The sequence below is a fragment of the Kitasatospora sp. NPDC042419 genome, from assembly GCF_056437345.1.
In genome coordinates, this window is sequence record NZ_JBWKAW010000003.1 from 210341 (window position 1) to 264689 (window position 54349).

Consider the following 54349-nt stretch of genomic DNA (forward strand, 5'->3'; position numbering starts at 1 on the left):
GGAAGCCGGGATCACCGTCTCCGACCTACGGCCGGTACCCGGCCCGCAGCACGACCTCGTACACCCGCTCACCCGCGTGCTGCACGGCGTCTGGGACGGCCCCGAGAGCGACCTGCAGCTCGGAAACGAGGGCCTGGCCGTGCGCATGGTCCCCCTCGACGAGGTACCGCTGCTCAAAGTCCCGCCCTACATGCAGCACTACCTGCCGCTACTCGCCACCGGCCAGTCTCCCGGAAGGACGGCGTGAACCCGCGCGACGACCGCCCCGCCGCGCTGCGCTGGTCCATGGGCCACCGCCGGGACGAGGACGTCCTCGGCTACGCCCGCACCGTCCTCGACCTGCTGCGCCACCCGAACCCCGTTGCGTGAACACCCTTCTCCTCACTACCGGTTGGAGTCTCCGTGCAGTCCCTGCGTCAGGCCGTGTGCGTCATCGTCCACGACGAAAAGGCGGGCAAGGTCGCCTGCGTCCACTACGCCAACGATTCCTGGTCCACGGTGCCCGCCTGGACCGTCCCCGGTGGCAAGGTCGAGGAGGGCGAGCGTCTGGACGAGGCCGCCGCCCGCGAGCTGCGCGAGGAGTCGGGCCTGGTCGTCGCCCCCGAGGACCTGCGGCTGGTCCACACCATCCAGGTCAAGGCCGGCTGGGACGGCAAGGGCCCGTTCCTCCTCTCGGTCTTCGCCGCGACCACGTGGCGGGGCGAGCTGACGAACACCGAACCGGACAAGCACCTCGCCGTCCTGTGGATGGACGCCTCCGCGCTGCCCACCCCGATGTTCCCCACCTCGCACGCCGCCCTCACCGCCTACCTCTCCGGCAACGGGCGGGGGTTCTCCACCTACGGCTGGGACGCCTCGGAGGACCTGCGCGCCCTGGTCGGGGCCTGAGATGGCCGGCCGCCACCGCCGCCCGCCCACCGGCGAGAAAGCAGTCCTGCCCGCGGACATCGACCTGCGGCTGCTCGCCATCACCCAGGGCCGCACCGTCACCGATGAAGGCGTCGCAACGCTCTCCGGCGGACGGCACCCGTACGCCTACCGCACGCTCTACCGGCCCGACGGCAGTGTGGACCGGCTGCTGGAGCGCCTGGCTCCCGGTCCGCTGCAGCCGCCCGGCCTGCGCCCCGCCGACTGACCCGTCCACTGGACGCCCCGACCGAGAGGAGCGGCAGTGTCCGCCGCCGACCACTGGAACGACCACTACACGCAGACCCTCCGGAGCGCTCGATGCCCGACCCCGAGCGGCTGCGCGCCGCCGCCCTGGCAGTCCGCGACACCTACGATCAGCTCAACGACCAACGGCTCGGACGGCGCTGGGACCTGACCGACTACACCCTCGGCTTCGTGGGCGACGTCGGCGACCTCGCGAAGCTGGTCATGGCCCACGAAGGGCACCGCACCGATGTGGCGGCCGACCGAGAGGCCCTCGCCCACGAGCTGTCGGACTGCCTGTTCTCCCTTCTCGTGATCGCGGAAGCCACCGGCATCGACCTCGAAGCCCGCTTCCCCTCCGACATGGCCACCCTCGCCGCCCGCATCCGCACCCAGCGCACCACCACCGAGCCGGTGCCCAGCGGCGACACCTCCGGCGAACCGCCTCCGGCCACCGACCACGGACTGCCCGGCCCCCGCATCACCCCCGGTACGGCCGGGTGAACAACGCCGCAGCCAACACCGCCGACCGACCCGACCGTGGAGCCCCTCGTGCGCATCACCAACTTCAACCTCTACAAGGCCCGCCCGTCCGAGATCGGCACGGCCCGGTGGCGGGCCCGCGTCGCCGCGGTCCGGGAACTGGCGCCGGACATCCTCACCGTCCAGGAGATCCTGGTCGACGAGGTACCCGATCTCCGGGACTGGGACCGCGCGGCCGCCGAGGTCGTACGGCGTCTTGCCGCGGACTGCGGCCTGGTCGCGGACCTCTCCCGCGGGGGCACGGCCGGTGTCGCGACGGCCGCGAGCCTCCACCGTCCCTGGTACACGGCCGTCCTGTGGAACCCCGAGGCCGTGGCCCCCGTCCCGGACGGCTTCCAGAGCTACGGGGCGCCCGACTTCTGGCACGCCCTGACGACCGTCCGGCTGGACATCGGCGCGAGCGAGCCGCTCCTGGTCGCCTCGTACCACGGCGATCCGTTCCGGCCCGACTTCCGTGCCACTGAGGCCCTGCGACTGAAAGGGCTTCTGCGGCGCACCGGCGGCGCGAAGGTGGGCCTGGTCGCCGGGGACTTCAACTCCGTCTCGGCTGCCACCGGCCCCGAAGGCGGCTTCTACGACGCCGAGCCCTACACCGGTCAGGACCACGACGACTTGGAGTACCAGTGCGTCCCGGGAACGGTCGGCTCCACGAACGTGGCCGACCGGCGACCGACCGAGGCGCTGCTGCGGCGCGGGTTCACGGTCGACGCTGCCGCCCACCTCGGTGTGCCGTGGCAGCCGACCGTCGGGTACTGGGCGGACGGGGACGGCGATCCGGATCCGTGGGGAGCGCGCCGTATCGACCTGATCCTCGTCACCCGCCCCGTCGCACCCGCACTCGTCCGCTACGGCGTCCACGTCTCACCTGCTGGTGAGGCGGCCTCCGACCACCGGCTCGTCCACGTCGACGTGGACGTCGCCAGGATCGCTCCCGCCTGACGAACGGCCGGCCCGTAGCCGCTCCGCCGCTTGTCCCAGTCCCGAGTTGCCGCCGGAACCCCGGCCGCACCCAGACCACTTGGAGGCACCATGTCCGCCCAGGGCAACCCCGACCTCGTGGACACCCACGCGGTTCCCGTGTCCGCACCCGACTGGCAGGGCCTGCTGCGGCAGGGCACCGGCCCGATCCAGGCCGAGTTCCTCCGGCTCGTCGAGACGACCACGCACTACCACGGATTCAGCCCCGACCTCGTCTGGGGCAACCTGCAGACCCGCGCATACGCCAGGGAGGTCCTGCGGCTGGTCGCCGACCTGCACGACATCCCCCGCGACATCGACGCCGGAGCCACCGAACGCCTCGCGCGTGCCCAGTACCTCGGTCGGGGCGGACGTACCTACCACGTCCTGCTGGGCGAGCAGGCCCTGCTCACCGGCATCGGGGGCCCGGCCGTGATGCGACCCCAGCTCGCCCACCTCCTGGAGGCGATGGACCTGCCCGGCCTCACCCTCGGCATCGTCCCCGCCCGCGCCCGGCTCCTCGTGTACCCGGGTGACGGCTTCGGGATCTTCGACGGTGCCCGGGTCGAGGTCGAGGGCTATCGCGGTGGCGAGACAATCACCGACGACCGTGTCCAGATCTTCCGGCGAGCCTTCGACCGGCTCAAGCAGTCCGCCGTGTACTTCGACGACGCCCGCGCCATCATCACCACCGCCCTGCAGAACACCTGACCGCCCCCATTCGTCCAGCCTGCGAAGGACACTGTCTGTGCCACCGACCCCTGCCCTGTCCCTCCGTACCGGCGAGCGGCCCGGCCGCGACGACCGCCCCAGCGAGGACCGCATCCTGGCCACGCCCTCCGGCGACGCCTTCGTGGTCCTCGACGGAGTCTCCACGCTCTCCGACGACCGGCCTCGCGGCGGCTGGTACGCGGACACCCTCGGCAAGCTGATCGTCGACCGCCTCGCCGCAGGTTCGGGGGTCGAGCTGACCGAGGTTCTGCACGACGCGATCTCGGCGATCACCCGCGAGTACGCACTGACACCGGGAGCCTCACCCGCCGCGACGGTGTCCGTCGTGCGCCTGGGCGACACGGTGGTGGAGGCAGCCGTGCTGGGCGACAGCCCCGTCGTGGTGATCGGCCACGACGGCACGGTACGAACGCTCACCGACACCCGTCTGGCCGAGCTGGTGGAGACCCGCCCGCAGGCCGCCGAGTACCGGCGGCGCCTGGCCGCGGGCAACGGCTTCGACACCCGGCACCACCAGCTGCTGGTCGAGCTGCGCGAAGCCCAGATGGGATGGATCAACCGGCCGGGCGGCTACTGGGTGGCCGAGGCCGTCCCGGAGGCCGGCCGCCAGGCGGTCACGGCCACTTGGCCACGAGCCGAGATCGCCCAGATCCTCGCCGCCACCGACGGGGTGTCCAGCGCGGTCGACGACTACGGCCTGTACTCATGGACGGAGCTGGCCGCCTCCTGCCGCGCCGACGGGCCGCAGGCCCTGGTCGACGCCATCCACCGGGCCGAGGAGCAGGACGCCCACGGCCGAACCTGGCCCCGCTACAAGCCGAGCGACGACAAGGCCCTCGCCCACCTCGACCTCGCGCCGGACGGGACGCCCGTCGGCTGAGCCCGCGCACGCACCTGCCGGACGCGAGCAGCACCGCTCACGTCCGGCAGGCCACCGCGGATCACGGGCGAGGCCGGGCCGGCACCTGCGCCTCCGGACCGTCCAGTGCCCAGGCCAGCCACTCCAGGCCCAATTGAAGTGGGGTTCCGCGCCGGTCGGTCATCGCGGCCGGGACCTCGAACATGTCCGGCAGCGGCACGTGCTCGCGCAGCAGCGGCTCGGCCAGCTGCGCCAGCCACTCGTACCCGGGGACGCCTGTGTGGCCGGCGACGAACCCCTCGGCCACCGCAGCTGCGCGCACCGGGTCGCCGGCCGTGGCCCGGATCTCCGTCTCGGGCACATCACTCACCCGGCCGGCGTGCTCATCGGCAGCGGCCAGCAGGAGCAGCGCCAGCGCCTGCAGCCCGTGGACGGCGTACGAGTCGTACGGGCCCTCGTCGTCCTCCCAACGGGGTTCAACCAGTTCGGCCCCCCGCCACAGCGCGTCCGACCATCCGGCCGATCGTGCCGGCGCCGCCAGCGCGCCGGCCCTCCACCACAGCCTCTTCTTCTTGACCACTCTCGTCCCCTTCTCGGCAGCCCTGCCCTCACTATGCCTGGCCACGTGCAACAGCTGCCGCCATTCCGCCGCACGCGGCAACCCCGTGCTGGGGTCAGCGGCCGGGGAATCCGACTGCGGACTGCACCCCGATGCCGGGGCGGGCCGCCCTCGCGCCGCGCGGCCTGGCGAGGAGGTGGGCGCGCGGCTCGGTCATGTGAGTTCGGCCAGGAGTTCGTCGGCGGTGCGGGCCATGGTTTCGGTGAGCGGCCCCGGGGTGCCGGTTCGCTTGTGGGCGCGGGCGGTGTTGGCGCACAGCAGGAGGCGGGACAGCTGTCCGGAGCGGGTGTTGAGGACGTCGGCGAAGAGGTCCAGGACCTTGTCGGCGACGGCGGGCTGGGGGAGGGAGGCCGCCCAGAGGCAGGCGGCGTCGAGGCCGACGGGGGCGTTGCCCCAGTCCTCCCAGTCGAGGACGGCGAGGTCGGGGCCGCACAGGTTCGCCCAGCCGAGGTCTCCGTGGGCGCAGGCCCAGTCGGTGACGGTGGTGTCGACGGTGTCGCCGTAGATCTCGCGGATGCGTGCGGTGAGGTGGGTTTGGGGCATGCAGAGGCGGTCGGTGGTGTGGCCGGCGAGCGAGTCGAGGGCGGCGCGCAGGTCGGTCCACCACTGCTCGGGCAGGTGCGGGTCGGTGGTGAGGTCGGCGCGTTGGGAGATGGAGCGGGCCGGGATGTGCGTCATCTCGTCGGCGCGCCAGACCACACCGTGCCGGGTGTCGGTCCAGGAGGCCGCAGCGAACCATTCGGGCCGGGGAACGCCGGTGAGGGCGGCGGCGGCTTCGAAGCCGTTCCAGCGCTGGCTGTTCAGCCGGTCGGGCCGTCGCCAGGCCAGCCGGACCCAGGTGCCCGCTGCGGTGGGGAACCCGGCGGAGCCGTTGTGGGCCGAGTAGTGACCGGCCTTCCGCTGGAGGGTGCAGCCCAGGCGGCTCTCGGTGGCCGCCAGGACCTCCTCCAAATCGACGGTCGACAGGTCATCCAGGTTCTGCTGCACGGGCGTTGTCCCCTCCTGCCTCGCGGTGTTCTCGCACCGTAGCGGCTTCGCGCAGCAGTGTCCGGTAGCGGGAAAGGGTGTCGGGGTCGGTCTCGATGTCGGTTGTGGCGGTGGCGAGTTCGGCGAGGTGCACGGGGTCGGAGGTACCTGCGGCGATCCGGGCGACGGCGGGCGTGCCGAAGGCGACGGCGAGGGCTGCTTGCAGGGCGGGTGCGGTGCGCCGTCCGGCGAGGAAGGGCCTGGTGTCGAGCTGCTGCCAGAGGGGGTCCGCGGGGTTACCGCCGAAGGGGGCCATGCCCCAGCGGCTTTCGGGGCGCAGGTGTTCGGCGAGCCGATCGCCGGCGTCCAGGACGTGGGCGGGGACGGCGAGTCCGGCGCGGGTCATCAGGACGTCCGGCCGGGGTACGCCGTCGAGGTGGGCCAGGAGCGGGGCGGGGTTCCAGGTGGCGACGCCCCAACGGCGGATGCGGCCCCGCTCACGCAGGCGGACGAGTTCCTCGGAGGCGCGGGCGAATCCGGCCGGGTCGTGCTCGGGGTTGTGCAGGAGCAGGGTGTCCGGCGGGCGGCCCAGGTCACGGGTGGCCTGGTCGGCGGCGGCGCGCAGACGGTCGGGGTCGAGGTCGTGGCCGCCGGGGAAGTAGCCGATCTTGGTGGTCAGGTCGAAGCGATGCAGGAGCTGCCCGGCCTGGTCGGCGAGCACCCGGTGGGCATGGTGGTGCTGGTAGTTGGTGGCGGTGTCGAGGGCGGTTACGCCGAGGTCGAGGGCTGCGGCGAGTAGGTGACGGCGGGGACCAGCCCGGTATAGCCCGAGGGCGAGTCGCCGGTCAGCGGGGCGCACAGGCCCTCCTTCACGAGGTGGTCGGCGAGCGCGGCCAGGTCGGGTCCGCCGTGGGCGAGGTGGACCGGGTGGCCGGACAGCAGGGCGCGCAGGGGATGTTCGGCGCGGCGCCGGAAGGTGAGGCGCTTGCCGCCGGCGACGACCAGAACGCCAGCCGCCGTGGTGGTGATCTCGGGTTCGAACTCGGTGACGGAGGCGACGGCTTCCAGCGGTCCGAGGGCGGGGACGTGCGGGAGGTGGCGGGCCGGCGGGGTGTTGGCGCGGGTGGCCGCGAGGTAGGTGGCGGGGTCGTGCTCGCGGGCGAGTTCGGCCAGGCGGGCGACGAGCAGGTCGTTCGCGGGCACGCCGTCGGCGCTCTCCAGGTCGGTGCGCATGAGCTGGTCGGCGCGCGCGGTGTCGGCGAGGGCGGCGATCCAGCTGACCGGGGTGCGGCGGGTGAGGCCGAAGGTGACGTGGAGGGTGTGGCCGTCGTCGCCGGATCCGACGCGGGTGGCGGTGTGCCAGTAGCCGCGTGGGATGTGGATCACGTCGCCGGGGTTCATCACCCCGGCCCACAGGACGTCCTCGGCCGGAGTGAGGTTGCGTTCGGCGTCGCGGTACATCGGCACCGGCCGCGACGGGCCGCGGACCTCCCACGCCTTCTGGCCGGAGACCTGGACGCAGACCACATCGTGATCGTCCCAGTGGAGGCCGAAGCCGGCGGTGTCGCCCACTCCGAGGTAGGCGTTGACGGAGACCAGTTCGCCCGACCACCAGCCCAACGCGCGGCAGGCCACCTCCAGGACGGGGTCGAAGGTGTCGACGCTGTCGAGGACCAGCGAGCCGCCGACCGACAGGATCCTGCCGAGGGAGGACATGTCGGCCTGCTTGACCGCCTGGCGGCGCCGGTTGACCACCTCGGTGAGGTACTCCGAGGGGTGCAGTTCCTCGCCTTCGGCGTAGCAGCGCAGCTGCGGGTTGGCCAGGTGCCGTCGCATCACCAAGTCCAGGAGGCGGTGCGGGGTCATCAGCCGGGCGGCCAGGTCCGGCTCCGGGAGCTGCCCGCGGGCGAACGCGCGCCCGAGGGCACCCGGCCCGTCCCAGCCCAGTGCCTTCTCGATGCCTGCGACGAGCCGGTGCTCCATGCGGTCTCCTAGCCTCGGGGAAGGTTCAGGTCGCGGTTCTCGCCGTCGTCGCCGGCACTGTTGCCGGAGCTGGTGACGTCGGAGCGCTCCGCCTCGTACCGGTCGTGCGCTCCGGAGAGCTGCTCGACCGCCAGCAGCAGGTCGTCCTCTTCCATCGGGTCACCTCCCTTCCCTGCCCGGCGGGACCACCGACCTCAGCCGCGCGAACGGCCCGACGCCCCGATGAGCAGTCTTCGAACGTAGGCGAAAGACAGGGACGACCGCAGCGCCTGAACCGGCCACACCCCGCGCTCCGCAAACCACCGACCGACCTGCGGGTCGGCACCGGGCACAGCACGGTGCCGCTGGTGGTTCCCGACAGCGACGTTGGCGGATTGTGGGCGGCCCCGCCCGCACGACGACCTCGCGCGGGCCCGTGCAACCCGCGCCTCGACAACGGACCGCGGCCCTGCACGGGCCTACGGAAATCCTGTTGCCGCCACCAGCGGCGGCGCGCTTCCATCTACGGATGGAGACATCAACTCCGCAGCACCTCAACGAATTTCGCGGCAATGGGTACACCGTGGTACCCGACATCCTCACGCCCGGCCAGGTGGCTGCCTGGCGCACATTGGTCGCCCGGTACGTCGACCAGCAGCCGCCCGAGGACGGCCAGACCGGACCGTACTTCCTGTGGCCCGTACTCGCACAGGACCCCGAACTGCGCGCCCTGTACGGCGGCAGCGCCGTCGCCGACACCATCCGTCCCTTTCTGCGGGAGGGCCTCGGGCTGGCGGAGCCGGAGGTCGCGCAACTTGCGCTCACCCTGCCCCCGCACCCGCGCCACCCCGGCGCCCCGCACATCGACGGCCTGACCCCCACGGAGGAGGACGGCCGCCCGGGAACGTTCACCGTGCTCGCCGGCCTGCTCCTGACCGACCAGCGCGACCGCGACCGGGGAAACCTGTGGGTGTGGCCGGGCACTCACCTGCGCACCGCGGCGTGGCTGCGTAAGCAAGGTGCGGACGCGCTGGCCACGGCGGCGCCCTACCCGCCCGTCGAGCTGGGCGAGCCGGTGCAGGTCACCGGAGCCCCTGGCAGCCTGGTCCTCGTGCATTACCTCCTGGCGCACAACATCGGCGGGCACTTCGGGACGGCCCGCGACGTGCCGCGGGAGACCGTGTACTTCCGCCTTCACGCGGGCGGCCACCGCAAACGCTGGCGCGAGGTCGTGACCGACCCGCTGGTGGAGTTCGCCAGCTGACGGGTGCGGGCGCCCAAGCCGGGGTCACGAGGCGGCCGGCCAGGGAGAGCCTCCGGGCTTGTCTGCCGTGCGGCCCGTTCCGTTGCTGGGCGCGTGAGGGTCGCCACTTCTCCTGCCCAGCACCCCGGGCCGGACCTTCGTGCCCTTACCGTCGAGGGAGGGGCGACAGGAAGGGCAGTTTGAGTGGCGCGGTCGGAATCTCCCGAGCCCCGGGTGAAGTGGATGACGTGCGGCGAGTGCCTGGGTGTGACCCGGTACCGCCCGGTGGGCACGTGCGCCGGCTGGCCGTGCCCGCACCGCCGCGATTCGAGCGCCACCGATCTGGAGGCACTGCTCGCGCCTAATGCCGCGTGGTCCTTTCCGTGGGGGGAGCGCGCCCAGCTCTCCGAGGAATCCGCCTCACCCTCGACCGAGGCGGCCTGACGCGATCGCCGGCCAGCGCCTGGCCGGGTCCGGCAACTCCTAGGCCGCAGTCGCACGCAGTTTGGCGGGCACGTCGACCCGGTCGGGCACGGTGAGCCCGAGAACCTTGGCGAGCTCGATGGTGGAGACCCTGTAGGCCTTGCCCGCGCGGATGAGCGGCACCGGGTACTGGCCGGACTTGGCGAGGTCGTACCCGGCCGTGCGGCCGAGGCCGAGGGAACGGTTGGCAGTTGTGAGGGTGACGCAGGTGGGCAAGTTGATCAGCTCGGCGATGGTCATGGCCGGGTGGAACCGGTCGCTGGTGCTCGACGCCATGGGGGCCTCCTGCTGGTCACTGATACGCCGAGCGGGTTACCCGACTGGAAAATTGGTATCACATGCTCGACCACTGAGCAGGCGACATGGAATACTGCTCAGCTATGGAGCAGAGCGAGTGGGTTGAGCAACTGGCGAGCATGAGCGGCGCCGCCATCAGGAAGCGCAGGGCGGAGCTGAGCCTCACGGCGGGGGCGGTCGCCCAAAGGTGCACGGACCTTGGCTTCCCTATCAGCCGCCCGTCCGTGTCCCGGCTGGAGGCGGGGAAGCGGGACGCTCCGCTGAACCTCGCCGAGCTCCTGGTCCTCGCCCGGGCACTGGAGGTGCCGCCAGTCCTGCTGATCGCCCCGCTCGATCAGCAGGAGAGCATCCACATCGCACCCGACGTCGAGGTCCCGGCAGCCGAGGCACTCACCTGGATCACCGGCGAGTGGCCGTCCCCCGCAGAGGGCGACGGGCCCGTCGCCGCCCTCAGCGTCCTGCGCCGCCACGACCGCCTGGTGCGCACCGCCGTGTGGTCGACCGGGCAGGCCGTGGAGCGTCGACGGGACGCTCAGCTCGCCGGGCCGGACGATTACCAGCGCGCCAGCGAGACTGCCCAGCAGCTGGAGGACGTGGCCCGGCGCGACCGCGAGGACGTGCTGAGCGAGCGCCGACGTCTGCGCGAGCTGGGCGCCTTCCCCCCGCCCCTGCCCTCCGAGATCGTCTTCGTCGACCCCGCCGGGGCGGCCTCGTGAAGCCGCTCAAGGGCTCCGTCAACCGGCGCTGCGGGTGCCGCAACCCAGAGACCGGCAAGCCGTGGGGCAGCGCGTGCCCGAAAATGCGCAACAGCCGGCACGGAAACTGGTACGTCGACCAGGAGCTGGCTCCCGCCAAGACCGAGGACGGTCTGGACCGCCGCCGTCGCTACCGCCGGTCCGGATTCGCCAACAGTGCCGAGGCGAGCAAGCACCTGAACACGGTCAAGGCCCTCCTGTCGATCGGGGGTGAGGACAACGTGGCGGCACGCACCGCGATCAGCGAAGTGCTGGAGAAGTGCGCAACCGGCAAGAAGCCGCTTCCGGACTACGACGACCTGCGCCAGCGCTACGAGTCCCAGCAGGACCTCTCCTCGAACCTTACGGTCGGCGAGTGGCTCGACAAGTGGCTCAAGGGGAAAAAGTCCCTGCGCAAGCGGGGTGCGGACCGCTACGACGTCGACATCCGCTGCCATCTCAAGCCCCATCTGGGCGACCTGCCCGTGCGCGCGCTGCGCGTGGACCAGATCAACGAGATGTTCGACGCCATCGCCTCGTCCAACATCGAGCTAGACGCGGCCAACAAGGCCCGGCGCGCCGCCCTGGACCTGCTCGCGACGGTCCCCAACAAGGGTGCGGAGAACCGGGCGCGGCGCAAGGAGCTGCGCGAGCAGATCGCCGCTATGCCGCCGTTCCGGCGCCTGACCAACCCCCCCACCCACCGCAACATCCTCGCCACTCTTCGGGCGGCCCTGAACGTCGCGATCGGCCAGAGGGTCATCCCGCCGTTCAACCCCTGCGAGTTCGTGGAACTGGCGCGCTACGAGAACCCCAAGGCGCTGCTCTGGACCCCCGAACGCGTCGAGCAGTGGAAGATCACCGGTGAGAAGCCGTCGCCGGTCATGGTCTGGACCCCCGAGCAGGTCGGGGCCTTCCTGGACTACCTGGTCTCCATCAACCACCGCCTGTACGCGCTGTTCCACGTGATCGCCTTCCGCGGCCTGCGGCGCGGCGAGGCGTGCGGCCTGCGCTGGTCCGACATCGACTGGGACGCGAAGCGGTTCAGCGTCGCCGAGCAGCTCGGCCAGGACGGCTGGGACATCCTTCCGGGCGCCCCGAAGACCCGCTCGGGCGTGCGCACCGTCGCCCTGGACATCGAGACGTCGAGCGTCCTGCGCGACCAGAAGCGCCGCCAGGCCAAGGAGTTGCTCGCAGCCGGCAACGCGGCGGCCAACCGCGACGGCCGGTGCTTCACCGAGGACACCGGCGAATGGCTGCACCCCGGCCGCCTGACCGACCTCTTCGAAGCCCTGGTCAAGGCGGCGGGCCTGCCGCCGATCCGGCTCCACGACCTGCGCCACGTCGCCGCCACCCTGGCGCTCGCCGCCAAGGTGGACATCAAGATCATCTCTGAGATGCTCGGTCACTCCAGCACGACCATTACCCGCGACATCTACCAGACCGTCATGCACGAGCTCGCCTACGAGGCGGCCGAGGCCGTCGTCGCGATCGTGCCCCGTGCCCGGCGGCGCACCTCCGCCTACGCGCCCGAGGCAGCGGCAGCCGCCCTCGCAAGCTTCGCCGACACCAGCACCTGACCTCCCTCGCCCCCTCCTCCGCCGGTCCCGGCGGAGGAGGGGCAGTGGCGTGTCCCGGCACACCGGGCCCATGAACCGCACGAGGCAGGGCACGCACCGTGATCGTGAACCCGACCGACCGGTCCGGCCCGGCCGGCGAACCCGCTTGCGACTCCAACGCAGGTTCCGCTTCCAGATCAACGGGCGGGAGGCCGAGGTCCTCGCGGTGTCCTGCGAGTGCGGCGGCGGGCGCCCGAGGTTCGAAGCCGCCCCGATACGCGGACCCTCCTGGCCCGTGGGGACGGACCGGCACCGGAGCGCCGGCTCTTCGGTCGGCGCAGCCGTTCGCGCCGGTCAGCGTTGTCGAGCACTGAGCGCGTCGCGGACGATCTCTTCCAGCGGGCTCCAATGGTCTCTGCTCGCCAGGGCGTTGGGCCAGTGGCCGGTGGGGTTCGTGGTCAGTAGATGGGGACGGGCCTGGCCGGGTCGGCTGTAGGCGAGGGCCGCGACGGTCCGCAGGTCGACCCGGGATCCCCGCGCCCGCCCGGCCAAAGAAACGGTCCATATGAGGGCGTCGCGGCCTCCGCGCGCCAGGGACGCGACAGTGGCATCGAGCGAGGCGGCGTGGACCGCGCCACGCTTGTGCTGTTCGCCGAGCACGCTGCCGATGCTCGGCCCTCCCGCCTGGTGGGCCTCGTTGCGAGGCGCGGTGACGGCGAACGCCGCGTGAACGGCGAGGACCGCGGCCAGGGCGTTGTCCTGGACCACGTGGAGCCACGGGTCACCGCTGTCTCGGCCCTCCAGGGGCAGCGGCAGGGCGGCGTCGAGCGCGGCGCGGTAGAGCCGGTGCGGCTCGGAGAGGATCCGCAGCCAAGCACCGCGGACGCGGCCGTCCGGGGCTGCTGCCCACGATCGGGCGCTGGTGATCCAATCGCCGTGCAGGGGTGCGGAGCCGGTCAGGTGGCCGCACAGTTCGTTCAGGTAGCTCTCGTCCATCGTGGTGTCTCCCAGGGGCGTTCTGCCGGCCGTGGTTCGGCCGAGAGGCGGCCGAGGGTGCCGTTCCCGCTGAAGGGCTCGAAGGCCCGGGTTGAATCATCAGGCGTGTCCCTCGGCCGCCCGTCGGCGGCGCCGCGGCGATCAGGTGCCGGTGTGCGGCCAGGCGGCCTCCTCGCGGTAGGTCTCACCGTGCGTCAGGCAGTGGTGCAGGCAGCCCAGCAGCCGGCCGAAGACGTGCCGCAGCGCCGCGGTGTGCCGCTCGCCGGCCGCGCGGCGCCGGTCGTAGTGCGCGCGGGCACCGGGCGAGCGGCCGATCGCCGAGAAGGACCAGTAGTGGCCGGCGGTCTTCAGGAAGTTATTGGCACCCTTGCGGCGGTGGAAGACCACCCGGCTCCCCCCGCTCGTCCACGTCAGCGGCGCTGCCCCGGCGTAGCCCCGAAGCCCCCGGGCCGAGGCGAAGCGGGCGGGCGCATCACCGATCTCGCCGAGGAGCCTGGGTCCGGTCAGCTCCCCGACTCCGGGGAACGAGCGGTAGATGTCGGCCTGGGGGTGGCGGTCGAACGCCTCCACCGCGAGGGCGGCGAGGCGCTGTGCCGTCGAGGTGGCCACGTCCAGCAATTCGACGCAGACCCGTACCTCGTGCCCCAGCGCCTCCTCCAGCAGCGGGGTCTGCATCAGCACCGGGCGGCGGAACTCGGTGAACAGTCGCGCGGCGTGGTCGTCGAGGTTACGGGTCCGGCCGCCGGTCTCCAACAGGTCGTACAGGCGGCGTTTGCTCAGGCAGGCGGCCGAACGGCTGGTCGGTGCCGCCGCGATCACCGAGCGGGCCTCTCCACGGCCGATCTTCCCCGGGAGGTGGTCCCAGGCCGTCAGCGCGGCCGGGTGCACGAGCCGCAGCTGGGAGCGCAGCCGCAGCAGGTGGAACTGGCGGGTACGGGACGCCTTGAGCTGGGCGCGCGCGAGGGCGCGGACCGCCTCGGCGTCGTCCGTGGACTGGGGCTGCTCCTGGTGGCGATGCCCGTCGGTCCGAAGGATCTGGGCCAGCAAGGCAGCGTCCTCCCGGTCGGACTTCTTCCGCGTCGGCCCGGCCGTCTGCCGGTACGCCGCCACCACCGTCGGATGCACGACCACAACCGGCTGGCCGGCCTGCCGCAGACCCGCGACCAGCAGGCTGCGACCGGTCTCGATCGCGACCGGGACGTGGCGGCGGCTGTGCTGGTGGCTGGCCTTCAACCCGGACAGCAGGCTCAGGACCTCGCGCAAACCCTCGGGGGTCTCCGGGATGCGGGCGCTGGCCACCACCTCCCCGGTGCTGTCGACGACGGCGAGGTCGTTGAGGCCCTCCGACCAGTCGATGCCCGCGTACATGGCTCCGGTCCGGCCGCCCACGACACCCCCCACTCCCGAACAAACGTCCACGACTGGTAGATACATTTACCACAGGTGGGGCGCGCTGCACCGCCGCAGCCGACAGGGAAGAATGAAGGGGGTCAGCGTTGGAGGAAGAGGAACGGGAGGGGTGCATGCCCCGGGGCCCCCTGCACCAGCCTCCCGCGCGGTACGTCGCCTCCGGCAAGTGGCCCGAGGTGGTCCTGACCTCCGACGCCCCGCCGAGCGCCCAGGCCGGACTCGCGTTCGCCCGCAACCTCGACGCGGCCATGCGCGCCCATAATCTCTCCGACCGCGCCCTCGCCCGCCGGGCCGGACTGTCCCACCCGACCATCGGGGCGCTGCGCCGGGGCGAAGTGCTCCCCGACCTCGGAACGATCGTCCTGCTGGAAATCGCGACCGGAGACGCGCTGTATCCGGCAGACCTCCACCGCCAGCTCACCCTCCCCGAGGAGACGCGGGACGGAACCCCTCCCCCGCAGCCGTAGAGCCACGCGGAAACCGGTTGTCCGCGCGCGACTGCCGCGTGATCCTCCCGGCATGGACACTCCCCCCGAACTGATCACCCTGGACCGGGTCGCTGCGCTGCGCTGCTTCAACGGCGAGGCGGACCTGCCCGAGCTCTTCCGGGTCATCGACGAAGCCCAGGAGCATCTACGGCCCTGGATGCCGTGGATCGCCGACCACAGCCTCGAAGCCACGCGCGACTTCCTTCTGCACCGCAGCGAACGGTGGCACCAGGGCACGGCGTTCACCTACGCGATCGTCATCGACGGCGGCGCCATCGCGGGCACCTGCCAGCTCTTCCGCAGCAGCGATCAGCCGGGGGTCATGGGGATCGGCTACTGGCTCCACCCGGCCGCAACCGGCCGCGGACTGGCTACCCGCGCGGGCGGCGTCCTGGTGCGCGAGGCATTCCTCCTCCCCGGGATCGAGATCGTCGAGATCGTCCACGACCCAGCCAACCGGGCCAGCGGCGCGGTACCGGCAAGGCTAGGCTTCACCGCCTGCGCACGCCGACCGGCCGAACGCCTCGCCCCCGGCGAGACGGGCGAGGAGCAGGTGTGGCAGCTGACCCGCAGACAGGCCGCGGCGCGGAGCGGAGAGGCCTCGGAGGCCGAAGCAACCCCCGCACCCGGAAACCGAGTGCACCTGCCACTTCACAATGCGTAGCATTCAGGCGTGTCTACGCGAATCCCACACCCCCAGGGGCCTGGCCCGGCCTTCGGGCCTGCGGTGCTGCTGCGTCGAATCGCCGAGATTGCGCCGGAGCTCACCGAGGCCCCGGTCCACAAACAGCACATGGTGTCGGCGGCCTTGCAGAAGGCCTGGACGGCGCCAGACACGGACGGCGTCCCGCGCCATCAGCCGTTCGGAATCGACCTCCTGGACCGCCTCCCGCGGAAGACCGCACCCGCCGGGGCCGGCTACGCGCGGGACTGGGTGCCGAAGGCTTCGGCGGGCATCGAGCGGTTCTGGAAGGTCCAGGTCGAGGAGCTGATCCCCCCGGTCCTCGACGCCGTGACCGGCGGCACCCTCTTCGACCACCCGGAGCTGGTAGACGCCGTGAAGCGCCTGGTGGCGCTTCACCTCGTGCGCAACGTCCGGCTCCGCGAGCAGCACGAGCGGTTCGTCGGGAGCACCGGGTGGAGGTGGACGCTGCGCTCACGGCGGCCGGGCACACCGGGGACCCGGTCGACAGCGGCATCCTGTTCCGGATCGCGGCCCAGCTCCTGTTCGAGCACGCGACCTGGTTCACGGCCTCCGCCGACCTGCAGGTCCTCACCCCCCGGGACCCGCGGCACGAGTTCATCCTCGGCGACGCACCGGCCGTGACGGTCGGCAGCCGGCAGCTGACGGAACGGGTGGGCGTCCCGCTGGAGCTGGCCGAGGTGGTCGTCATGCCCCTCGACCCTCGGCACGTTGCCGCACTGGGATCGCAGCACGGCTACCTGCCGGTGGACGGCCGTATCGTCTCCGCGGTGAACTTCGCGCAGGCCGTGCACGCCGTCGAGTTCGTGTTCACGCGGCCCGGCAGCCCCGTGTTCCAGCAGCTGCTGGACGAGCACCGGCTCCGGCGATCAGCAGCCCGCTCGGCCGCGACGCCGTAGGGACCGCCTATGCCGTGGCCTGGAGCCTCTGCCAGGCCACGGAGGCCGCCGCCGGGGCCCACCCGTACACCTGCCCGGGGCCGACGTACAACACGTTGCGGATCTGGTTGTGCGGCCCCCACCCCGTTTGCCCAACCGCCAGCACGAAGGCTCCCGGCGGTGCATGCCAGCCCTGGAACCAGGCGTCCTGGACCGCTCCGCTGTCGCACCACCGGACGCGGGCCTTCGATCCGCGGCGCGCGCGCTGGTAGACGGACTCCACCTGCAGCATCCGCACCCCGGTCGGTCGGCGTGCTTCCCGCTCTCGCAGCATCCAATCCCACTGCGCCGCCAGCGCCACCCGCTCCCGTCGGCGACGGGAGCGGGTGGTAACGACCACGAGGGCGACCAGGCCGCCGACGAACAGGACAGGCAAGATGGGGGCGATCGTCTCCACGCCTCCATCTCTATCAGCATCCGCTGGCCCCGCCGGCCCTGGCACTCTCCCCGGGCGGGGTGGGACGGGCGGTGACCGGACCCGGCGCGAGGGCCGGAGGCGGTCAGTCGAAGGGCGGCAGGCACACCAGCCGCGTCAGCCGCGCCACCGCCGGGCTCGGGTGCCGCAGGACCAGGCTCCAGCCTTGTGCAGTCGCTTCGGCCTGGGCCTCCTGGAGGGCCGAGAGGCCGGCGCAGTCGAGGAACGCCACCTCCGAAAGATCGACATCGACCCCGTCGGGGCAGGCGCGGGCGATCGTCACCGGGGACTCGGTCAGCCGCTCGGCGTCGTAGAGGTCGACCTCGCCGCGCAGGACGGCGCGGACCCGTTCGCCGGCGCCCACGGCGAGGGCCAGGTCGAGCTGTCCGCCCGCCAGGACGCGCGCGCCGAGATCCCCTGCGGGCCGAATCGGGTCCGCTGCCACCGGCCGCACCTCCCACTCGGGTCGCTTCATCATGTCCATGCCTTCTATGCCCGCTCCAGATCCGGCGCAGGGCCGTCGTCGCCGATCAGGTCGCCCGTGACACCCAGCTCCCGATCAATGACGTGATGATCAAGAGGTCACCGGCCCTCCTACGCCGTCGGCGGCTGGTTCCGCACGGGCTCGACGGAAGCGGGATCGAAGAGAATGTGCCGCAGGGGCGCGGATTCGTCCGCGGAGGCTCGGACCGTCGCCGTCCACCGCGCGCCCGGATCCGCGGGCCGGTGCCAGGCGACGAGGCGGGCGAGGTGCCACCTGCCGGCCACTCCGATCCACACCGGCAGCCATGGGGCCGCCGTGGAGCTCAGGCTTTCGGCGCTGGGAGCACCGGTCTCGACAGCATCCGAGCGGGGCGGCCCAGCGGGAGGCGGCACCTCGACGATCGACACCGGGTCGTAGGGCAGAAGCCCCCGGTCGTGCTGCGGATCGGGTCCCCACGTGACGGCCGCCGCCCAGCCCGATGACGACCGTGGGTCCGGGGCCCACCCGTCGAGGAGACCGACACGCCACCGGCCGTCCACCTGCACGCAGACCGCCCTCCACGCGGGCATCGGCTGTGCGCCACGTCGGCCGCCAGGAGGCGGGGGCGGTGTCACGGGTACGTTCACCCCTTCATGGTCGCCCAGGACGGTCCGGCCCCGCCGTCACCCGGACGGACTTTGCCGGCGGGCTGCTGGGCACACCTGCGCGTAGTGTCGATCGTCCACCAACGGAAGGGCTGGCGGCCATGGCACAGCAGGAGCCGAATCCGGACCCCAGTGGGCAACCGCGACCCGGGCCAGGCGGCCCGGTTCCGCCAGCGCAACAGCCGGGCTGGGGGCCTCAGCACGGGTACGGTGCGCCACCCCCGTCGCCACCGGTGGCGAAGACCTCCCGGTTCGGGCGCGGCTGCCTGGTCGGCGGCTGCCTCGGAGTCCTGCTGGTCGTCGGGGTGATTGTCGCGATCGTGGTGCCCGTCGGCGGGTCCGGCAGCGGGCCGAGCAGTCCGGCATCCTCGTCCGCGTCCGGCCCGCTCACTGGGTCCAACAACACCGACCATCCGCCGGCCGCAGACGTCACCGTGGCAGGCTGCGAGACCAATGCGGCGAAGTTCCCCGTCGCGCACCTGGAGATCCGCAACAACACCTCGAAGGCGTCGACTTACTTCGTCTCCGTGGAGTTCACCAATCCGTCCGGCACCCGGCTCGGGGAGGGCATCGTCTCCTCCGCGGCTGTCACGCCCGGGCAGCTCGTGAAGACCGACGTCTCCGACATCGTCGAGGTCAGCGGCGCGATCCAGTGCAGGGTCACGCGAGTGGACCGGGTCGCCGCCTGACCAGGGCGCACGGGTGACCGGTGGGCCGCCGACCCACCGGCCGCGGCGGTCTACTCGTCCGACTCCACCTCCGCGGACACGGTCCAGTCAACCTGACCGATGATCCACGCCGGGACGGCCCAGACGCCGTGGGCGTGCGAGAGGCCGCGCCCGTCCACGGTCACCTGATAGGCGTCCGAACCCTGGACACCGTCACGGCTCCCTCCCCACCAGGAGTCCGGGTTGTACGTAAACTCGACCGAGGCGTCGGTGTAGGTGTCCCCCTGGTGGAAGGTCAGGTCGACCCTCGTGTCTCCGTCGCGCTTCGTTCTCACCTCGATCCGGGCGCCGGTCCCGGCAATGGCCCCGTACTCGTCCGTCGAGGGATCGCGCAGAACGTCCTCGTCCAGATCGAGGCCCGGAACGCAGCTGAGTGCCTCGGCGAGTTCGGTCACACCGTCGTCGTCATCGCCGTACACCTGCTCCGCGAGCATCGCGACGGAGTCGGCCTCCGCCGCAACCTTGGTGATCACGGCATCGGTGAAGTGGAAGCTAAGCTGCGCCCGGACCAGGACGTTGTCGTACGGGACGATCTCGGGCTGGGCTTCCTCATCATCGAGCATCCACGCGACCGCCGCTTCGCCCTCGGCCAGGAACATCGCCGTGGCGTACACGATGTCGTGCTTGGCCACGCCGAGTTCGCCGGGACGGCCGGCGACGGCCGGGTCGTGGCCGTCCGGTGTCTCAGTGGATACGTCACGTTCGAGGACGATGTCGTAGAGACCCGCCAGTGCGACCAGGCGGGTGACGCTCGGGCTGAGGACCTGCACGTCGGGCCCGTCGCGTTCGATTCTCCGGGTGACCGCTGCGGCCAGCCCCGTCGTGCGCCCGATGTCGAGGTTCGTGGTGCCGAGGTTCTCCACAGGCAGTCCGCCGAGCAGGTAGCGCAGTACGGAGAGCCGCGCGTGATCGTCGTCGACCGTCACGCCGAAGAGGCTCTGGCGAAGCTTCTCCCTGGTCCGGATCGGCGGCGCGGGCTTGTTCCAGGCCACGAAGGCTGCGGCGACGTCGCGGTCAGCGGAGACGATCAGGAGCTCCTCCGGCGGCAGCTTCTCCAGCACGGCCCTCAACCAGGCGCTGTCGGCCGCCCCGGTCTTGGTCTCGCCCTTGCGTTTGGCCGGCGGGCGCAGAAGGATCTGGTCCTTCAACGCCTCTATCGCGCTGGACTCGGTCAATTCGATGATCTTCACATGGGGGGTCGAGGCGATCTTCGCGAGGGCCGCGTCGATCACCGCCTCGCGGCTGTCGTAGGCAGGCTCGGGCGCTTCCAGTCCTGCGCGCCGAAGGCTCAGGCGCTCCTCCCGCACGGCGGACTTGGTCTTCTGCCAGTCCGTGGCGAGGTGTTCGGCCCACTCCCAGGCGACCGGCAGGGGGACCCACGTCTCCTTACCGATCGCCGCGAGCCGTTCAGCGATCCGCGCCAGGTTGCCGAGGTCCGGCTTAGCAGCGCTGTAGGCGTTGGCGTCGAACACGACGGCCTTCAGCCGGTCCCGGTCGGGACCGCTCAGCCGGAGCTTCGCGTCGTCTTCAGATGTGGAGGTGTTGCGCGACATGTACGGGATTGTCCCAGACTGGGGGACAAGCCCGTAGGGGATTTCCCGGACTTGGCTCGGGGTCGTCCCTGTCAGTCGCCTTCGGCCTTGGACAGGAGGCGACCGGCCAGTTCGGCGTCGGATCGCAACGCGACAACGAACGCCTGCGGAACGTCCTCCCCGTCGTGGCGCTGCCCGCAGGGACACGGGGACCACTTACCGGATTCGATCCGGTCCGCTGCCTGCTCTGCCAACTTCTGGACCTCGGCGAGCAGGTCGAGGTGGATCTCCATGAGACCGGAATCCTTACTGTGCAGCAAGGCATCGCCCAATTCGACCGAGAGGTCGAACGCGTGGTGCTGGCTGCGGGTCGCGCCGTTGGGGCCGGCCCATTGCGCGATCTTGGCCAAGGCCATGACGAGCCGGCCCGAGACCCACGGCGGAACGGCGACGGCGCCGTCCCGCGCGCGGACGGGACGCACCGCCACGGCCTGGTCGTCGCCTTCCGCAGCGCGGGCAATCGCGTCCGCGACGCCCTCCGGCGTCAGGCACTGGACGGCGTCGTCCATGTCGAGCCCACTGCCCTCGGAGACGTTCTTCGCGAGAACCTCCGCCACGCGTCTCACAGCAGCGGGCTCGGCGCTCAGGCCCATCGTCAGCAGCACGCCGACGCTCTGCGCAACGAGCGTCTCCAACGCGTTCCCGTCCCCGGTGCTGTCCACGCCTCCACCCTACCGGTGGAGGGCGGGGGCCGTTGTAGCACTCCAACAAGAGACGTCGTCGCACGAACGCCCAGCTGGCGACACGAATCGGGAGGCTTTCTGACGCCCGGTCAGACAGTGATGTGGCGGGCAGGCAGTGGCGGACACATCATGGTCACACCCATGGCTGTACACGGTCACAATCTCGGGTCGCCAAATGTAAGGGAATGGAAAAGGCCCAGGTCAGATGGATCTGACCTGGGCCTTCACGGTGGGGCGCCAGGGGCTCGAACCCTGAACCTACGGATTAAAAGTCCGCAGCTCTGCCAATTGAGCTAGCGCCCCGTGGCCCGCGCCGGGTGGAGCAGGCCACGGCGATCCTACCCGGTGGAGGGAGGGGCTTCGCCAGTGGATTGCGGGGGCGCGCCGGGGTCAGGGGGCCGGTGTGACCGGCGAGGTGTAGTGGGCCGCGCGGACGCGGTGGAGCCAGGCGTCGACGGGCCGCTCGTCGGGCTGGTCCGGGAGGACGCCGGGGCGGTCGAGGCGGTCGGCGGTGTCCGCGAGGAGGCGCTCGGCGACGGCGGGATCGTCGGCGATGCGTTCGCCGAGCCCGCGGACGCGGTCCGGGTCGGGGAGACGGACGAGGTTGTGGCCGGCCTCGTGGAGGTGGACGGCCTGTTCCAGCAGCCGGACCAGGTGGCGGGCGTGCTTGGCGGCCCGGGCCCGGGTCGCCGGGTCGGTGGTGTCGCGGGTCAGCAGCTTCCTGAACTGCTGGGTGGCGTAGCCGAGATAGGCGTTGCGCACGGCCCGGGTGCTCAGGAAGGAGCGGCGTATGCCGATCAGTTCGTCGCCGAGCGGGGTGCGGACCTCGTACAGGTCCTCGGGCAGCCAGACGAGTTCGGAGGCGGTGGGGTTGCAGTTCAGCGCGAGGCGGCACCACTTGGCCGCCTCGTGCAGGGTGCGGTCGGGGGCGGTGGTGACCTGCGACTCGGCCGGGCGGTGCAGGCCGTGGAAGCCCTCGGTCGGGGCGGCGAACAGGCCGAGGCGGTCGATGTCGGAGCCGGCGTGGGCCAGCCCGTACGCGGTCGAGCCGACGATGCCGGACAGCAGGACGGTGCCGGGGGTGGCGGACATGGGATTCCCTTCGTCGGTTCGGCTGGCAGTGTCGCGCGGCGGGCCCGCGGCGGGCGAGCGATTTCCGGGACGGTCCGGTGCTGCGGCCGGCCGGACCGTCCCGGCGGCGCCCCGTCCGCGACGCGGCCGCGCGGGCCCGGCCGGACCCGGGTCCGCCCCGGGCCGGGTGTCCAGGATCTTTGCGCTGCGGGTGAGTTCGGGACGCCGGTGCCCGGCCGGCGGCCGCGCGGAGAAGGGTAGGGTGCGGAGCATGCCGACCGCTAACGCCCCCGGGCGGACCGACCGCCCCGACGTCGTCCTGATCACCGGTGCCGGGCGCGGCATCGGCGCCGCCACCGCCCTGCTGGCCGGCCGCCGCGGCTACCGCGTCTGCGTCAACTACCGCTCCGACGAGGCGTCCGCCGCCGCGGTGGTGGACGCGATCCGGGCCGACGGCGGCACCGCGCTCGCCGTCCGGGCCGACGTCACCCGCAGCGCCGAGGTGGAGCGGCTGTTCGCCGTCGTCGACGCCGAACTCGGCCCGCTCACCGCGCTGGTGAACAACGCAGGGACGCTGGAGAAGCAGGGCCGGCTGGAGGACATCGACGAGGAGCGGCTCAACCGGATCTGGGCCGCCAACATCACCGGTCCCTTCCTCTGCGCCGCCCAGGCCGTCCGCCGGATGTCCACCCGGCACGGCGGGCACGGCGGCGCGATCGTCAACGTGTCCTCGGCGGCGGCCCGGCTCGGTTCGCCCAACGAGTACGTGGACTACGCGGCCGCCAAGGCCGCCGTCGACACGATGACCCGCGGGCTGTCCCTGGAGGTCGCCGCCGAGGGCATCCGGGTCAACGCGGTCCGCCCGGGGCTGATCCACACCGGGATCCACGCGCTGGGCGGCGAGCCCGGCCGGGTCGACCGGGTCGCGCCGGGCCTGCCGATGCGGCGGGGCGGGGAGGTGGAGGAGGTCGCCGAGGCGATCTTGTTCCTGCTGTCACCGGCCTCCTCGTACACCACGGGGGCGTTCCTGGACGTGTCCGGCGGGCGCTGAGCCGTCCCCGGTGCCCACGGTCGGTCCCGGGCGGTCCGGGCGGTCCGGGCGGTCCAGGGAGGCCCGGCGGCAGCGCACCCGGAGGTGGAGGCGGCCTCAGGTCGCGGATGATCGCAGTGTCCCGGTTTCCTTCCCCCGACGGCGTCCGCGCCCGTACGGTAAGGGCCATGACCGACGACCTGCCGGACCGTGAACCCGACCTGCCGTCCGCCTTCATCGACATCCCCGGGGTGCGCAACTTCCGTGACGCCGGAGGCGTCGGCTCGCTCCGGCGCGGTGTGCTCTACCGCTCCGGCTCGTTCCACACCCTCGCCCCCGAGGGCGCCCAGCGGCTCAAGGCGCTCGGGCTCCGCACCGTGATCGACCTGCGCAGCCCGTTCGAGCTGGAGGTCTGGCCCGACCTCCGGCACGGGCTGGACCACGAGGCGCTCAGCCTCCCCACCCTGCCCGCCGACCGGGAGGACACGGACCAGCCCTGGCCCGAGGGCCAGACGGAGCTGTACCCGTTCATGGCCGCGACCGCCGGCCCCTCGCTGGTCGCCGCGATCCGCCGGCTCGGCACCCCCGGCGCCCTGCCGGCCGTCGTCCACTGCGCCGTCGGCAAGGACCGCACCGGGCTCACCATCGCCGTCGTCCAGGAACTGCTGGGCGCCTCCGAGGCCGACATCCTCACCGACTTCCTGCGCTCCAACGCCGGGCTCGGCCTCCTCGACGGGCCCACCCCGTACCTCGACGAGACCGGCACCGAGCGGGTCTCCCGGCCCATCTCGGAGGAGCTGCTCACCTCGTCCTTCGACTGGATCCGCGCCCACCACGGCTCCGTCCCCGCCTACCTGCACGCCCACGGCGCCACCGACGAGGAGCTCGACGCCCTCCGGGCCAACCTCTCGGAATAGCCGGAGCGGTCGGAGCAGTCGGAGCCCTCTGAGCCGTCGGAGGCCTCTGAGCGGTCGGAGCGGTCGGAGCGGTCGGAGCGGTCGGATCAGGGGGCTCCCGAGGGAGCCCCCTGGGGGGAGGAGGAGGCATGAGGCGCGGCGAACTGCTCACCGCCCTCTCCCGCATCCGGCAGGCGCAGAGCAACGGCGTGCGCGCCCCGCACAAGCCGCTGCTGCTGCTCTGGCTGCTCGGCCGCCACGCCCGCCTCGGCACCAGCGAGGTGCCGTACGCGGAGGCCGAGGAGCCGGTCAGCCGGCTGATCAACGACTACGGGCCCGCCGTCGGCCGCAACACCGCCGTCCAGCGCGCGGCCATGCCGTTCGTCCACCTGGAACGCAGCCTCTGGACGCTGCGGGACGGCTCCGGGCGGCCGCTCGGCACGAAGGACGTCCGGGACAGCGGCGCCGCGCTGCGGCGGGTCGACGCGGTGGGCCGGCTGCGGCCGGAGGTCGAACGGCTGCTCGCCGAGGACCCGTCGACCCTCGCCGTCGCCGTCCGGCTCCTGCTGGACCGGCACTTCACCCCCACCCTGGAGACGGCGATCTGCGAACAGGCGGACGTCGCGCTGCCCGAGCTGGACGTCGCCGACCTGGAGCTCCCCGCCGCGGACGGGCCCGCGTACCGGATCACCCGGCGCCGGATCCGGTCCGCCGGCTTCGCCGCCGACGTGCTGCGGGCCTTCGACCACGCCTGCGCGATCTGCGGGTACGACGGCCGGCTCGGCCGCGCCCCCGTGGGGATCGAGGCGGCCCACGTCCGGTGGCACAGCCAGGGCGGCCCGGACGTCGTCGACAACGCGCTCGCGCTCTGCTCGCTGCACCACGCCCTGTTCGACTTCGGCGTGCTCGGGGTGACGGAGGACCGCACCGTCCGGGTCTCCCCGCACTACCGGACCGACTCGCCCGCCGGCCGGGCCGTGCTGGCCCTCGGCGACCTCCCGGTGGCGCTCCCCGACCGCCCGCTCACGGCGCGCGCGCACGACTACCTGGGCTGGCACGACCGGTCGGTGTTCAAGCACGGGGGCTTCGTCCTCGGCTGACCGGCGACGGCCCGCTACTGCCGTTCCAGGCGCCACCACTGGGCGGGCGAGTCGGTGTCCTCCCACTGGTGGACGGGGGTGGGCGGCTCGGTGGCCGGACCGTCCGGGGCCGTCAGGGCCTTGCCGCTGACGAAGCTGGTGAGGGTGTAGGTACCGGGGTCGTCGAGGTGGTGCTCGACCAGCCACTCCTGGGCGCCGAACGCGTTGGCGGACCACTGCTGGACGGGGACGCCGTTCTCCGGGGAGGCCCCGGTGACGTCGAGGCGCTTGCCGCCGGCGACGTTCTCGACGTGGAACAGCGCCCCGCCGGGGTGGACGGCGCTCAGCCGCCAGAGCTGCGCGTCCGAACCGCGCTCCGCGCCGAGCACCACCTTGGCGCCGCTGCGGCGGCTGCCGTCGGCGACCTCCAGCAGCAGGCCGTCCGCGACGTTCCGGATCCGGTAGAGGCCGTCGGTGATCACGTGGTCAGTCACGGGGGGAGTCTCTCACCGGGCTCCGACAGCCCGGTGCTCCCAGGCGAACGCGGCGGCCAGGACCAGGACGACGGCGCCGACCTGCACCAGGGCGGAGGCGGTGGTGCCGAGCGGCACCGTGGCCGCCGCCAGGCCGGCGGCCACCAGCCGCGGGAGGTTCGGGCCGAGCGCGAAGGTCCGGCGGACGGCGGCGTTGACGGTCAGGAAGACGGCGACGCCACCGGCCAGCGCGGCGGCCTGGGCGGTGGTGACCGGGGCTCCCGGGTGCGCGACCGCGGACTTCACCCCGGCGGCGAACAGCAGCACGCCGAGCAGCAGCCCGTAGTGGCCCAGGTTGTAGACGCTGACGGCCAGGCGGTTGCGGCGGTCCGAGGCCAGCCCGGCCATGTGGTGCTCGGCGCGCGCGTCGTCGTCGTGGCCGAAGTAGGCCCACCAGAGGCCGACGCAGACGGCGAGGCTCAGCACGGCGACGGCCAGCAGCGGCGCGGTCGGCTCGGCGGTGCCCGCGCCGACGCCGATGGCGATCACCGACTCGCCGAACGCGATGATCACGATCAGCCCGTGCCGCTCGACGAAGTGGTCCGGGCGCAGCTGGAAGCTGGGCAGGTCGACCAGCCTGGGTATCGCGAACTGCAGGGCGAAGGCGGCCGCCCAGAAGGCGAGCTGGACGGAGCCGGTGAGGTAGCCGCCGGTCACCACCAGGGCGGTGTTCAGCAGGTTGAGCCCGCCCATCCGCAGCACCGGCCCGAGGGCCACGCCGGAGACCGCGAACAGGCCGGTGTGCACGGCCACCACCAGGAGGTACGCCCAGCCGAAGACGACCCCGCTGCCCTCGAACGCGTGCGGGACGGCGAGCGAGATCACCAGGAAGCCGGCCATCGCGAGCAGCAGCAGGCCCCGTCGGCCGTGGGTGCGCGGCGGCATGGCGTTGGTCAGCCAGATGAACGCGTCGTACATCCACCAGATCACCGCCAGCATCACCAGGACCTGGGTGAGGCCGCCCGGGGTGAGGTGGTGGGCGAGGCTGTCGGTGAGCTGGGTGACGGTGAAGACGAAGACGAGGTCGAGGAAGAGCTCCAACGGGCTGACGCGCAGCGCAGGTTCCCCGTCGGCGGTGGTGGCGGCCGGGGCCGGGGCGGCGGCGTGGGCGGTGGCAGGGGCGGCCCGGCCGGTGCGGGCCGTGGTGGCAGCGGTGGCGGGGGCGGCGGCGAGGTCGCCACGGGCAGGGGTCGCGGTCACCCGCGTGAGTATGGGGCACGGAGGCCGGGCCGCGCGGGGGAATTCCACCTGCCGGGCAGCGGTCTGACGGTTCGTCGGCAGACCGCTCGTGGGCGGATCATTCGACCGAGGGGCCTCGGCGGAGGAGCGCCGGGCCGAGGGTCCTCGCGGGCGTCGGCACGGGGACCGCCCGGGCGCGGCCCCCGGATCCGACCCGGGGACGGCCGTGCCCGGGCGGGCCTCTATGCTGCCGCGAATGGTGTTCGACCCTCATACCCAGCAGGACGGCCCCACCGGGCCGTCGGACCGTCAGCCGACTTCCCTCGCCGAGGCGGTGGCCGAGTTCGAGGCCGCCGTCGCAGCACTGCCGGACGCCGAGGACGGCGAGCGGTTCGACGCGGCGCTGCGACGCCTCGGCGGGCTGCTCGGGCCGGCCGGGGAGCGGGAGTCGGCGGCGGTCGGCCCGCGGCTGGCCGCGTTGCTGCCGGACACCCCGCCGTTCCCTCGGGCCCACCTGGCGATGATGGTGGGTGCCTGCGTGGAGCGCGGCGCCGACCCGGTGGCCTGCGCCGACCGCGTCCTGGCCGGACTGCGCGAGGCGCTGACCGGCGCGCTGCTGCTGCTGGAGCGCTGGAAGGAGACCGGCGACGGCGGCCTGGACGACCTGCCCGACCCGGACGGGAACGACCCCGACCGGGACAGCCCCGGCCGCGCCCACGCCCGGATCGAGGAACCGGGGCGGATGGACGAGTGGCACGCCCACCGGGCCGTGATCGGCTGGTGGACGCTCCCGCTGTGGCAGCGGGCCGCGTTCGCGCTCTACACGCACGCCGCCGTCCGCCGCACCGCCCGGGACGCCGGCGTGACGGACGTCCTGGTCACGCTGATCGACCGGTACTCCGGCGAACAGCACGACCTCAAGGGTCTGCGGTACCTCGCGAGCACGCTCGACGACGAACCGCTGCTCGTCCTGCACCGCCCGAGCGGCACCGGCTACCTGCTCCGGATGGACGGGCTGACCGACAACTTCCAACTGCACACGCTGCTCGCCGAGGTGTTGATCGGCGGCGGCCACCTGCCCGGCGCCCGGCCGGCCCCGGAGGCCGTCGCCCTCGCCCGGACCGGGCGGGTGGACCGGCGGCACCGGGTCGTCGCCACCGGCGCGTTCAACCTGGTCGCACCGGACGGCGGCTGGATCTGGAACGAGGGCACGCCGGAGGACGTCCCGGTGGTGGACGGCGTCCGCACCCTCGTCCTGGATCCGCAGCCGTACGAACGGAGCTGGTCCGCCGGACGGTTCATCGAGGAGGTGCCGGGGGAGCTGCGGCTGGAGCGGGTGCTGGCCCCGGCCGAGGCCGCGGCGCGGCTCGCCGCGGCAGCCCCGGCGCACGCCTTCGAACAGGCGGTCCGGTAGCGGCGCCGGCAGCGGGCACGGGCCGAGGACCCGGCGCGGACGCAAGGGCGGGCGCCGGGCCCGGCCGGAGGCGGGTGAAGGGGGACGGAGGGCCCGGCCGGAGGCGGGCGGAGGGCGGGCGGTACGGCCGGGTTATCGTCGGAGGTCCGAGGAGTCTGCTGAGGAGTGGAGTCGACGATGGCGAGGATCCCGAACGCGCTCACGGCCGCCGCGCCCGCCGCACTGACCGCGGCGAGCGGCCTGGTCGGCGGCTACGGCGTCGCCCGCTGGACCGGCAAGCGCCAACTGGGCAGCGCCGTCCTGGCCGTGGCAGGGGCCGGGGCCGCCACCCAGTGGCACCGCCGTTCGGGCGCGGCCACCGCTGCCGCGCTGACCGGGCTCTACGTGGTCGCGTTCGGCGGCTCGCACCCGCTGGCGAAGCGGATCGGCGCCTGGCCGTCCGTCCTCGCCGTCACCGGCGTGGTCGTCGCCGCCTCGGCCGTCACGTCGGCGGTCGTCACCCGCAAGGGCTGAGGCCCGGCGGGGCCTTCGGCGGCGGCCCGGTCAGCTTCCGAACCGGGCCTCGAAGGCGGCCCGGTTCGGCGAGACGGGCGTCCGGTCCCAGACCGCGAACACCACCCGGTCGAAGGCGGCGCCGTACCGGGACAGCGCGCCCTCGAAGGCCTCGGCCACCTGGGCCGGGTCGTTGCGGAACACCCCGCAGCCCCACGCCCCCAGCACCAGCGTGCGTATCCCGTGCCGGGCCGCCGCGGCGAGCACCCGCTCGGCCCGCTCGGCCAGCACCTCCCGGACGTCCACGGCCCCGTCCGCGTCCAGAGCCGCGTGCACACCCGTGTCCGCGCCGGTGCCCGCGCCCGCGGCCTCCGCGTGCAGCGCCAGCTGACCGGCGTTCGGCGCCGGCGAGGTCAGGAAGGTGACCGGGTACGGCCGGGCCAGCAGCTCGCCGCCCTCGCCCCGGATCACCGGCACCGCGGGCGAGACGATCACCCGGTGGCTGTACCTGAGGTCACGGGAGGCCCGGTGCGCCTCGTAGTAGTCCGGTGCCTCCAGCAGGCAGGTGTACAGCAGGGCGCTGCGGCAGAGGTCCTCCTCCTGGGCGCGGGCGCCCCGCAGGTAGCCGCCGCCCGGGTTCCGCGCGGAGGCGAAGTTGAGCACCCCGACCGGACCGGCCCCCGCCTCGACCAGCCGCCGGGCCGCCGGGATGCTGCCCTCGGCCGTGACCTCCACGGCGCCCCGCCCCGACCCGGCCCCGGACACCGACCCCGGCAGCGGTCCCGGCCCGCCGGCCGCCACCAGCGCGTCCAGCTCCGCCGGGGCGTACGACACCGTGCCGGCGCGGGCCGCCGCCAGCTGCCCGGCGAGGTCCACGAGCTCACCCCCGGGCGCCCGGTAGCTCCCCCGCTCGGCGATCCCCTCGTTCTCCGTCGCCACGTTGCGCATTCTGCTGCTCATGTCGGCGACCGTAGGGGACACCGGTCACCCGGCGCCACTGGTTATTCTCAGCAGCAGAACAACGGGCCGGTCGGGCCGGAACCACGCGGGGCGGGAGCCGCCCCCGCCCGGCGCCCGCCGCCCGGCGCCTGCCCGGGCCACCACCGGCGGGAACGCCGACGGGCCCGCCCCACCGAAGTGGAGCGGGCCCGTCGTCGACACTCAGTCGTCACACCCCGCGGCCTCGCCCGGAGGCCGCGGCGCTACGACGTCAGTTCTTCCAGCGCGGCTTGCGGTCGTCGCGGTTGAAACCGCCCGAGTTGAAGCCGCCGGAGCGGCCACCGCGGTCGTCACGGTCCCGGTTGAAGCCGCCACCGGCCTGCGGGCGGCCACCGGCGCGGTGGTCGTCGCGGCGGGAGAACGGACGGCTGTTGCTGCCGCCGCGCTCGTCGCGGTCCCGGCCGAAGGCCGGACGGTCACCGAAGGAACGGGCCGGGCGGTCGCCGAAGGAGCGGCCGCCGCGGTCGTCGCGGTCGCGGTTGAAGCCGCCACGGTCGTCACGGTCCCGGTTGAAACCGCCGGAACGGCCACCACGGTCATCGCGGTCACGGTTGAACGCCGGACGGTCCCCACGGTCGCGGTTGAAGCCGCCACGGTCGTCACGGTCCCGGTTGAAGCCACCGGAGCGGCCACCACGGTCGTCGCGGTCACGGTTGAACGCCGGACGGTCCCCACGGTCGCGGTTGAAGCCGCCACGGTCGTCACGGTCCCGGTTGAAACCGCCGGAGCGGCCACCACGGTCGTCGCGGTCACGGTTGAACGCCGGACGGTCCTCGCGGAACGCCGGGCGCTCGTTGCGCGCCTCGCGGTACGGAGCACGCTCCTCGGCCACCGCGGCGGGCGCGGCCGACTCGGCCGCGGCGGTCTCGCCGGCGACAGCGGTCTCGCCCTCGGCCTCGGCGGCCGGGGCCTCGTCCACGATGCCCAGGTCGGCACGCTCGCGGGCGGCCCGCGCGGACAGGCGGTCGGCCTCGTCGCGCAGCTCGGCGGCGCGGCGCTGCGCGCGCTCCAGCTGGCGGGCCATGTCGGCGACCTCGCGCTCGGCGGCGCCGGCGATGTTCGCCGCGCTCTCCGCCTGGACCTCGACCAGCGAACGGGCGCCGGTGATCCGGGCCACCTCGGCGTCGAAGGCGTGGTCCAGGATGTGACGGCTGGCGTCGACGCCCGCGTCCTCCATCAGGCGGAAGACGCCGCGGCGCTGGTGCGGCAGCACCAGGGTGACGACGATGCCGGAGCGGCCGGCACGGGCGGTGCGGCCCGAGCGGTGCAGGTAGTCCTTGTGGTCGCCGGCCGGGTCGACGTTGAGCACCAGGTCGATGCCGTCGACGTGGATGCCGCGCGCGGCGACGTCGGTCGCGACGACGACGTTGACGTAGCCGTCCTTGAAGTCGCCGAGGACGCGGGTACGGGCGCCCTGGGTCATGCCGCCGTGCAGCGCGTCGGCCTTCACGCCCGCCTCGACGAGCTGCTCGGCGACGCGATCGGCACCCATCTGGGTGCGGACGAAGATGATCGTGCGGCCCTTGCGGGCGGCGATCGCGTTGGTGATCGGCGCCTTGTCCTTGGGCTTCACCACGAGGATGTGGTGGGTCATGGTGGTCACCGCGCCGGCCGACGGGTCGACCTCGTGGGTGACCGGGCTGTTCAGGTAGCGCTTGACCAGGGTGTCGATCTCGTTCTCCAGGGTGGCGGAGAACAGCAGGCGCTGGCCGCCGGCCGGCACCTGGTCGAGGATCTCGGTGACCTCGGGCAGGAAGCCCATGTCGGCCATCTGGTCGGCCTCGTCGAGGACGGCGACCTGGACGTCGTCGAGCTTGGCGGAGCCGCGGTTGATCAGGTCGCGCAGACGGCCCGGGGTGGCGACGAGGACGTCGACACCGCGCTCCAGCGCGTAGATCTGGTTGGACATCGAGGTACCGCCGCAGACCACCTTGAGCCGCAGGCCGAGCACCGAGCCGAACGGCTCCAGGGCGTCGGCGACCTGCATGGCCAGCTCACGGGTCGGGACGAGGATCAGGCCGCGCGGGTGCTTGGCCCGGGTGCGCTCGCCGGCGGCGAGGCGGGTCAGCAGCGGCAGGCCGAAGCTGAGGGTCTTGCCGGAGCCGGTGCGGCCGCGGCCCAGCACGTCCTTGCCGGCCAGCGCGTCCGGGATGGTCGCGGCCTGGATCGGGAACGGCGTGGTGACGCCCCGCTTGGCGAGGGCGCGGACGATGTCGTCCGGCAGGCCCAGGTCACCGAAGGTGATGGTGGGCTCGGCGGGCTCCTCGGCCTCGGCGGCGTCGTCGGCCTCGACGGCCGCGTCGGTCGCGGAGGTGTCGGCGTCGGTGGTGTCGACCGCGTCGACGGCGGCGATCAGCTCGGCGTCGGCCTCGACGGCCGGCTGGGCGGCGTCGAGGGAGTCGGTGGTTGCGGCATCGGCGGCGGCCTCGCTCGCAGGCATGGCGAAGCGGGCGTCGTCAACGAGAGACATCTAAAACCTTCCGGAAGTGGCACGCGCCAAAGTCCGGGGTTCTGTTTCACAACCGCCTCTATGCGGTCAGCCACGGATCGCCGGAACGCGCCAAGGGCGCCAGGTGAAATAGGGCGCCAGTCAAATGGATCAAACGAACGATCTACCACCATAGACGAGCCTGGGGATCAGAGGCAAATGCGCTGGCCAGACCAGCGAAGCAAAGCCCGGCGGGCCGCGCTACTGGCCTCCCGTCCCCGCACTGGGTGCCGCGGAGGCCGTCGTGGCGGGCGACGGCTCCGGCGCCGGGGTCGTGGTCGGCGCGGGCGTGGTGTGCCCGGGCTCCGGGGAGGCCGGCGGCCGCCCGCTCGGGCTCGCCGCCGGGGCGGACGCCGTCGAGCCCCCGGAACGGCCGTCCCCGGTGCCGGGGCCCGTTCCGGTGGTGGCGCCGGTGCCGCCCGTGGTGTGGCCCGTCCCGGCGGTGCCGCCGACGCCGCCGGCCGTCCCGCCGGTGGGCGCACCGGCGCCCGGGTGGGGCGCGGGGCTGGCGCTCGATCCCCCGGCGGTGCCACTCGCGCCGGGCGCGACCTCTCCCGGTGCGCCGACCGGCACCGGCTCCGCGCCGACGGGCACGCCGTTCGCGCCGCTCAGGTCGCCCGTCACGGCGGGCGGCTCACCGGTGGCCGGGCCGAGCTGCCCACCGCCACCCGGCGCGTTCTGCCCCTGCACGCTCCCTGCGCGCTCCGGCCGCCCGGACGCACCACCCTGGTGCCCGCCGCCCGTCGGGGAGGCCGACGGACCCGTCCCGGGCTTGGCAGCCGTGCCGACCTGGCCGACCGGCACCGCGCCGTGCCTCTCGTCCGCACCGGGCCCCACCGACATGCAGCCGGTCAGCCCGAGCCCGGCCACCGCCAGCACGGCCGCCGCCCGCACCACCCCGGTCCGGACCACCGCCGGGCGCGACCCGGACCCCCGCGCCGCGAGCGTCCGCACCACCACCGGGCGCTCCCCGGCCGGACCCACCACCGCCGACCCCACCGCCGCCGGTCGGACCGCCGCCGGGCGGACGACCACCGGGCGCTCCAGGGCCGCCCGGCCGCTCGCCGAGGGCTCCGCCGGCCGCCCCTCCCGAGTACCCGACTCCCGCTCCGTACGCACCGCACGGACCGCACGCATCGCACGCTTCGCCGCCACCGCGCTCCCTCTCCTGCCCGCCCCGGCCGGGCCGCCCGACCACCGCGCGCGGCCACCATTTCTGGTGCCCAACGCACGCCCCCGGCGCACGGACACGGACCGGACCACCAGGAGCACCCGAACGAGCGCCGCCCCCGCCCCCGGAGCCGCACGGACGTTCCCCGAACGGACGGGCGTCCGCAGCGCGGTGACCCACCCGCCGCCCGGCTCAGCCCCAGAACGCCGTCGCCAGGCCCGCACCCGCGTAGACCGCCGCCAGGCCCGCCACCACGCTGCCGGCCACGTTGGCCAGCGCGTACCGCCCGGCCCCGCCACCGGCCAGCCGCAACGTCTCGTACGAGAACGTCGAGTACGTGGTCAGTGCCCCGCAGAGCCCCGTCCCGAGCAGGAGTTGGAGGTGCGAGGAGGCCGCGCCGGCCGCCACCGCCCCGGTCAGCAGCCCGAGCACCAGGCAGCCGACCACGTTCACGGCGAACGTCCCCCACGGGAACACCGAGTCGTGCCGGGACTGCACCACCCGGTCGGTCAGGTACCGCAGCGGCGCACCGACCACCGCGCCGACCACCACCAGCAGCCAGTTCACGCCCCGGCCTCCCCACCCGGACCCGCGGCCGCCTCCCCGCCGCCGGCACCGGCACCGCCGCCGGCACCGTCCTGCGGCCCGTCCGCGCCCGCCCCGGCCCCGCCGCGCCCCGCGTACCGGACCACCTCGCACCGGTCCAGCAGCACCAGCCCCTCCGCCACCAGCCCGTCCAGCAGCGGCAGGAAGGCCCGCACCCGCTCCTCGGTGTCCACGATCACCACCGCCACCGGCAGGTCCTCGCTCAGCGACAGCAGCCGCGCCGTGTGCACCAGGGAGGACGCCCCGAACCCCTCGATCCCCCGGAACACGCTCGCCCCGGCCAGCCCGGCCGCCCGCGCCCGGTGCACGATCTCGCTGTACAGCGGGCGGTGCCGCACGCGGTCGTTCTCGCCCACCAGGACGGTCAGCCGCAGCGCCGCGCCGCCCAGCCGCGCCGGCTCCGGCGCCCGCTCCGGCCCTGCCCCCTGCTCCCGGCCCGTCACTCCGCCCTCCCCGCGCCGCGCCGGACCAGACGGCGCGTCACCCCGGCCGCGGCCCAGACCGCCGTCAGCGCCGCCAGCAGCGTCACCCCCAGGTAGACCGCCCCGGCGCCCGGCCGCCCCTCCCCCACCAGCCGGCGGATGTCCGCCGCGTACGTGGAGAAGGTCGTGAACCCGCCCAGGACCCCCGTCCCGAAGAACGGCCGCAGCAGCGGATGCGCCGGCCGCCCCTCGGTGATCACCACCAGGAAGACCCCGATCACCGCGCACCCGGTGACGTTCACCAGCAGCGTGGTCCACGGGAAGTCCGCCGGCCCGGCCGGCCGGAGCAGCCCGGCCCCGTACCGCGCCGACGCCCCCAGCGCCCCGCCGACCGCCACCACCGCCACCGTCGGCCCCTGCCCGCGCAGCACCGGGGGCCGCCGCCGGACCACCGCCCGCGACGGGTCCCCCACCGGGCCGTCCGGCACCACATCCTCCGAGGTCGCCATGAGCCCCATGAAACACCGCCCCCGACCGCCTGGCACACCGTCACCCCAGACCCGACAATGATCCGGTGGAGATGACCCGGGAAGACTTCGAGGTACTGGTCAGCGACGCGCTCGACCAGATCCCCCCGCAGCTCGCGGCCATGATGGACAACGTCGCGGTCTTCGTCGAGGACGAACCCGACCCCGCCGACCCGGAACTCCTCGGCCTCTACGAGGGCACCCCCCTCACCGAGCGCGGCGAGTGGTACGCCGGCGTCCTGCCAGACCGGATCCTCGTCTACCGCGGCCCCACCCTCCGCCTCTGCGACACCCGCGAACAGGTCGTCGACGAGGTCCGCACCACGGTGATCCACGAGGTCGCCCACCACTTCGGTTTCGACGACCACGAGCTCGACGAGCTCGGCTGGTCCTGACCCCGCCGCCACCCCCGCCGGAGCCCCACCCCCCACCTGGCCGAAACCCGTTTTGGCGTTCGGCCCGGCATCCCATATGCTTCTCGACGTCCCCGAACGCTGGAAACAGCGGGACAGGCCGCAAGCCCTCATCGTCTAGTGGCCCAGGACGCCGCCCTTTCAAGGCGGTAGCACGGGTTCGAATCCCGTTGGGGGCACGCAGTACCGTAGTACAGTGCAGTAACGCAAGACCTGGTGGAGCGACACCACCTAAGGTCCCGTGGAGCAGTTGGTTAGCTCGCCACCCTGTCAAGGTGGAGGTCGCGGGTTCAAGTCCCGTCGGGATCGCTCGTCTCGCAAGAGACGGTGCAGTACGGCCAGGTAGCTCAGTTGGTACGAGCGTCCGCCTGAAAAGCGGAAGGTCGCCGGTTCGACCCCGGCCCTGGCCACCGTACTGGGAAGGCCCCGGAGAGTTCGCTCTCCGGGGCCTTCTGCGTGCCCGGCACGCCCACCCGTACGCCAACGGCTCAGGCGAGCCGGTCGCCGGCGGCTACGCGAAGACCTCGATGCTGCACTTGGCCGCGCCGCTGCGCTGGATTCGGGCGTCGCTGGTGACGAGTGGCACACCGAGGGCCTCGGCCAGCGCCACATACTGTGCGTCATGGGCGCTGATGTTGTGGTGGAGCTCTCGGACGCGCTGCCACAGGATCAGCGTCTCATGTCGCGCGATGGCGAGGGCCTGGTAGTCGGCAACGGCCTTCACCGCTTCCTTCTCCGCGAGCTTGCCACCGCGCACCATGCCGAAGAGGGCCGAGACGATTTCGTAGTCGAGCAGGCCGGGGGCAGCGAGCACGTCCAGCCCGCGGAGTCGGTCGCGGACGGCCCGGCCGGCTGGACCGTGGTCGGTGAGCACCCGAACCAGCGCGGAGCAGTCGATGACGACGCTCAGGTTCACCGGCGCTCCCGACCCTCGTCGATCGCGGAGAGGATGTCCGCCGTACTCACCTCGGAGCGGGTCTCCCGGTCGAGGCGGGTCATCATCTCGGCCAAGGTCGGCGTGGCCGCCTCACGGGTGACGAGGTCGAGCAGGTACGCCTGCAGGCTCTTTCCGCCCTGGGCTGCCCTGATCTTCAGAGTTTCGAGAATCGAGTCCGGAACCTCACGAATGGTGATCGCAGTCATGCATGCATTTTAGCTGCGCTGCCTGCAAAGTGTCATCAGCGTGGTGCGCCGGAAGACCGGTCGACGCCGGCGCTGACGCCAACCGGTCAGGCGACGGCGTACGACGGGGGAAGGCCCCGGAGAGCGGACTCTCCGGGGCCTTCCGCGTGCGCCGCCGCGGGGTCCGGGCTGCGCGGTCCCGTACCCGGGCGGCGGGGGCCGCTCCGACCACGGGATCCGCGCACCCGGGCCCGGACGGGCGGGTCAGTCCTTCTGGGTGGCGTAGAGGGTGCCGTCGGCGCGGTAGAGGCTGGCCTTGTAGGAGGCCTTGTCGCCGACGACGGCGAACCAGCGGACCGGGGAGTCGCCGAGGGTGATGATCGGCTGCTGGGTGACGGTGCCGTCGGCCCACTTCGCCTCGGCCCGGGCGGCCTCGGGGGCGACCCGGAAGAAGCCCATCGTGGGGGCGCCGTAGAACGGGTCGCTCGTGCCATTCTTGGCCCACGGGTGGAAGGCCGGGCCGCCGGGCAGGTCCTCGACGCCGCCGGGCGGGGTGTAGCCGGGCGGGGGGGTGCCCCAGAACGGGGTGACGCCCCGGGCGGGCTGCTCGTTCTGCTGGGACTGCGAGATCCGCTTCCCGTCCACGACCAGGTAGAAGACCACCTGGTCGTGGCCGGCGTGCCGGTACTGGTCGACGTAGCCCTGGGTCGGCGCGGAGTCGGTGGAGCCCGCCGCCTTGTCCTCCTCCCAGATCAGCTCGGCCTGCCGGAGGGCCTGCTCCTTGGAGACGGCCGGCCAGAGGGCCGCCCAGGCGGTCCACGGCTTGCCGTCCTTGGTGCCCGACGCCATCTGCACCCGGACGGGGGTGAACGGGTCCCCGGGGGTGGGTGCGGCCGTCTGCCCGGTCTCGGTGGTCTGGCCGGTCGCGGCGGCCGGGCCCTGCCCGGTGCCCGGCGCCGGGGAGAGGGGCGCCGACGCCGCGATCAGCGGCCCGGGCCCGGAGGTCGGGTTGATGCCGCCGTTGACGGCCGCGACGCCGCCGACGGCCGCGACCACGGCGAGCGCCATCACCCCCGTCAGCACGGACCGCCGCCGCACCACCCGGCGCCGGCCGCCGGCCTGGACGGCGGCGTACGGCACGGGGCCGATCCGCACGGTGTCCGCCAGTCCGGACAGTTCCCGGACCACCGCCGCCGCTTCCTCGACCGCTCCGTCCGACTGTGTTTCGTCGCGGTTCACGCCGCACCTCCGATGCTCGTCCTGGTGTTGAGTGAGGAGAGCTCGCGCAGCTTGGCGATCCCCTTCGAGGCCTGGCTCTTGACCGTGCCCACCGAGCAGCCCATGGCCGCGGCGGCCTGGGACTCGCTGAGGTCCTCCCAGTACCGCAGCACCACCGCCTGGCGCTGCCCCGGCGGCAGGGTGCCGAGTGCCGCGACCAGCGCCGCCCGGTCGTCGAGCTGCGCGAAGCCGTCCGGGCCGACCTGCTCGGGCACGGCGGTGACCAGCCGCTCGGGCGGCTTCCGCCGGAACCGGCGGGCGTGTTCGTTGATCAGGATCCGGCGCACGTAGGCGTACGGTTCGTCGGCCCGGGTGACCCTCCCCCAGGCCGCGTAGGTCCGTTCCAGCGCCGTCTGGGCCAGGTCCTCCGCCAGGTACCGGTCCCCCGCCAGCAGGAACGCCGTACGCATCAGACGTGGCCAGGCACCGGTCATGAACGCGTTGAACTCGAAGTCCCGCTCGGCCTTCTTGGCTCCCATGAGCACCTCCTCGCCCTCCCAGAGCCCGGGACGGCCGCCAACCGTTGCCCGGACCCGGGAAGTGGACGAGAAGACGTGCGGAAGACGGTACGCGGCGGGGGCGGGAGGTCAGGCGGCGGGCGGGATGTTGAAGTTCAGGCGGAAGAGGTTGCCCGGGTCGTACACCGCCTTGAGCTCGGTGAGCCGCCGGTGGACGGACTCGGGGTAGGCGGTGCGGACGGTCCGCGGGTCGGCGGCGTCGAAGCCGAAGAAGTTGGCGAAGGCCCCGCCGGTGGACCACGGGCCGAGGCGCTCGTGCAGGGTGCGGTGGGCGGCGCGCAGGTCGTCGAGCCGCCCCGGTTCGATCAGGCTGGTGGAGAAGGCCAGGTACGCCGCGTCGCGGCCGCCGACGGCGTTCGGCACGGCCGGTTCACGGGAGTAGGCGCCGCCCTGGAGGCGGAGCTCGACGATCAGCGGACTGCCGGCGTCCGGCCCGACGAGGTCGAGGAGGGCGTCCACCGTCCCGGGGGCCAGCTCGCGCAGCGCGCTGTTGCGGTCGTACGCGGCGTGCGCGAACGGCGGCTCGTGGTGGATGGTGCCGGCGTCCTGGAACGGCAGTTCGCGGACGGTGTCGAGCAGCGGGGTGCCGAGGGCGCGCAGCGGCTTGATCCAGTCCTCGCCCTCGTCGGCGGGGCCGCTCCAGGCGACCCGGAGGACGGCGGCGTAGCGGCCGCGGAGCGGTTCGGGCAGGACGGGCAGGTCGGGGTAGCGGATCAGCTGGGCGGAGGTGGCGAGTTCCTCGGGGACGGTCCGGCTCCACTCGGCCCAGCCGTGCAGCGCGGCGGAGGCGGACTCGGCGGGGAAGTAGAGGCCGCCGCCGAGCAGGCCGGCGACCGGGACGAGGTCGATCTCCATGGCGACGACGACTCCGAAGTTGTCCTTGCCGCCGCGCAGCGCCCAGAAGAGGTCCGGCTCGGTGTCGGGGGTGGCGGTGCGCAGCCGGCCGTCGGCGGTGACCACGTCGAGGCGGCGGACGTGGTCGGCGGCGTAGCCGTAGCGGCGGCCGAGCAGGCCGATGCCGCCGCCGAGGGTGTAGCCGACCGCGCCGACGTCGGGGTTGGAGCCGCTGAGCGGGGCGAGGCCGTGCGGCGCGGCGGCGGCGAGGACCTCGTGCCAGCGGACGCCGGCGCCGAGGGTGGCGGTGCGGGCGACCGGGTCGACCGTGACGCCCTTGAGTCCGGCGGTGCTGATGACGAGCTGGCCGTCGGTGGGTACGGAGATGCCGTGGCCGGTGGCGCGGACGGCGACGGCGAGCCCGTGGCCGTCCGCGTACCGGACGGCGGCCGCGACGTCGTCGGCGTCGGCGGCGGCCACCACCAGTGCGGGGTGGTGGTCCAACGCGAGGTTGTAGCCGGTCCGCTGGGCTTCGTAGCCGTCGTCGCCCGGCCGGTACACCGGTCCTGTGGTCTCGATCATGCCGGGAGGCTAACCCGGTCGCGGGCGGAGCAATCCCGTCCGGTTCCGCTCTCTGTCAGGTCGGTGCGGTCGTGGAACCGACGGCCCGTCACGGGGAGCGGGGCCCCGGTGGGCGGACCCGGCCGCGGCCTCCCCCCGGGGCCGCGGCCGGGCGGTCCGGCGCGGGCCTCAGCGGCCCGCGTCGGAGGCGCGGGTCATGATCTCCAGGTTGTGGCCGCTCGGGTCCTCGAAGTAGGCGCCGCGGCCGCCGAACCAGTCGTTGGTGCGGCCGGGGTGGCGGTGGAACGGGTCGGCCCAGTAGGTGAGGCCGCGGGCCCGGACCCGGTCGAGGATCGCGTCGAACTCGGCGTCGTCGACGAGGAAGGCGTAGTGCCCGGTGGGGATCGGGCCGTCGACCTGCATGACGTCGAGTGCGACGTCGTTGCTGAGCCGGACGATCTGGAAGGGCTCGCTGTGGACCGGGTCGGCGAGGCCCAGGACGTCGGCGAGGAAGCGCGCGGACTCCTTGTCGTCGCGCGCCGGAACGATCGTGTGGTTCAGCTGAACGGCCATGGAACGCTTCCCTCCGGGTGGTTCTGGACGTGCCACCGAGCGTAGGACTTCAAGTCCGCTTCACGTCAAGCATGTCGTAAACTACACGATGTAGTGCACTGCAAGGAGGGTATTCCGATGGTCGAACAGACCGCGACGGCACCGGTTTCGGCCACTCCGGCCCAGGCCGCCCCGGCTCCGGCCGCCCAGGCCCAGGCCGCCCCGGCCCCGGCCGCCGGCCACCGCGGCATGCCGGAGAAGCGGGTGGCGATCGCCCGTGCGGCGCGCACGGTGTTCGGCCGGGAGGGCTTCACCCGCACCAGCGTGGACGCCATCGCCGCCGAGGCCGGCGTCTCCAAGCGGACCATCTACAACCACTTCGCCGACAAGGAGCAGCTGTTCCAGTCGGTGATCCTGGAGGGCGCCTCCGCGGTGGCCGCCACCCAGGCGAAGATCGCCGACCGGCACCTGCGGAAGATCGTCGACCTGCGCACCGACCTGATCGACTTCGGCCTGGACCGGGTCGGGTCGCTGACCACCTTCGCCGAGCACTGGGCGCTCGTCCGGACGATCGAGGCGGAGGCGCTGCACATCCGCCCGGCCGTGCTGGAGGCCTGGCAGGAGGCCGGGCCCCGCGAGACGCACCGGGTGCTGACCCACTGGATGACCGAGTTCGCCGAGCGCGGGCTGCTGCTGGTGCCGGACCCGGACGAGGCGGCCCGCCACCTCAACCTGCTGACCTTCATCGCCGTCGCCCAGCCCACCTTCTACGGCGCGATCCCGATGTCGGCGGAGCGGATGGCCGCGGTCGTGGCGAGCGGCGTCACGGCGTTCCTCAAGGTGTACCGCGCACCCGGCGCGACCGCGTAGCCTCCGGAGCAGCAGAACCGCCGCACCGCCAGGGGGGCCGGGAGGATGGAACTGACCGTCGTCGACGTCGCGCCGGGGACACCGGCGCTGACCCGCGACGTCGCACCGCTGATCGGGGCGCTGCGGCCGGCGCTCGGCCCGGCCGGGTTCGCCGCGTTCGCCGCCGAGGCGCACCGGCAGGGGCTGGTCTTCACGGCCGCGTACGACGCCCGCGGGCGCTGTCTGGCGGTGGCCGCGCACCGGGTGCTGGTCACCAGCCGCGGGCGGCTGTTCTTCGTCGACGACCTGGTGACCGCTCCCGCGGCCCGGTCCGCCGGGGTCGGCGGGCAGCTCTTCGCCGTCCTCCGGGAGCGGGCCAGGGCGGCCGGCTGCGTCCGGATCGAGCTGGACTCGGGGACGGCCAACCACGGCGCGCACCGCTTCTACCACGCGCACCGGATGGCCGTGACGGCGCTGCACTTCGGCCTGGAGCTGTAGCCGCGCGGAGCGCGGCGGGGGGACGCGCCGGGCCGTCCGTGCGCCGCGCACCGGCCACGCCGTGCACCGGCCACGCCGCGCACCGGCCGTCCGTGCACCGCGCACCGGCCACGCGCGCGCCGGGAGCGTACCCGGCCGCCGCCCGCCGCCCGACCGGCCCACCGCTGATCTGTCAGGTCCACCACCGGACTTGACGGACCCGCCGGACGACCTTTGACCCTCCCGCGCGCCGCCGCCCAGGATTCCGGCCATGGGAGAAAACACCGCAGAAATCGCGCCCCTTTTCGCATCCCGCGCCGAGCTCCGGATTTCCGCCGGCCCGGCCGAGGTCTATTCGGTGATCAGCGACCTCCCGCGCAGCGGCGAGTGGAGCCCGGAATGCCAGGGCGGGAGCTGGGTCTCCGGCGAGCCCGGAGCGGTCGGTTCGGTGTTCCGCGGCGAGAACCTGCGCAGCCCGGACGTGGTCGCCTGGGCGCCGGTGGTCCGCGGCACCTGGTTCACCCACGCCGAGGTGCTGGCGGCCGAGCCGGGCCGGACCTTCCGCTGGGCCATGCGGGACAGCGGCGGCCGGGCCCAGGACAGCGTCTGGGCCTTCGACATCGAGCCCGACGGCGACGGCAGCCTGCTGGTGCACCACTTCCGGATGGGTACCGCCACCGAGGGGATCCGCGGCATCACCGCGGAGATGGACGCCGACGAGAAGCGGCGGTTCTTCGCCGAGTGGGGCGAGAAGGTGGCGGGCGACCTCGGCGTGACCCTGGAGCGCGTCAGGCGGGTCATCGAGAAGGGCTGACACCGCCCCGGTCCGCGGCCGCAGCCGGCCGCGCGCCGCACGCGCCCGCACGCGCCCGCACGCGCCGCAGCGGAATTCCACGGCGGCTGATCCGGATGAATGCGGCAACGGAAGCCCCCCCTGAACCACTCTTTCATTCCCCTTGACGCCACTCCTGAACAGCGCCCTTGACAGGCTCCCCCGAGCCTCCCTGAAAGCAATTCCGAACCCACGAGAGGGCGGAACGGTGCTACTTCAGCGCATTGCCAACCGGGGCATCCGGCTGGGCACGCTCTTCGAGCGGGCCGCCGTCCGGCACGGCGCGAACGTGGTGATCCTCGACCACGACCTCGACATCGCCCCCGAGCTGGGCCGGCGGGCCACCGTCGCCGAGATCGCCGACCTGGTCGACGACTTCGCGTCCCGCCTCTGGGCGGCCCGGGTCCGCCCGGGCCGCCGCGTGGTGGTCTACAAGTCGAACAGCTTCGACATCACCCTGCTCGCCTGCGCGGTGGCGCGGACCGGCGCCGTCCCGGTGCTGCTGTCCCCGAAGCTGGACGGCGCGACGGTCGCCGAACTGATCCGCCGCACCGACGAGCCGTTCCTCGTCACCGACCGGGAGAAGCTCGAACAGGAGCTGCCGGCCGAGGTGTTCGCGCTGGCCGACACCGTCCTGCTGGCCGGCGGGAGCCACCCCGACGGGGTCGCGCTGGCCGGGCTGGCCGGCTCGCCGCGGGTCGCGCCGGTGACCATGCCGCCGGAGCACCCGACGCTGATCACCCACACCTCCGGCACCACCGGCACGCCCAAGCTGGCCGTGCACACCGGCCGGACCCTGGAGGCCCGCTACCGCCCGCAGGCGGCCGTCGTCCGTCCGCTGGTCCCCGGCCGCGAGACGATCGCGATGCACGTCTCCTTCGTCCACTCGCGACTGGTCACCGCCCTGGCGATCTCGCTGTTCCGGGGCTTCCCGATCCTGGTGCTGGCCGATTCGGACCCGCGGCACGTCGGCGACCTGTTCGCCCGGCTCCGGCCGGGCATCCTGGAGGCGCACCCCAACTCCTTCATGGAGTGGGAGGAACTGGCCGACGACCCGCGCCGCCCGCTGGCCAACGTCAAGCTGTTCTCCTCCACCTTCGACGCGATCCACCCGCGCACCGTGCAGACCATGCTGAACGCCTCCGAACGCCGCGCCCCGGTCTTCGGCCAGCTGTACGGGCAGAGCGAGGTCGGTCCGGTGGTGGCCCGGTCCTTCTCGAAGCGGCGCGGCACGGACGCGGACGGCCGGTGCGTCGGCATGGCCTTCCCCGGCTTCACCGAGGTCCGGGTGGTCAGCCGGAACGGCGCGCCGCCGTCGGCCGAGAACCCGGGGTTCATCGAGGTCCGCAGCGACGGTCGGATCGTCACCTACCTCGGCGAGCAGGAGCGGTACGACAAGCAGGTCAACGACGGCTGGTGGCGGATGGGCGACGTCGGCTACCGCACCCGGTGGGGCTGTGTGCACCTGCTGGACCGCGAGGTCGACGTGATCGAGGGCTTCGGCTCCACCCTGGCCGCCGAGGACACCCTGTTCGCCCGGCTGGCCGACCTCGCCGAGGTGGTCATCATCCCCGGACCGGACGGGCGGCCGGTCGCGGTCGTCTGCACCAAGGACGACCGGCCGCTCGACCGCACCGCCTGGCGGGCCGCCGCCGCGGGCCTGCCGCCGATGGCCGAGCCGGTGCAGTGGAAGCTGGGCGAGCTGCCGGCCACCGCCACCACCAAGATCAAGCGGCTGGAGCTGGCCCGTCGGCTGGCGGCCGCCGAGGACGGCGGGCCGGTCCGATGAGCACGCTCCCCGGCACCCCGGCGACCGGCGCGACCGGCGCTGCCGACACCCCTGCACCCGGCACCTCCGGCGGACCCGACGGACCCGGCGGACCCGGCGGACCCGACGGACCCGGTGCCCCGGCGACGGTCGTCGTGGTCGGCGGCGGGATCGGCGGCCTGGCCACCGCCCTGGCGGTCAGCCGGGCCGGCCACCGGGCGGTCGTCCTGGAGCGCGCCCCGGAGTTCGCCGAGATCGGGGCGGGCATCCAGATCGCCCCCAACGGCATCCTCGCGCTGGAGCGGCTCGGCCTCGGCGACGCCGTCCGGGCCGCGGGCGTGCACATGGCCGAACTCCGTTTCATGGACGGCGTGACCGGCGAGCACGTCACCAGCCTGACCCTCACCGAGCGGTACCGGCAGCGGTTCGGCAACCCGTACGTGGTGGTGCACCGCGCGGAGCTGCACAGGCTGCTGCTCCGGGCCTGCCTGGCCGACCCGCGGATCGACCTGCGCGCCGCGAGCACCGTCACCGGCTACCGGCAGGACGGGCACGGCGCCGAGGCGCTGCTGGACGGCGGCGGGGCGGTCGCCGGCGACGCGCTGGTCGGGGCGGACGGCATCCACTCGGCGGTCCGCGCCCAGCTCGTCGGCGACGGCGAGCCGAGGATCTCCGGGATCACGGTCTACCGGGCGATCGTCCCGATGGAGCGGGTGCCCGAGGAACTGCGCTTGCCCTCCTCGGTCACCTGGTGGGCGGGCCCGCACTGCCACTTCGTCCACTACCCGATCGCCGGCGGCGCCTACCTCAACCTGGCCGCCTCCCGGGACAACGGCGCCACCGAGGCGCTCTCCGGCGTGGCGGTCGACGGAGAGCTGGTCCACGCGCAGCTGGCCGGGCTCACCGCGCCGGCCGCCCGCCGGCTGCTGGCGCTCGGCGAGGACTGGCGGTCCTGGGTGCTGGTGGACCGCGACCCGGTGGACGGCTGGACGGACGGGCGGGTCGCGCTGCTCGGCGACGCCGCCCATCCGATGCTGCACTACGCGGCGCAGGGTGCCTGCCAGGCGCTGGAGGACGCCGTCCTGCTCGGCGAGTTGATGGTCCAGACCACTGAACCGGCGGACGCCTTCGAGCGGTTCGCCGCCGAACGGCGCGCCCGCACCGCCGCGATCCAGCGGGCGGCCCGCGAGTCGATCCGGCTCTGGCACCCCGCCGGGGAGGAGGCGGCGGCCCGCAACAAGCTGCTCGGCGGGCTCTCCGAAGGCGAGTTGCACGAGCATGTGGCCTGGATGCACGGAGTCAAGACCTTTTCATCAACAGATCATCACAACTACGATGGCGAGCCGTGGGCATGATCGATCGCCATCTCCAGATCTGCGTCATCGGCGCAGGTCCGCGCGGCCTCTCGGTACTGGAGCGGCTCTGCGCCAACGAACGGAAAACGCCCGCCGGGTGCGCCGTCACCGTGCACGTCGTCGACCCGGCGGCGCCGGGGGCAGGGCGGGTCTGGCGCACCGACCAGTCCCGGCACCTGCTGATGAACACGGTGGCCTCGCAGATCACCGTCTACACGGACGACAGCGTCCGGGTGGAAGGACCGATCGAGCCGGGACCCAGCCTCTACGAGTGGGCCGAGTCCCTGACCAAGGGCGAGGCCCCGGCCGGCCACGACGAACGGACCCTCGCCGAGGCCGCCGAACTGGGCCCCAACACCTACCCCACCCGTGCCTTCTACGGGCAGTACCTGCACGACGCGTTCCTCGCCGTGGTCGCCGCCGCCCCGCCCTCCATGACCATCCGGGTGCACCGCTCCCGGGCGGTCGCGATGGCCGACGCGCACGGCGTGCCCGGCGGCCCGCAGGGCGTCCGGCTGGAGGACGGCACCCGGCTCAACCGGCTGGACGCCATCGTGCTGGCCCAGGGCCACGTGCCGGCCCGGCTCACCCCGCGCGAGGCCCGCACCGCCAGCCTGGCCCGGATCCACCACCTCACCTACGTCACCCCCGCCAACCCGGCCGACGTCCACGTGACCGTCCGGCCCGGCCAGACCGTGCTGCTGCGCGGCCTGGGCCTCAACTTCTTCGACCACATGGCGCTGTTCACGCTCGGCCGGGGCGGCCGCTTCGAACGGGTCGACGCCGGCCCGGCCGACGTCGGCGGCGGCAGCAGCAGCAACAACGGCGACGGCACGGAGGACACCGGGCCGACGGACGGCAGGCTGGTGTACCGGCCCTCCGGCCGCGAGCCGCGGCTGTACGCCACCTCCCGGCGCGGCATCCCGTACCACGCGCGCGGCGAGAACGAGAAAGGCGCGTACGGCCGTTATCTGCCCCGACTGCTCACCCCCGAGGTGATCGCCCGGCTGCGCGAACGGGCAGAGTCCGGCGAACCGGCCCGCTTCACCGACGACCTCTGGCCGCTGATCTCCCGCGAGGTGGAGGGCGTCTACTACGGCGCCCTGCTCACCGCGCAGGCGCGCGGCACCGAGCGCGAGGAGTTCACCGAGCGGTTCCTGGCCGCCGACGACCCGGCCGCGCTGCTCGACGCCTACGGCGTCGCCGAGGCCGACCGGTGGAGCTGGGAGCGGCTCTCCCGGCCGTACGCCGGCCGCGATTTCGCCGACCGGGCGGAGTTCCGCGACTGGCTGCTCGACTACCTGCGCCGGGACGTCGCCGAGGCCCGGGCCGGCAACCTGAGCGGCCCGCTCAAGGCCGCCCTGGACGTGCTGCGCGACCTGCGCAACGAGGTCCGGCTCGCGGTCGACCACGGCGGCCTGGAGGGCGGCTCGCACCGCGACGACCTGGAGGGCTGGTACACCCCGCTGAACGCCTTCCTCTCGATCGGCCCGCCGACCGAGCGGATCGAGCAGCTGATCGCCCTGGTCGAGGCAGGGGTGCTGGAACTGCTCGGCCCGGGCACCGAGATCCGGATCGACCCGGTGGACCCGGCCTTCACCGCGCACTCCGCCACCGTGCCGGGCGAGCCGGTCCGGGCCTCGGTGCTGATCGAGGCCCGGCTGCCCGAACCCGACCTGCGGCGCACCGACGATCCGCTGCTGCGGCACCTGCTGGAGACCGAGCAGTGCACCACCTACCGGATCCACGGGGATCACGGGAACAGCTACGAGACCGGCGGCCTCGCCGTCACCGAGCGGCCCTACCGGCTGCTGGACGCCCGCGGACGGGCGCACCCGCGCCGGTTCGCGTACGGGATACCGACCGAGTCGGTGCACTGGGTGACCGCCGCGGGCATCCGCCCCGGCGTGGACTCGGTGACCCTCGGCGACTCGGACGCGATCGCCCGCGCGGTGCTGGCGCTGCCGCTGGTGTCCGAGGTGCCGGAGGCCGTCCGACCGCAGCCGGCCGAGACCGACCTGAGGGGCGTGGTGATATGACGGACCGTCACGAATCGACGGAGGCGGAGCCCGAGGCGGAAGCCGGGGCCGGAGCCGGGACGGAAGCCGCGCGGGAGGCCGCGCGGGAGGCCGCGCGGGAGGCCGACCGGGACTCCGGGCTGCTCTCCCCCGTGCGCGCCGGCACCCCGGTCGAGCGGGCCGTGGGCGACCGGGCCTGGCTGCAGGCCATGCTGGACGCCGAGGCCGCGCTGGCCCGCGCCCAGGCCGGGCTCGGCACCGTCCCCGCCCCGGCCGCCGCCGCGATCACCGCGGCCGCCCGGGCCGAGCGGTTCGACGTCCGGGCGCTGGCCCTGGCCTCCCGGGAGACCGCCAACCCGGTGGTCGGCCTGGTCCAGGCACTGACCCGGGTGGTGGCCGCCGAGGACCCGTCCGCCGCCGAGTACGTGCACCGCGGCTCGACCAGCCAGGACATCTTCGACACCGGCGCGATGCTGGTGGCGGCCCGGGCGCTGCGGCTGATCCGGGCCGACCTCGACCGCACCGCCCGCGCGCTGGCCGCGCTGGCCGCCGAGCACCGGGACACCGTGCTCGCCGGGCGCACCCTGGCCCTCCAGGCGGTGCCGACCACCTTCGGCCTCAAGGCGGCCGGCTGGCGCCAGCTCGTCCTGGACGCCGACCGGCGGCTGGCGGCCGTCCAGGCGGACGGCCTGCCGGTGTCCCTGGGCGGCGCGGCCGGCACCCTGGCCGGCTACCTGGAGTACGCCCGGCTGGACGGGCCGGACCCGGACGTCGACGCCGGCGCCTACCTGGACCGGCTGGTGGACGCGTTCGCGGCGGAGACCGGGCTGGCCCGCCCGGTGCTGCCCTGGCACGCGCTGCGCACCCCGATGGCCGACCTGGCGGCCGCACTGGCCTTCACCGCCGGCGCGCTCGGCAAGCTCGCGGTGGACGTGCAGTCGCTGACCCGGACCGAGGTCGGCGAGGTGGTCGAACCCGCCGTGGCCGGCCGCGGCGCCTCCTCGGCGATGCCGCACAAGCGCAACCCGGTGCTGGCCACCCTGCTGCGCAGCGCCGCGCTCCAGGTCCCGGTGCTGGCCGCCGGGCTGACCCAGTGCCTGGTCACCGAGGACGAGCGCTCGGGCGGTGCCTGGCACGCCGAGTGGCTGCTGCTGCGCGAGTGCCTGCGGCTGGCCGGCGGCGCCGCGCACACCTCGGTGGAACTGGCCGAGGGGCTGCTCGTCCGGCCCGAGCGGATGGCGGCCAACCTCGGACTCACCGGCGGGCAGCTGGTCTCCGAACGGATCGCGGCCCGGCTGGCGCCGAAGCTCGGCAAGGCGGTGGCCAAGCAGCTGCTCACCGACGTCTCGCTGACGGCGGACCGCGAGGGCCGCCCGCTGGCCGAGGTGCTCGCCGAACAGCCCGAGCTGGCGGGCCGGTTCGGCCCGGAGGAGATCGCCGCGCTGTGCGACCCGGCCGGGTACACCGGAGCGGCCGGCGCCCTGGTGGACCGGGCGGTCCGTCCCTGAGTCCCCGACTCCCGCGAGCACCCCGGAAGGCCCCGGTCCGCGCGGACCGGGGCCTTCCGGCCGTCGCACGGCTCAGTCCCGGATGACCGTCTTGGTGCGCATCAGGAACTCCCCCAGGTAGCCGTCGTGCGGCACCCCGGGCCGGAGCCAGTACGTCGGGTGGTCGCCCCGGTAGACGTTGCTGATGCTGGGCTCCCGGAGCAGCCGGTCGAACAGCTCGTCGTCCCGGGTGAACGCCGTCAGCACCAGGGAGTCGCGCAGCGGCGCGACCCCGGCCTCGGGGGTCCACGGCGCCACCCAGACGCAGGGGAAGGCGAGTTCGAGACCGGCCTGCTCGGCGTCGGGCCGGTCCAGCTGGTGCACGGCGGGCCGCAGCACCGCGCTGCCGTCGCCGAGTTCGGCGACCACGCCGTCCCCGCCGAGCCAGGCTCGGGTGCCGGCGGCGCGGCGCAGCAGGAAGGCCTCGATCGCCCGGGCCTCCGCGACCGGCTGCACCGCGAGCCGCGCCTTCTCGTCCTCCGGCGGCAGGCTGGGGATGACGGCCAGCCGCTCGGCGATCGCCCGGGCCAGCGGCGCCGGGTCGCCCTCGACCAGCACGGCGGTGGCGTTGATGCAGGCGACACCGCCCTGGTGGCTGATCGAGTCGACGACGGTGTCCAGGTGGGCGCGCCAGTCGGTGTCCCGGGTGAGCAGGATCTTGGAGCGGCCGGGGCCCTGCGGGAGGACGTTGCTCCCCGCGTACTTGCGGACCACCTCGTCGCCGCCGTAGACCATGCCGAGGTCGGCGCCGTTCAGGATCTCGTCGGCGGCGTCGTGGTCGGTGGGCAGCAGCATCACCTGGTCGGCGCCGAAGCCGGCCAGTCGCAGGGCGGTGACCAGCCGGTGTGGGGTGAGCGGTTCGCGCCGGGAGGGCCGGACGGCGACCCGGTAGCCGAGGGCGAGCGCCTCCAGCCAGAGCCCGTGCGGGCCGGGGTGGTTGCCGGCCGCGTGGACGGCGAAGACCTCGCCGCGCCTGGTCCAGACGGCGCTGCCGTCGCGGGTCGCGCCGTCCCGCCAGTCGCTCACCGCGCCGACCGGCTGGGCCCGGTAGGCGGACCAGCCGGCCTTCCCGGCCGAGTCGGCGATGGCCCGGACGGCGTCCCGCACGACGCCGATCGGCACGCCGGAGACCCGGGCCACGGCCCGCTGGTAGGCGGGGAGGTCGAGGCCGTCGATGGTCTCCTCGGTGAAGATCCGCCCGGCCCGGGCCAGTGCGGCGAACCGCTCGGCGGCCGGCAGGGACTCGGCGGCGTGCAGCGCCCGCATCGCGCGGGTGACGAACAGCCGCGGCACCAGGCTGAGTTCGGCGAACGGCGCGCCGGTGACGTCGCCGACGACGGTCCGCCGACGGGCCCGGAACGGCTCGCCGGGGCCGAGCGCGTCGAGTTGCAGGAGCCCGGCCGGCGCCGGGTCTCCGGCCGGCTCCGGGGGCCCGGCGGTGTCGCGGCCCCCGGCCGGCTGCAGCGGCTCGGCCATCAGTAGACCCCTTCGATCACGGTCTCGTTGTCGAACTCCTGGACCGGGGCGATGTCCGCCACCGAGTCGCCGAGCTGCCCCGGCAGCGGGGCGATCCTGGTGCCGAGGTCGCGCTCCAGGTTGTTGGGCATCAGCAGGCTCCTGGAGACGTGGTGCATGACCACCTGCCCGCGTTCGCCGTAGCCGACCGTCCGGCCGGTCTCCGGGTCGACCACCCCGAAGCTCATGTACGGCGAGTACGGGTCGTAGACGCAGGGGTCGTCGTCGGTCAGCCCGTGCCGCTCACTGGCGTTGCCGAGGATCATGGTCGAGCCGTAGCCGCTGTAGAGCACGGCGTCGGGGAAGACCTCGGTGCGGTACAGGTGGCGGGTGTCGGGGTCCATCTGGGTGCCGACCCAGTTGATCGCCCGGATCTTCTCGCCGACGAGCTTGGCGAGGCCGTCCCGGCGGGCGATCCGCTCCAGCACGGGCGGGGTGCACATCAGCACCCCCACGTCCTGGGTCTCCAGCAGGTAGGCGACCTGGTCGACGATGTGCTCGGCGTACGCGCCGGCCTCGGCGGCCCTGCCCTCGGAGATCAGCTTCTTCACCCAGCGCGGGTCGAGGTCGACGGTGAAGGAGAGGCCGCGCCGGTAGGCGGTCTGGGCCTTGATGACGTCGCCGACCATGTGCGGGCCGGTGGGCGCGACGACGAGCCAGTTGACGCCCTGCGGCACGCCGTGGCCGTCGAGCTGGGCGCTGGACCAGCCGAGCAGCCGGTCCAGCCAGTCGCGCAGCAGCACGATCCGCTTGGGCGCGCCGGTGGTGCCGCCGCTCTCGTAGACGCCGACCACCTCGGGGCGGTCGCCGTAGCCGCGCGGGACGAGGTCCTCCACGCGGGCGGTGCGCAGTTCGTTGGCGAGGTTGGGGAACCTGGCGAGGTCGGCGTGGGTGCGGACCTCGGTGAGCGGGTCGAAGCCGAGGGAGGCGGCCCGGGACAGCCAGAACGGGGAGCCGGTCTCGGGCGAGAAGTGCCAGCGCATGGCGGCGCGCAGGTACTCCTCGGGGTCGGGCACGGCGTCGAACGGGAGGTCCAGCACCGGGTCGGCGGCGGGGTCGGCGGCAGGAGACACAGCGGTCCTTCCAGGGGTGGGGGTCAGCGGTCGGTGCCGGGCGGGTTGTCGATGGCGTAGCGCCAGCGGCCGTCGGCGCCGCGCCGGGCGACGTCGGTGGCGGTGCCCTCGGAGCGGACCGGCCCGTCCGGTCCCTCGCCCTCGATCAGGTAGTCGCCGATCAGCAGGGCGAGGTCGTCGTTGACGTAGCAGTGCCGGAGGGTGATCCGGATCGGCAGGCCGAGCGCGAGGAAGCGGGCGGTCGCGGCCCGCCGGTCGTCGCCGGTCACCACGACGCCGGGCCGGTCGACGAAGAGCGCGCCGGGCTCGAAGAGCTCCTCGACGGTCGCCTGGTCGCCGGTGTTGAAGGCCTCGGCGAAGACGGCGGGCAGCCGGGCCGGGTCGGTGGGCGCCGGGGGCACCGGGTCGGTGGGAGCCGGGTCGGTGGGAGCCGGGTCGGTGGGGGCCGGGGGCGCCGGGCGCCCGGCCGCGGTGCGGGGTTCGCTGGTGGTCATGGCGGTCATCCCGTCTGGACGCCGGCCGTGACGCCGCCGTCCGGCTGGTCGGGCAGCCGGTCCAGGCTGAACCCGAAGTGGGTCTTGTACGCCTCCAGGACGGCGGCGTCGCCGGCGAACTCCTCGGTGGAGCGCTCGCTGCCGGCCACCGTGGAGAGCTTGTTGCCCTTGAGGGTGATCCGGCCGTCCTCGGTCCGCAGCGAGCAGAACACGTCCTGCAGGAACGGGGATTCGGGCGCAGTGCGGTACCACCAGAGGGTGGGGCGGAAGTCCTCGATGCGGACCGGGCGGTCCTCCAGCCGGTACAGCGGCTTGCCGTCGAGCAGCACGTCGAAGCCGCCGCCCTCGACGTCGGCGAGCAGGTAGTCGCCGTCCGGGTCGTGCTGGACCTCACGGGAGGCCAGCCGGAGCGGGCGCCGGCTGTTGCGGCCGAAGCCGGTGTCGACCAGCCACTGCTCGCCGTCGACGGTGACCCGCAGGGCCAGGTGGCACATGGCCGCGCCGAGCGTGCCGCCGGGGCGGTGGACCCGGCCGGGGAGGATCTCGACCTGGTAGCCGAGTGCGGTGAGCAGGAACGAGAAGGCCGGGTTGACCTCGTAGCAGCCGCCGCCGCGGCGCTGGCGGACGATCTTGTCGAGGACCTGCTCGTCCATGTGGATCGGCTCGTCGAGGTGGTAGCCGAGGTTCTCGAACGGCACGGACAGTACCTGCCGCTCCTGGAGGCGGGTGAGCGCGGCGAGGTCGGCCCGCTCGGGCCGTTCGGCGCCGATCCGGGCGAGGTACGCGTCCACCATGGTGTCGTCCAGCACGGTGATCTCCTTGTCGGTCGGTCGGTCTGACAGTCGGGCGGTTGGGCAGTCGGGCGGTCGATCTGGCAGTCGAGTGGTCCGGCGGGCGGTGCGCGGTACGCGCGAGGGCGGCCGGGGTGCGGCCGGGGTGCGGCCGTCACCAGCGCAGCAGGGCGAGGCCGATCGCCATGCCGCCGCCGAAGCCGGCCAGCAGCACCAGGTCCCCGGGGGCGAAGCGGCCGGCCCTGGCGGCCCGGTCGAGGGTGACGGCGATCGAGGCCGAGCCGGTGTTGCCGTACTCCTCGACGGTGGTGCAGGTGCGCCCGGCGGGGATGCCGAGCCGGTCGGCCAGGTCGGCGAGCAGCAGCCCGTTGGCCTGGTGCGGGACGAAGCCGGCCAGGTCGCCGGGGGCGAACCCGGCGTCGGCCAGGAAGGACCGGACGGCCTCCGGCAGCCGGGTCTCGACGAACTCGCGCACCCCGCGGCCGTCCATCCGGAACCAGTGCAGGCCCTGGGCGAGGGTGTCGGGGCTGGCGGGCAGCCGGCTTCCCCCGGCCGGGACGCCGATCAGCCCGCGGTCGGCGCCGAACCCGGCCAGCCGGCCGGCGAGCAGGCCCCGGCCGGGCTCCGGGGCCGGGCCGAGCACCACCGCGCCGGCGCCGTCGCCGAACAGCACGGCGGTCCGCCGGTCGGTGGGGTCGAGGATCCGCGAGTAGACGTCGGCGCCGACCACCAGCGCGTACCCGGGGGCCGCGCCGCCGAGCATCCGCTCGGCGGCGGTGAGGGCGAAGACGAAGCCGCTGCAGACCGCGTTGACGTCGAAGGCGGCGGTGCCGGGGGCGGCGCCGAGCCGGTCGGCGACCACGCTGGCGGTCGGCGGCTGCGGGGAGTCGGGGGTGGAGGTGGCGACCATGATCAGCGCGAGGTCGGCCGGGCCGACCCCGGCGTCCGCCAGTGCGGCCCGGCCGGCCGCCACCGCGAGGTCGCTGGCGGCCTGGTCCGGACCGGCGCGGCGGCGCCGGACGATTCCGGTCTTCCGAACGATCCATTCCCCGGTGACGCCCGCCGGGGCGGCGGCCTCGGAATTGCCCACCACCCGGACCGGCAGGTACGAGCCGGTTCCCAGGACGGCGATTCCCGAATGTGTGCGACCCTTCCCGGGAATTCCCGTCGTTATCATCCTCGTCCCCTCGGTCTGCTCGGGTGACGGACACCGACGGGTCGTCGGGTCCCGGGAATGGCCGGGCCATAGGGCCGGTGC

Annotated in this window: 61 protein-coding genes and 4 tRNA genes (1 of these 65 only partly in view); 31 read left to right on the plus strand and 34 right to left on the minus strand. The window is 73.8% G+C overall.

Annotated features, from left to right (window positions below; translation table 11 throughout):
- The 8 genes from AC067J_RS08215 to AC067J_RS08250 all read left to right on the plus strand — a co-directional run.
- Positions 1-247, plus strand: the 3' end of a protein-coding gene (locus AC067J_RS08215; protein ID WP_478297084.1) for an NUDIX hydrolase. The gene continues 1124 nt to the left of window position 1, outside the view; only the last 247 of its 1371 coding nucleotides appear in the window; its start codon lies off the left edge, out of view; the stop codon is at positions 245-247.
- Positions 244-369, plus strand: coding sequence for a hypothetical protein (locus AC067J_RS08220; protein WP_360012859.1), 126 nt, complete (start codon positions 244-246; stop codon positions 367-369). Before AC067J_RS08215 ends, AC067J_RS08220 begins: the two co-directional genes overlap by 4 nt.
- 33 nt (positions 370-402) lie before the next feature.
- Positions 403-888 carry an NUDIX domain-containing protein gene (locus AC067J_RS08225; RefSeq protein ID WP_478297085.1) on the plus strand — a complete coding sequence of 162 codons (486 nt, stop codon included), beginning with the start codon at positions 403-405 and terminating at the stop codon, positions 886-888.
- Between the two features lies 1 nt (position 889).
- Complete coding sequence (locus AC067J_RS08230; protein WP_478297086.1) at positions 890-1135, plus strand: hypothetical protein; 246 nt, start codon at positions 890-892, stop codon at positions 1133-1135.
- Between the two features lie 92 nt (positions 1136-1227).
- A complete protein-coding gene (locus AC067J_RS08235; RefSeq protein WP_478297087.1) occupies positions 1228-1656 on the plus strand; it encodes a nucleoside triphosphate pyrophosphohydrolase family protein in 429 nt (142 codons plus the stop codon).
- A gap of 48 nt (positions 1657-1704) precedes the next feature.
- Positions 1705-2634 carry an endonuclease/exonuclease/phosphatase family protein gene (locus AC067J_RS08240; RefSeq protein WP_478297088.1) on the plus strand — a complete coding sequence of 310 codons (930 nt, stop codon included), beginning with the start codon at positions 1705-1707 and terminating at the stop codon, positions 2632-2634.
- A gap of 90 nt (positions 2635-2724) precedes the next feature.
- Positions 2725-3363: a DUF5753 domain-containing protein gene (locus tag AC067J_RS08245; protein ID WP_478297089.1), complete on the plus strand. Its 639-nt coding sequence runs from the start codon at positions 2725-2727 to the stop codon at positions 3361-3363.
- Between the two features lie 37 nt (positions 3364-3400).
- Positions 3401-4264, plus strand: coding sequence for a protein phosphatase 2C domain-containing protein (locus AC067J_RS08250; protein WP_478297090.1), 864 nt, complete (start codon positions 3401-3403; stop codon positions 4262-4264).
- 61 nt (positions 4265-4325) lie between these two features.
- On the opposite strand, the gene AC067J_RS08255 is transcribed toward AC067J_RS08250, so the two are convergent.
- The 5 genes from AC067J_RS08255 to AC067J_RS08275 all read right to left on the minus strand — a co-directional run bounded on the left by AC067J_RS08255 (position 4326) and on the right by AC067J_RS08275 (position 7966).
- Positions 4326-4823, minus strand: a complete 498-nt coding sequence (locus tag AC067J_RS08255; protein ID WP_478297091.1) for a hypothetical protein — start codon at positions 4821-4823, stop codon at positions 4326-4328.
- 192 nt (positions 4824-5015) lie between these two features.
- Positions 5016-5849, minus strand: a complete 834-nt coding sequence (locus tag AC067J_RS08260; RefSeq protein WP_478297092.1) for an aminoglycoside phosphotransferase — start codon at positions 5847-5849, stop codon at positions 5016-5018.
- Positions 5830-6687: an aldo/keto reductase gene (locus AC067J_RS08265; protein WP_478297093.1), complete on the minus strand. Its 858-nt coding sequence runs from the start codon at positions 6685-6687 to the stop codon at positions 5830-5832. Before AC067J_RS08265 ends, AC067J_RS08260 begins: the two co-directional genes overlap by 20 nt.
- Positions 6597-7811, minus strand: coding sequence for a JmjC domain-containing protein (locus AC067J_RS08270; RefSeq protein ID WP_478297094.1), 1215 nt, complete (start codon positions 7809-7811; stop codon positions 6597-6599). The genes AC067J_RS08265 and AC067J_RS08270 overlap by 91 nt, the downstream gene beginning before the upstream one ends.
- A gap of 8 nt (positions 7812-7819) precedes the next feature.
- Entirely contained in the window at positions 7820-7966 is a 147-nt protein-coding gene (locus AC067J_RS08275) for a hypothetical protein (RefSeq protein ID WP_478297095.1), read from the minus strand.
- Between the two features lie 353 nt (positions 7967-8319).
- Between AC067J_RS08275 and AC067J_RS08280 the strand changes: the two genes are divergently transcribed.
- Positions 8320-9054 (plus strand): phytanoyl-CoA dioxygenase family protein, encoded by a 735-nt coding sequence (locus AC067J_RS08280; RefSeq protein ID WP_478297096.1) that lies wholly within the window; start codon positions 8320-8322, stop codon positions 9052-9054.
- Between the two features lie 462 nt (positions 9055-9516).
- On the opposite strand, the gene AC067J_RS08285 is transcribed toward AC067J_RS08280, so the two are convergent.
- Positions 9517-9792: an integrase gene (locus AC067J_RS08285; protein ID WP_401001737.1), complete on the minus strand. Its 276-nt coding sequence runs from the start codon at positions 9790-9792 to the stop codon at positions 9517-9519.
- Positions 9793-9896: 104 nt separating this feature from the next.
- On the opposite strand from AC067J_RS08285, the gene AC067J_RS08290 reads away from it, so the two are divergent.
- Both AC067J_RS08290 and AC067J_RS08295 read left to right on the plus strand, forming a co-directional pair.
- Positions 9897-10529, plus strand: a complete 633-nt coding sequence (locus AC067J_RS08290) for a helix-turn-helix domain-containing protein (protein ID WP_401001736.1) — start codon at positions 9897-9899, stop codon at positions 10527-10529.
- 83 nt (positions 10530-10612) lie between these two features.
- Positions 10613-12127, plus strand: coding sequence for a tyrosine-type recombinase/integrase (locus AC067J_RS08295; protein ID WP_401001734.1), 1515 nt, complete (start codon positions 10613-10615; stop codon positions 12125-12127).
- Between the two features lie 333 nt (positions 12128-12460).
- Here AC067J_RS08295 and AC067J_RS08300 read toward each other — a convergent pair whose 3' ends face one another.
- Both AC067J_RS08300 and AC067J_RS08305 read right to left on the minus strand, forming a co-directional pair.
- Positions 12461-13102: a hypothetical protein gene (locus tag AC067J_RS08300; RefSeq protein WP_478297097.1), complete on the minus strand. Its 642-nt coding sequence runs from the start codon at positions 13100-13102 to the stop codon at positions 12461-12463.
- Positions 13103-13243: 141 nt separating this feature from the next.
- Complete coding sequence (locus AC067J_RS08305; protein WP_478297098.1) at positions 13244-14470, minus strand: IS110 family RNA-guided transposase; 1227 nt, start codon at positions 14468-14470, stop codon at positions 13244-13246.
- A 155-nt stretch (positions 14471-14625) separates the two neighbouring features.
- Between AC067J_RS08305 and AC067J_RS08310 the strand changes: the two genes are divergently transcribed.
- Together AC067J_RS08310 and AC067J_RS08315 are read left to right on the plus strand one after the other, a co-directional pair.
- On the plus strand, positions 14626-14979 hold the full coding sequence (locus AC067J_RS08310; RefSeq protein ID WP_478297099.1) for a helix-turn-helix domain-containing protein: 354 nt from the start codon (positions 14626-14628) through the stop codon (positions 14977-14979).
- A 52-nt stretch (positions 14980-15031) separates the two neighbouring features.
- Positions 15032-15664 carry a GNAT family N-acetyltransferase gene (locus AC067J_RS08315; RefSeq protein WP_478297100.1) on the plus strand — a complete coding sequence of 211 codons (633 nt, stop codon included), beginning with the start codon at positions 15032-15034 and terminating at the stop codon, positions 15662-15664.
- A gap of 3 nt (positions 15665-15667) precedes the next feature.
- Here AC067J_RS08315 and AC067J_RS08320 read toward each other — a convergent pair whose 3' ends face one another.
- Positions 15668-16114 (minus strand): hypothetical protein, encoded by a 447-nt coding sequence (locus tag AC067J_RS08320; RefSeq protein ID WP_401001728.1) that lies wholly within the window; start codon positions 16112-16114, stop codon positions 15668-15670.
- A 23-nt stretch (positions 16115-16137) separates the two neighbouring features.
- On the opposite strand from AC067J_RS08320, the gene AC067J_RS08325 reads away from it, so the two are divergent.
- Positions 16138-16602 carry a DUF4238 domain-containing protein gene (locus tag AC067J_RS08325; protein WP_478297101.1) on the plus strand — a complete coding sequence of 155 codons (465 nt, stop codon included), beginning with the start codon at positions 16138-16140 and terminating at the stop codon, positions 16600-16602.
- A gap of 7 nt (positions 16603-16609) precedes the next feature.
- On the opposite strand, the gene AC067J_RS08330 is transcribed toward AC067J_RS08325, so the two are convergent.
- Both AC067J_RS08330 and AC067J_RS08335 read right to left on the minus strand, forming a co-directional pair.
- Positions 16610-17038, minus strand: coding sequence for a hypothetical protein (locus AC067J_RS08330; RefSeq protein WP_401001724.1), 429 nt, complete (start codon positions 17036-17038; stop codon positions 16610-16612).
- Between the two features lie 103 nt (positions 17039-17141).
- Positions 17142-17534: an STAS domain-containing protein gene (locus AC067J_RS08335; RefSeq protein ID WP_401001722.1), complete on the minus strand. Its 393-nt coding sequence runs from the start codon at positions 17532-17534 to the stop codon at positions 17142-17144.
- Positions 17535-18417: 883 nt separating this feature from the next.
- Here AC067J_RS08335 and AC067J_RS08340 point away from each other — a divergent pair.
- Positions 18418-18873 (plus strand): hypothetical protein, encoded by a 456-nt coding sequence (locus tag AC067J_RS08340; RefSeq protein WP_478297102.1) that lies wholly within the window; start codon positions 18418-18420, stop codon positions 18871-18873.
- Between the two features lie 50 nt (positions 18874-18923).
- Here the strand turns inward: AC067J_RS08340 and AC067J_RS08345 are convergent, their stop codons facing one another.
- The 4 genes from AC067J_RS08345 to AC067J_RS08360 all read right to left on the minus strand — a co-directional run bounded on the left by AC067J_RS08345 (position 18924) and on the right by AC067J_RS08360 (position 22279).
- Entirely contained in the window at positions 18924-20465 is a 1542-nt protein-coding gene (locus tag AC067J_RS08345) for a hypothetical protein (protein WP_401001719.1), read from the minus strand.
- A gap of 71 nt (positions 20466-20536) precedes the next feature.
- Entirely contained in the window at positions 20537-21166 is a 630-nt protein-coding gene (locus AC067J_RS08350) for a hypothetical protein (RefSeq protein ID WP_478297103.1), read from the minus strand.
- A gap of 251 nt (positions 21167-21417) precedes the next feature.
- Positions 21418-21490: transfer RNA gene (locus tag AC067J_RS08355), tRNA-Lys, on the minus strand.
- A gap of 87 nt (positions 21491-21577) precedes the next feature.
- The gene (locus AC067J_RS08360; protein ID WP_478297104.1) at positions 21578-22279 is read right to left on the minus strand and encodes a nucleotidyltransferase domain-containing protein; all 702 of its coding nucleotides are present in this window, start codon (positions 22277-22279) and stop codon (positions 21578-21580) included.
- A 250-nt stretch (positions 22280-22529) separates the two neighbouring features.
- Between AC067J_RS08360 and AC067J_RS08365 the strand changes: the two genes are divergently transcribed.
- From AC067J_RS08365 to AC067J_RS08375, 3 genes are all read left to right on the plus strand, one after another.
- Positions 22530-23309 carry an SDR family oxidoreductase gene (locus AC067J_RS08365; RefSeq protein WP_478297105.1) on the plus strand — a complete coding sequence of 260 codons (780 nt, stop codon included), beginning with the start codon at positions 22530-22532 and terminating at the stop codon, positions 23307-23309.
- Positions 23310-23476: 167 nt separating this feature from the next.
- Positions 23477-24205, plus strand: a complete 729-nt coding sequence (locus AC067J_RS08370) for a tyrosine-protein phosphatase (protein WP_478297106.1) — start codon at positions 23477-23479, stop codon at positions 24203-24205.
- A 128-nt stretch (positions 24206-24333) separates the two neighbouring features.
- Entirely contained in the window at positions 24334-25284 is a 951-nt protein-coding gene (locus AC067J_RS08375; RefSeq protein ID WP_478297107.1) for a phosphorothioated DNA-binding restriction endonuclease, read from the plus strand.
- A 14-nt stretch (positions 25285-25298) separates the two neighbouring features.
- Here the strand turns inward: AC067J_RS08375 and AC067J_RS08380 are convergent, their stop codons facing one another.
- Together AC067J_RS08380 and AC067J_RS08385 are read right to left on the minus strand one after the other, a co-directional pair.
- Entirely contained in the window at positions 25299-25757 is a 459-nt protein-coding gene (locus AC067J_RS08380) for an RICIN domain-containing protein (protein ID WP_478297108.1), read from the minus strand.
- A gap of 12 nt (positions 25758-25769) precedes the next feature.
- Positions 25770-26996 (minus strand): low temperature requirement protein A, encoded by a 1227-nt coding sequence (locus AC067J_RS08385; RefSeq protein WP_478297109.1) that lies wholly within the window; start codon positions 26994-26996, stop codon positions 25770-25772.
- Positions 26997-27231: 235 nt separating this feature from the next.
- Here AC067J_RS08385 and AC067J_RS08390 point away from each other — a divergent pair, with 235 nt between their 5' ends.
- Together AC067J_RS08390 and AC067J_RS08395 are read left to right on the plus strand one after the other, a co-directional pair.
- The gene (locus tag AC067J_RS08390) at positions 27232-28389 is read left to right on the plus strand and encodes a hypothetical protein (protein ID WP_478297110.1); all 1158 of its coding nucleotides are present in this window, start codon (positions 27232-27234) and stop codon (positions 28387-28389) included.
- A 177-nt stretch (positions 28390-28566) separates the two neighbouring features.
- Positions 28567-28902, plus strand: a complete 336-nt coding sequence (locus tag AC067J_RS08395) for a hypothetical protein (RefSeq protein ID WP_478297111.1) — start codon at positions 28567-28569, stop codon at positions 28900-28902.
- Positions 28903-28932: 30 nt separating this feature from the next.
- On the opposite strand, the gene AC067J_RS08400 is transcribed toward AC067J_RS08395, so the two are convergent.
- The 6 genes from AC067J_RS08400 to crcB (AC067J_RS08425) form a co-directional block, all read right to left on the minus strand.
- The gene (locus AC067J_RS08400) at positions 28933-29841 is read right to left on the minus strand and encodes a TIGR02452 family protein (RefSeq protein WP_478297112.1); all 909 of its coding nucleotides are present in this window, start codon (positions 29839-29841) and stop codon (positions 28933-28935) included.
- Between the two features lie 250 nt (positions 29842-30091).
- Positions 30092-32350, minus strand: a complete 2259-nt coding sequence (locus AC067J_RS08405) for a DEAD/DEAH box helicase (protein WP_478297113.1) — start codon at positions 32348-32350, stop codon at positions 30092-30094.
- Between the two features lie 219 nt (positions 32351-32569).
- Positions 32570-33523 carry a hypothetical protein gene (locus AC067J_RS08410; protein ID WP_478297114.1) on the minus strand — a complete coding sequence of 318 codons (954 nt, stop codon included), beginning with the start codon at positions 33521-33523 and terminating at the stop codon, positions 32570-32572.
- 208 nt (positions 33524-33731) lie between these two features.
- Positions 33732-34106 carry a fluoride efflux transporter CrcB gene (gene crcB, locus AC067J_RS08415; RefSeq protein ID WP_478297115.1) on the minus strand — a complete coding sequence of 125 codons (375 nt, stop codon included), beginning with the start codon at positions 34104-34106 and terminating at the stop codon, positions 33732-33734.
- Complete coding sequence (locus tag AC067J_RS08420; protein ID WP_478297116.1) at positions 34103-34588, minus strand: DUF190 domain-containing protein; 486 nt, start codon at positions 34586-34588, stop codon at positions 34103-34105. Before AC067J_RS08420 ends, crcB (AC067J_RS08415) begins: the two co-directional genes overlap by 4 nt.
- A complete protein-coding gene (gene crcB, locus AC067J_RS08425) occupies positions 34585-35076 on the minus strand; it encodes a fluoride efflux transporter CrcB (protein ID WP_478297117.1) in 492 nt (163 codons plus the stop codon). Before crcB (AC067J_RS08425) ends, AC067J_RS08420 begins: the two co-directional genes overlap by 4 nt.
- Positions 35077-35147: 71 nt before the next feature.
- Here crcB (AC067J_RS08425) and AC067J_RS08430 point away from each other — a divergent pair, with 71 nt between their 5' ends.
- The 4 genes from AC067J_RS08430 (at position 35148) to AC067J_RS08445 (ending at position 35917) form a co-directional block, all read left to right on the plus strand.
- Entirely contained in the window at positions 35148-35489 is a 342-nt protein-coding gene (locus AC067J_RS08430) for a metallopeptidase family protein (protein ID WP_478297118.1), read from the plus strand.
- 124 nt (positions 35490-35613) lie between these two features.
- Positions 35614-35686, plus strand: a tRNA-Glu gene (locus AC067J_RS08435).
- Positions 35687-35742: 56 nt separating this feature from the next.
- A tRNA-Asp gene (locus AC067J_RS08440) sits at positions 35743-35816 on the plus strand.
- Between the two features lie 27 nt (positions 35817-35843).
- Positions 35844-35917 (plus strand) — tRNA-Phe (locus tag AC067J_RS08445).
- 101 nt (positions 35918-36018) lie between these two features.
- Here the strand turns inward: AC067J_RS08445 and AC067J_RS08450 are convergent.
- From AC067J_RS08450 to AC067J_RS08475, 6 genes are all read right to left on the minus strand, one after another.
- Positions 36019-36423: a type II toxin-antitoxin system VapC family toxin gene (locus tag AC067J_RS08450; protein ID WP_478297119.1), complete on the minus strand. Its 405-nt coding sequence runs from the start codon at positions 36421-36423 to the stop codon at positions 36019-36021.
- The gene (locus AC067J_RS08455; protein WP_478297120.1) at positions 36420-36650 is read right to left on the minus strand and encodes a FitA-like ribbon-helix-helix domain-containing protein; all 231 of its coding nucleotides are present in this window, start codon (positions 36648-36650) and stop codon (positions 36420-36422) included. The genes AC067J_RS08450 and AC067J_RS08455 overlap by 4 nt, the downstream gene beginning before the upstream one ends.
- Positions 36651-36893: 243 nt before the next feature.
- Complete coding sequence (locus tag AC067J_RS08460; protein ID WP_478297121.1) at positions 36894-37868, minus strand: hypothetical protein; 975 nt, start codon at positions 37866-37868, stop codon at positions 36894-36896.
- On the minus strand, positions 37865-38386 hold the full coding sequence (locus AC067J_RS08465; RefSeq protein WP_327679412.1) for a SigE family RNA polymerase sigma factor: 522 nt from the start codon (positions 38384-38386) through the stop codon (positions 37865-37867). Before AC067J_RS08465 ends, AC067J_RS08460 begins: the two co-directional genes overlap by 4 nt.
- A gap of 108 nt (positions 38387-38494) precedes the next feature.
- Positions 38495-39841, minus strand: coding sequence for an FAD-binding oxidoreductase (locus tag AC067J_RS08470; RefSeq protein ID WP_478297122.1), 1347 nt, complete (start codon positions 39839-39841; stop codon positions 38495-38497).
- A gap of 168 nt (positions 39842-40009) precedes the next feature.
- Positions 40010-40393, minus strand: coding sequence for a VOC family protein (locus AC067J_RS08475; protein ID WP_478297123.1), 384 nt, complete (start codon positions 40391-40393; stop codon positions 40010-40012).
- Between the two features lie 117 nt (positions 40394-40510).
- Here AC067J_RS08475 and AC067J_RS08480 point away from each other — a divergent pair, with 117 nt between their 5' ends.
- From AC067J_RS08480 to AC067J_RS08510, 7 genes are all read left to right on the plus strand, one after another.
- Complete coding sequence (locus tag AC067J_RS08480) at positions 40511-41242, plus strand: TetR/AcrR family transcriptional regulator (RefSeq protein ID WP_478297124.1); 732 nt, start codon at positions 40511-40513, stop codon at positions 41240-41242.
- 45 nt (positions 41243-41287) lie between these two features.
- Entirely contained in the window at positions 41288-41719 is a 432-nt protein-coding gene (locus AC067J_RS08485; RefSeq protein WP_478297125.1) for a GNAT family N-acetyltransferase, read from the plus strand.
- 250 nt (positions 41720-41969) lie between these two features.
- The gene (locus AC067J_RS08490; RefSeq protein WP_478297126.1) at positions 41970-42512 is read left to right on the plus strand and encodes an SRPBCC family protein; all 543 of its coding nucleotides are present in this window, start codon (positions 41970-41972) and stop codon (positions 42510-42512) included.
- A 226-nt stretch (positions 42513-42738) separates the two neighbouring features.
- On the plus strand, positions 42739-44319 hold the full coding sequence (locus AC067J_RS08495; protein WP_478297127.1) for a class I adenylate-forming enzyme family protein: 1581 nt from the start codon (positions 42739-42741) through the stop codon (positions 44317-44319).
- Positions 44316-45653 carry an FAD-dependent monooxygenase gene (locus AC067J_RS08500; protein WP_478297128.1) on the plus strand — a complete coding sequence of 446 codons (1338 nt, stop codon included), beginning with the start codon at positions 44316-44318 and terminating at the stop codon, positions 45651-45653. Before AC067J_RS08495 ends, AC067J_RS08500 begins: the two co-directional genes overlap by 4 nt.
- Positions 45650-47692: an FAD/NAD(P)-binding protein gene (locus AC067J_RS08505; protein ID WP_478297378.1), complete on the plus strand. Its 2043-nt coding sequence runs from the start codon at positions 45650-45652 to the stop codon at positions 47690-47692. Before AC067J_RS08500 ends, AC067J_RS08505 begins: the two co-directional genes overlap by 4 nt.
- Positions 47689-49179 carry a nitrosuccinate lyase gene (locus tag AC067J_RS08510; RefSeq protein WP_478297129.1) on the plus strand — a complete coding sequence of 497 codons (1491 nt, stop codon included), beginning with the start codon at positions 47689-47691 and terminating at the stop codon, positions 49177-49179. The genes AC067J_RS08505 and AC067J_RS08510 overlap by 4 nt, the downstream gene beginning before the upstream one ends.
- 72 nt (positions 49180-49251) lie before the next feature.
- Here the strand turns inward: AC067J_RS08510 and AC067J_RS08515 are convergent, their stop codons facing one another.
- The 5 genes from AC067J_RS08515 to AC067J_RS08535 all read right to left on the minus strand — a co-directional run bounded on the left by AC067J_RS08515 (position 49252) and on the right by AC067J_RS08535 (position 54268).
- Positions 49252-50694 carry an aldehyde dehydrogenase family protein gene (locus AC067J_RS08515; RefSeq protein WP_478297130.1) on the minus strand — a complete coding sequence of 481 codons (1443 nt, stop codon included), beginning with the start codon at positions 50692-50694 and terminating at the stop codon, positions 49252-49254.
- Positions 50694-51806 (minus strand): phenylacetate--CoA ligase family protein, encoded by a 1113-nt coding sequence (locus tag AC067J_RS08520; protein ID WP_478297131.1) that lies wholly within the window; start codon positions 51804-51806, stop codon positions 50694-50696. The genes AC067J_RS08515 and AC067J_RS08520 overlap by 1 nt, the downstream gene beginning before the upstream one ends.
- Before the next feature lie 23 nt (positions 51807-51829).
- Positions 51830-52300: a YybH family protein gene (locus AC067J_RS08525; RefSeq protein WP_478297132.1), complete on the minus strand. Its 471-nt coding sequence runs from the start codon at positions 52298-52300 to the stop codon at positions 51830-51832.
- Positions 52301-52305: 5 nt separating this feature from the next.
- Positions 52306-53109, minus strand: coding sequence for an arylamine N-acetyltransferase family protein (locus AC067J_RS08530; protein ID WP_478297133.1), 804 nt, complete (start codon positions 53107-53109; stop codon positions 52306-52308).
- Positions 53110-53245: 136 nt separating this feature from the next.
- Positions 53246-54268 carry a 3-oxoacyl-ACP synthase III family protein gene (locus tag AC067J_RS08535; protein ID WP_478297134.1) on the minus strand — a complete coding sequence of 341 codons (1023 nt, stop codon included), beginning with the start codon at positions 54266-54268 and terminating at the stop codon, positions 53246-53248.
- Between the last annotated feature and the right edge of the window lie 81 nt (positions 54269-54349).

Excerpts from the sequence above, each read along its gene's own strand:
- AC067J_RS08310 (WP_478297099.1), top strand. The coding sequence starts at position 14,626 with ATGCCCCGGGGCCCCCTGCACCAGCCTCCCGCGCGGTACGTCGCCTCC.
- AC067J_RS08505 (WP_478297378.1), top strand. The coding sequence starts at position 45,650 with ATGATCGATCGCCATCTCCAGATCTGCGTCATCGGCGCAGGTCCGCGC.
- AC067J_RS08430 (WP_478297118.1), top strand. The coding sequence starts at position 35,148 with ATGACCCGGGAAGACTTCGAGGTACTGGTCAGCGACGCGCTCGACCAG.
- AC067J_RS08230 (WP_478297086.1), top strand. The coding sequence starts at position 890 with ATGGCCGGCCGCCACCGCCGCCCGCCCACCGGCGAGAAAGCAGTCCTG.
- AC067J_RS08455 (WP_478297120.1), bottom strand. The coding sequence starts at position 36,650 with ATGACTGCGATCACCATTCGTGAGGTTCCGGACTCGATTCTCGAAACT.
- AC067J_RS08360 (WP_478297104.1), bottom strand. The coding sequence starts at position 22,279 with ATGTCCGCCACCCCCGGCACCGTCCTGCTGTCCGGCATCGTCGGCTCG.
- AC067J_RS08345 (WP_401001719.1), bottom strand. The coding sequence starts at position 20,465 with ATGTCGCGCAACACCTCCACATCTGAAGACGACGCGAAGCTCCGGCTG.
- AC067J_RS08475 (WP_478297123.1), bottom strand. The coding sequence starts at position 40,393 with ATGGCCGTTCAGCTGAACCACACGATCGTTCCGGCGCGCGACGACAAG.
- AC067J_RS08285 (WP_401001737.1), bottom strand. The coding sequence starts at position 9,792 with ATGGCGTCGAGCACCAGCGACCGGTTCCACCCGGCCATGACCATCGCC.
- AC067J_RS08480 (WP_478297124.1), top strand. The coding sequence starts at position 40,511 with ATGGTCGAACAGACCGCGACGGCACCGGTTTCGGCCACTCCGGCCCAG.
- AC067J_RS08400 (WP_478297112.1), bottom strand. The coding sequence starts at position 29,841 with ATGAGCAGCAGAATGCGCAACGTGGCGACGGAGAACGAGGGGATCGCC.
- AC067J_RS08235 (WP_478297087.1), top strand. The coding sequence starts at position 1,228 with ATGCCCGACCCCGAGCGGCTGCGCGCCGCCGCCCTGGCAGTCCGCGAC.
- AC067J_RS08510 (WP_478297129.1), top strand. The coding sequence starts at position 47,689 with ATGACGGACCGTCACGAATCGACGGAGGCGGAGCCCGAGGCGGAAGCC.
- AC067J_RS08280 (WP_478297096.1), top strand. The coding sequence starts at position 8,320 with ATGGAGACATCAACTCCGCAGCACCTCAACGAATTTCGCGGCAATGGG.
- AC067J_RS08490 (WP_478297126.1), top strand. The coding sequence starts at position 41,970 with ATGGGAGAAAACACCGCAGAAATCGCGCCCCTTTTCGCATCCCGCGCC.
- AC067J_RS08525 (WP_478297132.1), bottom strand. The coding sequence starts at position 52,300 with ATGACCACCAGCGAACCCCGCACCGCGGCCGGGCGCCCGGCGCCCCCG.
- crcB (WP_478297117.1), bottom strand. The coding sequence starts at position 35,076 with ATGGCGACCTCGGAGGATGTGGTGCCGGACGGCCCGGTGGGGGACCCG.
- AC067J_RS08365 (WP_478297105.1), top strand. The coding sequence starts at position 22,530 with ATGCCGACCGCTAACGCCCCCGGGCGGACCGACCGCCCCGACGTCGTC.
- AC067J_RS08375 (WP_478297107.1), top strand. The coding sequence starts at position 24,334 with ATGAGGCGCGGCGAACTGCTCACCGCCCTCTCCCGCATCCGGCAGGCG.
- AC067J_RS08300 (WP_478297097.1), bottom strand. The coding sequence starts at position 13,102 with ATGGACGAGAGCTACCTGAACGAACTGTGCGGCCACCTGACCGGCTCC.
- AC067J_RS08270 (WP_478297094.1), bottom strand. The coding sequence starts at position 7,811 with ATGGAGCACCGGCTCGTCGCAGGCATCGAGAAGGCACTGGGCTGGGAC.
- AC067J_RS08390 (WP_478297110.1), top strand. The coding sequence starts at position 27,232 with ATGGTGTTCGACCCTCATACCCAGCAGGACGGCCCCACCGGGCCGTCG.
- AC067J_RS08465 (WP_327679412.1), bottom strand. The coding sequence starts at position 38,386 with ATGGGAGCCAAGAAGGCCGAGCGGGACTTCGAGTTCAACGCGTTCATG.
- AC067J_RS08315 (WP_478297100.1), top strand. The coding sequence starts at position 15,032 with ATGGACACTCCCCCCGAACTGATCACCCTGGACCGGGTCGCTGCGCTG.
- AC067J_RS08485 (WP_478297125.1), top strand. The coding sequence starts at position 41,288 with ATGGAACTGACCGTCGTCGACGTCGCGCCGGGGACACCGGCGCTGACC.
- AC067J_RS08370 (WP_478297106.1), top strand. The coding sequence starts at position 23,477 with ATGACCGACGACCTGCCGGACCGTGAACCCGACCTGCCGTCCGCCTTC.
- AC067J_RS08245 (WP_478297089.1), top strand. The coding sequence starts at position 2,725 with ATGTCCGCCCAGGGCAACCCCGACCTCGTGGACACCCACGCGGTTCCC.
- AC067J_RS08515 (WP_478297130.1), bottom strand. The coding sequence starts at position 50,694 with ATGGCCGAGCCGCTGCAGCCGGCCGGGGGCCGCGACACCGCCGGGCCC.
- AC067J_RS08335 (WP_401001722.1), bottom strand. The coding sequence starts at position 17,534 with ATGATGAAGCGACCCGAGTGGGAGGTGCGGCCGGTGGCAGCGGACCCG.
- AC067J_RS08470 (WP_478297122.1), bottom strand. The coding sequence starts at position 39,841 with ATGATCGAGACCACAGGACCGGTGTACCGGCCGGGCGACGACGGCTAC.
- AC067J_RS08295 (WP_401001734.1), top strand. The coding sequence starts at position 10,613 with ATGCGCAACAGCCGGCACGGAAACTGGTACGTCGACCAGGAGCTGGCT.
- AC067J_RS08405 (WP_478297113.1), bottom strand. The coding sequence starts at position 32,350 with ATGTCTCTCGTTGACGACGCCCGCTTCGCCATGCCTGCGAGCGAGGCC.
- AC067J_RS08305 (WP_478297098.1), bottom strand. The coding sequence starts at position 14,470 with ATGTACGCGGGCATCGACTGGTCGGAGGGCCTCAACGACCTCGCCGTC.
- AC067J_RS08290 (WP_401001736.1), top strand. The coding sequence starts at position 9,897 with ATGGAGCAGAGCGAGTGGGTTGAGCAACTGGCGAGCATGAGCGGCGCC.
- AC067J_RS08535 (WP_478297134.1), bottom strand. The coding sequence starts at position 54,268 with ATGATAACGACGGGAATTCCCGGGAAGGGTCGCACACATTCGGGAATC.
- AC067J_RS08275 (WP_478297095.1), bottom strand. The coding sequence starts at position 7,966 with ATGGAAGAGGACGACCTGCTGCTGGCGGTCGAGCAGCTCTCCGGAGCG.
- AC067J_RS08395 (WP_478297111.1), top strand. The coding sequence starts at position 28,567 with ATGGCGAGGATCCCGAACGCGCTCACGGCCGCCGCGCCCGCCGCACTG.
- AC067J_RS08500 (WP_478297128.1), top strand. The coding sequence starts at position 44,316 with ATGAGCACGCTCCCCGGCACCCCGGCGACCGGCGCGACCGGCGCTGCC.